Origin of the sequence: Arthrobacter sp. CAN_A214, from assembly GCF_015751955.1 — a bacterium.
Taxonomy (GTDB): domain Bacteria; phylum Actinomycetota; class Actinomycetes; order Actinomycetales; family Micrococcaceae; genus Arthrobacter_D.
The window spans coordinates 57,499-105,420 of the sequence record NZ_JADOUU010000012.1; the positions used below are offsets into that span (position 1 = coordinate 57,499).

The following is a 47,922-nucleotide window of genomic DNA, read 5'->3' on the forward strand; positions in this document are numbered from 1 at the left end:
ACCTCGAAGTCGCTCAGGGAGTAGAGGCCGGCGGTGACGATCATGACCACCACCAGGGCAGTCATCGCCGCTACCGACATCTTCCAGGTGCGGAAATAGATGGTCATCAGGACCGCGGCCAGCAGGATGAAGACCACGAGTCCGATCAGAGCCTGCCGGCTGACGTCCTCACCCCAGGTCGGACCGACGAAGCTGGAGGTGACCTGGTCCTCGCTGACCTCATAGGCGGAGATGAGGTTATCCCGCACGTCGAGCGTCTGGTCGTCGGTGAGCTGCTCCGTCTGGATGCGCATCGTTTCGGGAGCGATGTTCGTGACGCGCGGAACGGCATCGGGCACGACGTCGTTGACTGCCTGCTCGCCGGCGCCCACCTCCGTGTTCTGCGTGTCCGAAACCGTGAATTCGGAGCCGCCGCGGAAATCGATTCCGAGGTTGAACCCGCCCTTGACCACCGGAATGATGATCGACACCAGCACCGCGATGGCGGCTATCAGGAACCAAAGGTTCCGCTTGGCTACGAACGGGTAGGACCGCTTGCCCGAGTGGAGTTCATTGCCGAACCGGGAGAAACTGGTGACCCTCATGTGTTTTCCTCGTTCTCTGGGTTGCGGCCAAGACCTGCCATGGCTTTCTGCTGCTCCGCGATCCGGCGTTCGGCGATGGTCAATCGGCGTTCGGCTTCGCCTGCGGCTGCCTTGTTCCGTGTGCGTGCAGGAACCGGCGGGGTATCCGAGGGACGCCGGATCCGTCCCGCTCCCCGGTAGAGCGGGGTGACACCGAGGCGCTTGGGATCAAGGCCGGACCAGGCGTGGCCCTCCCCGAAGAACTTCGTCCTGGCCATCAGGCGGAGCACCGGGTGGGTGAACAGGAAGACCACGATGAGGTCGGCAATCGCCGTCAGACCCAGCGTGAACGCAAAGCCGCGCACGTTCCCGACTGCCACGAAGTACAGGACGAGTGCGGCGAGGAGGTTCACCGCTTTCGAGGCGAGCACGGTGCGCTTGGCTCGCCGCCAGCCGTTCTCCACGGCGGAGATCATTCCGCGGCCGTCCCGGAGCTCATCCCGAATCCGTTCGAAGTACACGATGAAGGAGTCGGCGGTCTGGCCGATCGCCACGATCAGGCCTGCAACGCCGGCGAGCGACAGCCGGTAGTTCTCCGTCCATCCGAGGATGCAGATTGCCAGATAGGTCAGCAGACCCGCCACGACGAGCGAAGCAATGGTGACGAGACCGAGCAGCCGGTACTGGAACAGGGAATACACCGCGACGAGAGCCAGACCGATCAGGCCGGCGATCAGGCCCAGCCGCAGCTGGTCGGCCCCGAGGGTCGCCGAAATCTGCTGCTCGCTCTGGATCTCGAAACTGATGGGAAGCGCGCCGTACTTCAGCTGCTCCGCGAGGGCGGCGGCCGATTCCTCGGTGAAGCTTCCGCTGATCGAGGGGTTGCCGTCGGGAATCACGGCGTTGGTGGTGGGAGCGGACACGATACGTCCGTCGAGCACGATCGCGAACTGGTTCCGGGGATCGCCCTGACCGATCGCGAACAGTCGTTCCGTCACTTCGCGGAACATCCTCGTGCCCTCGTCGTTGAAGTCGATGTTGACGGCCCAGGAGTTCAGGGACTGTCCCTGGCTGCCCGTCTGCAGGCCGTAGGACGCGGAATCGATGTCGGTTCCCGGAACCTCGACAGGCCCGAGGATGTACTTGCCCTGGGTGTCGGGCTCACACGCCACCATCGGCTGGTCCGCCGGAGCCGGTTCTTCGGGGGGCTCGAGGGCCGCAGGGTCAAGGCAGTTCGTCGCCTCGAATTCCTTGAAGATCTCCGGAGTGATCCAGTTGGGATCACTCGCGTCGGCCGGTTCCCCCGTGGGAGCCTGGAGCTGGTCCTCGGGTGTCGGCGTTTCAGCGGCTGGAGCCTGACCCGGACCGCCGAAGAGCACGGGACGGAACTCCATCTGCGCTGATGCCTGGATGAGGTCGCGAGTCTCGGCGTCGGGCGTGCCGGGAAGGGAAACGATCACGTTCTGGCCCGACTGCGTGCTGATTTCCGCCTCGGCAACGCCGCTGCCGTCGACGCGCTGGCGGATGATCTCCACCGCCTGATCCAGCTGTTCGGCGGTGATCTCAGCTCCGCCCTGAACCCGCGGCGCCAGGATCATCTGCGTGCCGCCCTCGAGGTCGAGAGCGAGGCGGGGGGACCAACTGGCGCTGCTCCAGTAGGATCCCGCTCCCAGCAGGGTCGCGAGGAGTGCAAGGAGTACGCCCAGCCAAACAAGGGTTCGTTTGGCTGCCGTGCCGGGGGCGGTGCGTGGCATGGTGGATCGTCTTTCTAGGAGTCGGCGGGGAATAAGCGCCGGACCGAACGGTGCGGACCCGGGCTAACGCCGAGAACCTGCAGCGATGCTATTTGTCTTTGTTCCAGTCGTTTTCACGGCGGATGCGGTCGGCAGCCTCTTCGGGAGTCTCGGTCGCCGCCGGGCCGTCGCGGTGCGACTCGACGCCGCGGTGTGTCTCGACGTCCCGTTGCGGCTCGACGTCGCGGTGGGGCTCCCCGACGAGGGAGGACGCATCGTCGGGAACCTGGGTGGACCCGGCGGCCGCGGCTTCCTCCTCCGTCACCGGCGCTTCCTGGGTGACGACCTTGCTGAGGGCCTGCGTGTGGACTGTCGCCGTGTTTCCGGGGGACAGCTCAAGGACGGCCTTGTTGTTCTCCTGGTCGATCGAGAGAATAGTCCCGTACAGGCCGAACTGCGTCATGACCTCGGTGCCCGGTTCCATCTGCGTCCGCATATCCTTCACCTGCTTCTGCGCCTTGCGCTGGCGGCGGAACATGGTGAAGATGAGGAAAGCCAAGGCGAGCGGAAGCAGCAGGCCGAAGACATCGAAGGGCTGTTCGGCGGCGGCATCGCCTGTTTGGGCTACTACATTTGCGAGCACGAAAAAGTTCCAATCCTGTTACCGGGGCAGCGCGTGCAGCGGTGCTGGGACCGTGCTTCACTGCGTTTCATCCCAGTGTAAAGGGAAAGGCTCCGGCTTCCCTGTCAGGACTCGGGCAGGGACCAATCATCCAGCGGCAAATCCTCCTGCTCAACCGAGAACAGGTCCTCCGGCATGGCGGCTGCGACGGTCGGCGGCATCACCCAGCCCAGGTGCTTCCACGCGGCCGCCGTCGCAATCCTGCCGCGGGGAGTTCGCCCGAGCATGCCCTCACGGACCAGGTAGGGCTCCGCAACGGTTTCCACGGTTTCCGGCTCTTCACCCACTGCGATGGCGAGCGTCGAAAGGCCCACCGGACCGCCCCCGAATTTCGTGATGAGCGCGGTGAGCACGGCCCGGTCGAGCCGGTCGAGGCCCTTCGCGTCCACCTCGTACATGTCGAGCGCCGACCCTGCACACCGCGCGTCGACCAGGTCCACACCGTGCACCAGCGCCCAGTCGCGGACGCGACGCAACAGTCGGTTGGCGATGCGGGGGGTGCCGCGTGACCGGCTCGCGATTTCGGCGAAGGCAGCGGAGTTGACCCTCATGTCCATGAGCATGGCTGAGCGCCTGAGAACCAGTTCGAGTTCGTCGGTCGAGTAGAACTCGAGGTGCCCGGTGAAGCCGAAACGGTCACGCAGCGGCCCGGGCAACAGCCCTGCCCGCGTGGTGGCTCCCACGAGCGTGAACGGCGGCAGGTCCAGGGGTATCGCCGTGGCTCCGGGCCCCTTGCCCACCACGATGTCCACACGGAAGTCCTCCATGGCCATGTACAGCATCTCTTCGGCCGGCCGGGACATGCGGTGGATCTCGTCGAGGAACAGCACCTCGCCCTCCGTGAGCGAGGAGAGAATCGCTGCGAGGTCGCCGGCATGCTGGATGGCGGGGCCTGAGCTGATGCGAAGCGGTGCATTCATTTCAGCCGCGATGATCAGTGCCAGAGTGGTCTTGCCGAGTCCCGGAGGACCCGAGAGCAGGACGTGGTCGGCGCTGCGCCCCCTCATGCGTGAGGCTTCGAGGACCAGGGACAGCTGCTTGCGCACACGCTGCTGTCCCACGAAGTCATCGAGGTTCTTCGGGCGGAGGGCGGCCTCAACAGCCCGGTCCTCCGGATCCGAGCCCGGCGAGACCAGTGGTGCCTCCTCCGGCTGCTGCGAGGCCATCAGCCCACCCTCGCACGGGTCGAACTGCGTCCGCCGTCCTGGCCGAGGCGGCGGAGGGTCAGCTTGAGTATCTGGCCGACGTCGCCCGTTGCGGCAATTTCCGGTGATTCCTTCGTGGCGGCGTCGATGGCCGCGCCGGCGTCCTTCTCCGACCAGCCGAGGCCCATCATCGCGGTGAGGACCTGGCCCTGCCAGGTCTGCTTCGGAGCTCCCGGGCCGTCAAGCGGCACGAGCTTGCCGGCGAGCTCCAGCACGATACGCCGAGCTCCTTTGGGCCCGATTCCCGGAACCCTGCTGAAAGCCTTGTCATCACCGGCCGTTGCGGCGATCCGCACTGCTTCAGGTGTATGGACGGCAAGGACGGCGAGGGCAAGCCGTGGGCCCACGCCACTGATGGCCAGCAGCGTCTCGAAGACCTCCCGCTGCTCGGCGCTCTCGAATCCGAACAGCGTCATGGAGTCCTCGCGCACGATCATGGCGGTGAAGACGTTGGCCTGCTCCCCCGTCCGGAGCGAGGCCAGTGTCTGCGGCGTGGCCTGGACCTGCATGCCGAACCCGTTCACGTCGAGAACTGCCGAGTGCAGGCCCACGGACGCGACGGTTCCGCGGAGGAAACTGATCATTCGAGAAGCTCCAAGACAGTGGTGGGTGGGCTTGTTCGAAGCAGAGTCCGAACATAGTTTCTATTATGCTACGGTATCGGCGGCTGAGACCCGCAGGGTACCGACACCCGCCCCAGCAACCGTGGCCGATTCACCTGCCGCGCCGTGCCTTCGCCTCAGCCTCGGCCCACAGCCGCTGCGCCGGCGTCGCGCTTCCCGCGCCCACCGCCGCGCCCGCTGCAGCCAGGCCTACTCCCCTGCGCCACGCATGGGTGATGGCGAGGGCGAGGGCGTCGGCTGCGTCCGCCGGCCGGGGCGGCGTGTCGAGGCGGAGGATCTTGGTGACCATCTTGGTCACTGCCACCTTGTCCGACTGCCCGTTTCCGGTCACCGCGGCCTTCACCTCGGTAGGGGTGTGCAGGGCGACGGGAATTCCGCGCCGTGCCGCAGCGACTATGACGACGCCGGAAGCCTGCGCAGTGCCCATCACCGTGCTCACGTTGAGTTGACTGAACACGCGCTCGACGGCGAGTACCTGCGGCTGGTGAAGATCGAGCCAGGCCTCCACGGCCTCCGAAATCACGAGGAGCCGCTGGTCAAGGCTGCGGCCGGCCTCGGTTCCCACCACCCCGACCGCGACGAGCGTCGAGTGCCGGTTGGGTTCGACGTCGACCACGGCCAGGCCGCAGCGGGTCAAACCCGGATCGACGCCCATGACCCGGAGGGTCACCGGCGTCCCACCGGGCAGCTGGAGGGTTCGCTAATCGTCGTTCTCCAGCTCGGCCAGGACCTGCTCAGGCAGATGCGCATTCGAGTACACGTTCTGGACATCGTCGAGCTCTTCGAGGGCATCGACGAGCTTGAGGAATTTCCGTGCGCCGTCGGCGTCGAGCTCAACCTGCATCGACGGAACGAACTCGGCTTCATCGGTTTCGTACTCGATGCCGTTCTCCTCCAGGGCGGCCACCACCGCCCGGAGGTCCTGCGGTTCGGAAACTATCTCAAAGCTCTCGCTGGACTCCTTGACCTCATCGGCCCCGGCATCGAGGACCGCCATCAGCACCTCGTCCTCGCTCAGTCCGTTCTTGGGGAGCGTCACCACGCCCTTGCGTGTGAAGAGGTAGGCCACTGAACCGGGATCGGCGACGCTGCCCCCGTTGCGGGTGATGCCGAGGCGCACCTCGGATGCTGCCCGGTTCTTGTTGTCCGTCAGGCACTCGATGAGCAGGGCCGATCCCTGGGGGCCGCGCGCCTCGTACATGATGGTCTGGTAGTCGACGGTCTCGCCGAGGAGGCCCGCACCGCGTTTGACGGCCCGGTTGATGTTGTCGATGGGCACCGAGGTCTTCTTGGCCTTCGACACCGCGAGTTCGAGCCCGGGGTTGCCGGCCAGATCGGCTCCGCCGGCCTTGGCCGCCACCTCGATGTTCTTGATCAGCTTCGCGAAGGACTTGGCGCGCTTGGCGTCGATTGCAGCCTTCTTGTGCTTGGTTGTTGCCCATTTAGAGTGGCCCGACATGCTTACGCTTCTCCTCTGATCATCCGAATAAACAGTTCGTGGACCCGCTGCTCTCCCGTGACTTCGGGATGGAAACTGGTGGCGAGCAGGTTTCCCGACCGCACTGCGACAATCCTAGCGACCGGCGGTGCCTCCGGCTCCGCAGCCTGGCCGCCCCCGGATCCGTCGTCGCGCCGTGTCCCGGGCGCATGGCGGCTCCCCGGCCCGGGCTGCGGCGTACGTGCCGCCGGCACCTCGGCCAGGACCCGGACCGATTCCCCCACGCTTTCCACCCACGGCGCACGGATGAAGGCGGCATGCACCGGGTCGTCCTGGGCTGCGCCTCCCGCAGCGGCGAGCCCCTCGAACCGCAACTCCGTCTCGAACGATTCCCGCTGCCGCCCGAAGGCGTTGCGGCGTACCACCATGTCGAGTCCTCCGAGCGTCTGCTGGGGATTGCCGTTCCGGTCCAGGGACGGATCGGCAATGCTGCCGGACAGCAGGATCATGCCGGCACAGGAACCGTATACAGGGAAGCCGTTGCCGATCAGGTCCCGAAGCGGCGACGCCAGCTGGAAGGTGCGCGTGAGCTTGTCGATGGTGGTCGATTCGCCGCCGGGAATGATCAGGCCGTCGATGCCGTCGAGTTCGCTTGCCCGGCGCACGGGACCCGCTTCGCCGCCCAACGCCTCGACAGTGCGGATGTGCTCACGCACATCGCCCTGCAGTGCGAGAACCCCAATCCGCACGCGCGGCCGGCCGGAAGCTGTAGAAGTCATCACGCAATTCTAGGTGCAGCACCGAATCCCGAACGATCCCGGGTCGGCACCGGGTGCCGCTCCAGCCGTTCCTGCACCTGAGCCGGCAGTGTCTGCGCTAGCGTTAATGGCATGAATCCCTTGAGCGTGCTGGTCGGAAAAGCGGTGCGCCGCGCCTCGAAGCTGCGGGGCGGCGGCTCGGCACTACCCGGCCTGGTCGTCGAGCGACTCGACCCCGGCTTCATGGGCCGGGCCCTGACCGGGTTGAAGCACGGCGTGGTGGTGGTCAGCGGAACCAACGGCAAAACGACGACGACGAAAATGGTGGTCGAGCTGCTCCAGGGACAGGGACTGAAGGTCTTCACCAACCGGACGGGCAGCAACTTCACGCGGGGAGTGGCCGCCGCCCTGCTCGGGGAGGTGGACTGGCGCGGCCGCCTCGACGCGGACATCGCCGTCCTCGAACTCGACGAGGCGCATGCCGTGCACTTCGTCCGGCTCGTTCCACCGCGCTATTCCCTGCTGCTCAACGTGCTGCGCGACCAGCTGGACCGTTTCGGCGAGATCGACGCCACCACCCGCCTCCTCGAAACCATCGCCCTGGCGACCACCGGGACGGTCGTCCTCAACCGCGAAGATCCGCGGGTGGCCGGTATCGCCGCCTCGGTCACCGTCGCGGACGTCGTGTATTTCGGTCTCGATGCCTCGCTCCGCAGCACCTTCCCGAACGACGACGAACTGCGGGGAGCAGCGGGCACCGCGCCGGCTTCAGCGCTGCCCGCCGACGTCGTGCTGGAGAAAGTGGACGGCAATTCCGCGGTCTTCCTCCTGAACGACGCCGCTCCTGAAATCTCAGCTGCCGGCTCCGTAGCCGGCGGGACGGTGCACGCCGACCTGCGATTGCGGGGGGTCTACAACATCTTCAACGCCGCTGCGGCACTCGCGACGGCCCGCGCCGTCCTCGGAGCAGCCGTGAAGCAGGACGCGCTCATCGCGTCCCTATCCGCGGTGGAGCCCGCGTTCGGCCGCGGCGAGAGCCTGGTCGTGGACGGTCAGGCCCTCGAGCTGGTTCTCGTGAAGAACCCCAGCGGGTTCCGGCTCGGGCTCAAATCGTTCGACCCGGCGGGGTGCGCCACGATGATCGCCATCAACGACAACTATGCCGACGGGCGGGACATGTCCTGGCTGTGGGACGTGGACTTCGACTCGCTGGGCCTCGACGGCGTGGAGGTCGTCAGCGGGGTGCGTGCGTATGACATGGCACTCCGGCTCAAGTACGACGACGTTCCGGTCCGCGCCGTCGAACCCGACCTCCCAGCCGCGCTGCGGGAGTTCATCTCGGGCAGCAAGGATTCGCCGAAGAGGATTTTCTGCACCTACACCGCTATGCTCGCCGTCCGGCGCGAGCTGTCCAAAATCACGAAGGTCGAGGTGGTTTCCTGATGCCGAACGGCACTGCGAACACCAAGGGCACCATCCGGGTCCTCCAGCTGTACCCACGGGAGATGAACATCTACGGCGACTGGGGCAACGTGCTGGTGCTCAAGCAGCGCCTCAGCTGGCACGGCTACACGCCCGAGATCCTCGAGCACAATGCAGGGGATCCGTTCCCCTCCGACGTCGACCTCATCATTGGCGGCGGCGGGCAGGACAGCGGGCAACTGGTCATCCAGGAGGACCTGCAGGCTCTTGCGCCGACCTTGAGGGGGCTTGCCGAGGAGAACCTGCCCATGCTGCTCATCTGCGGGCTGTACCAGCTGTTCGGGAACTTCTTCCGGACTCAGAACGGCAGCGTGATTCCCGGTATCGGGGTCCTGGACCTTGAAACCCACGGCGGTGAGAAGCGGCTGATCGGCAACGTCGTTGCCACCAGCCCGGAGTTCGGCGACATCCACGGCTACGAGAACCACAGCGGGCAGACCTTCCTCGGTCCTGAGCTCGCGCCGCTCGCCACGGTGACGAAGGGTGAGGGTAACAATGCCACCGACGAGCATGAGGGTGCCCGCTACCGGAACATCGTCGCGAGTTACCTTCATGGCTCCCTGCTGCCCAAAAATCCTGCGATCGCGGACTTCCTCATCCGCAAGGCGGTCGAGCGAAAATTCGGCTCCTTCGATCCTGGCGTGATCGACGATTCCCTCGCCGAAGCGGCACGCCGGCACGCCGCCACCCGCCCACGCTGACGCTGACGCAGCCACGCTCGGGCACGAGCCAGGAACTATTCGTGCTCGCTCCGGGGGCGATGCGCTTCGCTAGGGGGTGTTCAGCGCCGGGGGCGTGGTGGGCTGCTTCTGCCAGGGCCACCGCCCGGTGATCTCGAGTTCCAGGGAGAAGCTGAGGAACGTCCGGATCAGCACGATCAGCGCAAGTACGCCCACCGACTCGAACGTCGGTGTCACCGCGACCGTCCGGATGATGTCGGCAGCCACGAGCAACTCGAGGCCGAGGAGGATCGATCGCCCCAAGCGGCGGCGGTACTGCTCATAGACGTCGTTTCCCGCACCCCTCCGGAGCAGTGCCATCGCCGCAAGCAGCGTCGCCACCGCCGCGCCGATCACGATGGCCACCACCCCCGCCGCGTCGACGGCTTTGCCGAACCCCTCCATGACCTCTTGGAATTCCATTTCCGACTCTCCTTCGTTCCGACCCGACTCCGGCCATAGGACCTGCACCCGACCCTATGCCGGGCATCCCACTACCCCAACCGAGATACCAAGCACCGCACGCCTTCGCCCCCGGAAGCGCGGGAACGTGCAAAAGTTGGTTACTATGAGCAACCCTTTCTTCTCCCCGAGCACCCTCCCCTACCAACTGCCACCCTTCGAGGACATCCTCGATGAGCACTACCTTCCCGCATTCGAGGCAGGATTCGCAGCGCACCTCGAGGAAATCCGGGCAATTACAGCCAACCCGGACGCGGCAACCTTCGACAACACCGTGCTGGCATTCGAACGGGCCGGACAGGTACTCGACCGTGCTGCCGGCGCCTTCTACAATCGGTCCTCGGCACACTCGACTGCCTCGATCCAGGAACTCGAGACCGGGATCGCTCCACGCTACGCCGCCCACCAGGACAACATCTTCCTGAACCGGGAGCTCTTCCAGCGCCTCAGCGCGGTGTCCGTGGACGGGCTCGACGCCGAGTCCGAGCGCCTTGTCGAGGAGTACCGCCGGAGCTTCGTGCGCGCGGGCGCCATGCTCGACGACGCCGCCCAGACGCGGCTGCGCGAACTGAATACCGAACTGTCCGGGTTGAGCACCGACTATCAGCAGCGCCTGCTGAAGGACACCAACGCGTCAGCGCTCCTGCTCGACGCGGCCGAGGATCTGGATGGTCTCTCGGCGGATGACATCTCGTCCGCCGCGGGTGCCGCCGAAGCAGCGGGACACCCGGGTAAGTTCCTGTTGACGCTGATTCTCCCGACAGCGCAGCCTGCTCTCGAGAACCTGACGAACAGGGAGGTCCGGCGTCGGCTGCACGACGCATCCGTTCACCGCGGCTTCAAACCCGGAGACCTGAACACGCTGGAGCTTGCTGCGCGCATGGCGACCCTGCGCGCGGAGCGGGCGGCGCTGCTCGGTTTCGAGAACCATGCGGCTTCCGCGACCGACAACCAGACGGCGCCTTCTCTCGATGCAATTCTGGACCGGATGCGCGAGCTGGCCGTTCCGGCGCTGCGCAATGCGCGTGCTGAGGCGACCGAACTGGAGGCCGAAGCAGGTCATTCGATCGAGGCATGGGACTGGGACTTCTACTCGGCGAAGGTCCGTTCCCGGAAGTACGACGTGGACCTTGGGGGGCTGCGTCCCTACTTCGAGCTCGAGCGCGTGCTGCAGGACGGCATCTTCTATGCCGCGAACAAGCTGTACGGGCTGACGTTCACTGAACGCACGGATCTCATCGGCTACCACCCGGAAGTGCGCATCTGGGAAGTGTTCGAGGAAGACGGCCGCGGCCTCGGACTCTTCCTCGGCGACTATTACACGAGGGATACCAAGAACGGGGGCGCCTGGATGAACTCCTTCGTGGAGCAGTCCGCACTGAACGGCACCCGCGCCGTCGTGGTCAACAACCTGAACATTTCGAAGCCCGCTCCGGGTGAGCCGACCCTGTTGACCTTCGACCAGGTCACCACGGCCTTCCACGAATTCGGGCATGCCCTCCACGGCCTGTTTTCCGACGTCACGTACCCGACGTTCTCCGGCACGAGCGTTCCCCGGGACTTCGTGGAGTACCCATCGCAGGTCAACGAGATGTGGATCCTCTGGCCGGAGATCGTCGGGAACTACGCACGTCACCACCAGACCGGCGAACCGCTTCCGAGGGAGACGATCGACCGGATCGTTGCTGCCGGAACCTGGGGCGAAGGTTTCGAGACCACCGCGTACCTGGGTGCGACCCTGCTTGATCTTGCGTGGCATTCGATCCCGCCGGGTACGATCATTGAGGATCCGCTGGCCTTCGAGGAGCAGGCCCTCAAGAATGCCGGCCTCGACTATGCACCCATTCCCCCGCGCTACCGCACCGGATACTTCAAGCACATCTTCGCCGGCGGCTATGCGGCGTCGTACTACGCCTACATCTGGAGCGAGGTACTGGACGCCGACACCGTGGAGTGGTTCAAGTCCTCGGGGGGCCTGAGCAGGGAGAACGGCGAGCATTTTCGCCGCGAGCTCCTGTCACGGGGAAACAGTATCGATCCACTACAGGCGTTCCGGAACTTCCGTGGGCGCGACGCCGACATCGCGCCGTTGCTGAAGCGGCGCGGCCTAGCCTGAACCGGAGCCTCCCATGGTGACCATCGCCCAGTGCCAGCGCCTGCAGACCGCCTGGTTCGCGGCACTGGCGAACGCCACCGGGGGAAAGACCTTTTCGACGCACGGTAGTACCTGGGCCTGGCTTCCAGCGCGCCGCGAGCTGATGCTGATGTTTCCGGAGCGGATCTCGGCGGCCGGCGTGCGTCCCGCACTTGCCGAGGGGGCGCGTCTCGGTGCCGCCACGGTCGGCGTCTGGCTCAACGGATCCGTCGACAGCGCCGGCCTCGCGGGGCTGGGATTCGAACCGGGGTGGCAGCCGTGGTGGATGGCGGCGCCGGTCGCCGCTCCGGCGTCGTACGACGCCGGAGCGGCGCGTCTGACTACCGCGGTGGCAGAGTACCGGGGACCGCTCGCGCGGGAGCTGCGCGTGGTGAACGGGCAGCCGAGGCAGGCCTGGCACGCGGAGATCCGCACCAGCGAGGGGATCTCCGGCGCCGCCTATTCTTTCTACCCGTCCGGTATGCACGGGCTGGAAGGCCTGGGCGGCATTTTCAACATGGAAGTGCTTCCCGAATACCAGCGCCGGGGATTCGGCACCGCACTGCTCAGCCGGTCAGCGCGGGCCGCCGAAGAGGCAGGGGCCCGCCACCTTGCGCTCAACGCGACGCCGGAGGGCTTCGCGTTGTATTCGCAGCGCGGGTTCAGCCTGGTGGGGCGCGGAAGGACGCATTGGCTGACGCTCTAGCTGTGCCTCGTCGGCACATCGGCTGGCTGAGGAACGGTTGGTCGATGAACGGCGCAAACGACGGAAGCGCCGGTGGGAACCGGCGCTTCCGACGTTTGCAGAGACGTTTTGTGGCCCGCGAACCAGCTATTACCAGCCGCGCTCCGCCAGGCGGTGGGGCTGCGGGAGTTCATCGACGTTGATGCCCACCATCGCCTCGCCGAGGCCCCGCGAGACCTTGGCGATCATGTCGGGGTCATCGTGGAACGTGGTCGCCTGGACGATCGCGTTGGCCCGCTCGGCAGGGTTGCCGGACTTGAAGATACCGGAGCCCACGAACACGCCGTCAGCGCCGAGCTGCATCATCATGGCTGCGTCGGCAGGGGTGGCGATACCACCGGCGGTGAAGAGCACTACGGGCAGCTTGCCGGCCTTCGCCACTTCCTTGACCAGTTCGTATGGTGCCTGGAGCTCTTTCGCCGCGACGTAGAGCTCGTCGTCGGCCATGGAGGACAACCGGTTGATCTCCGAGCGGATCTTCCGCATGTGCATGGTGGCATTGGAAACGTCTCCCGTACCGGCCTCGCCCTTCGAGCGGATCATCGCGGCACCCTCGTTGAGGCGTCGGAGGGCTTCTCCGAGGTTGGTTGCGCCACAGACGAAGGGAACGGTGAATTTCCACTTGTCGATGTGGTTGGAGAAATCGGCGGGAGTAAGGACCTCGGATTCGTCGATGTAGTCCACACCGAGTGACTGCAGAACCTGCGCCTCGACGAAATGCCCGATACGGGCCTTGGCCATCACCGGAATGGAGACCGACGCGATAATGCTGTCGATCATGTCGGGATCGCTCATCCGCGAGACGCCGCCCTGCGCCCGGATGTCAGCGGGAACCCGCTCAAGCGCCATGACTGCCACTGCGCCGGCATCTTCGGCGATACGGGCCTGCTCCGCGGTGACGACGTCCATGATGACGCCGCCCTTCAGCATCTCTGCCATTCCGCGCTTGACCCGGTTACCGCCGGTCTGGACCGTGGCTGTCGAGTTCTCTTCAACGCTGGACACAACTTGCCCCTAAAAAGTAGATAAAGGATAACAATCCATGATACGCCCGGGGCACGTCGCGCTGAACCCCACCTTCGCGCCGGGCGGAACGCTCAGGCGCTGTTCGGCGCGAGCGCCTGCCGCCGTACGGTTGCCACCCGTTGGAAAACAGTCACGAGGCTTGCCAACGCCAGGAGGATGAGCACGGTCAGCAGGAACCCGACCGGCAGGCCGAGACCGGTGAGGCCGGTGGCAACAAGGACTGTGACAAGCCGCTCCGCGCGCTCGGCAATGCCGATGTCGGCCGTGAAACCCAATGACTCGGCCTTGGCGCGCGCATACGAGACGAGCATGCCGAGTACCAGGCACAGCAGGGCCGCGACGGCCACTGCCGTGGAATTTCCGCCGGTGAAGAACCAGAGGGCGACGCCGGCGAACACTGCGCCGTCGGCCACCCGGTCCAGCGTCGAATCGAGGAAGCTCCCCCATCGACCGCTCTTGCCCAGAATACGGGCCATGATGCCGTCCAGCAGGTCGGAGAAGACGAAGAGCGTGATGAAGAGGGTTCCCCAGAACAGCTCACCGAGCGGATAGAAGACCAGCGCACCGAGCGTGACACCGAGCGTCCCGGTGATCGTGACGGCGTCCGGGGAGACGCCCCATTTCAGCAGCAGCCTGGCCGGCGGGGTGAGTAGCGTCGTGAAGAACGTCCTGGCGTATTTGTTCAGCAACGTTCAGCCCGTTCCTTCGGCGGCACCCGGCAAGGCGCCGTTCGGGGCCGGGAAGTTCGGCCAGGCCGCCGCCAACTGGCTTCGCACCTCGCCCAGCGTCTGGGTGACGGCTTTGGTCTGGGCGATGATAGGAAGGAAGTTCCCGTCGCCTCCCCACCGCGGCACCACATGCTGGTGCAGGTGGGCCGCAATCCCGGCTCCTCCCGTGACACCCTGGTTCATGCCGAGATTGAACCCGGTGGCGCTCGAAACCTGCCGCAGCACCCGCATCGCGGTCTGGCTCAGGGCGGCGATTTCGGCTGTCTCGGCGACGTCGACGTCGGTGTAGTCAGGCACATGGCGGTAGGGGCAGATCAAGAGGTGGCCCGGGTTGTAGGGGTACAGGTTGAGCACCACATAGGCGTGGACGCCGCGGTGCACGATGAGGGAGTCCTCGTCGCTCCTGCCGGGCGCGAGGCAGAACGGACAGGTGGCCTCCGACTTGACCTGGTCCTGCCCGCGCTTGATATAGGCCATGCGGTGGGGCGTCCACAGCCGCTGGAACGCATCCGGCACGCCCGGGATCTCGAAGTCATCCGTGATGCTCCCGTCCTGCGGACCCCCATGCCCGACCATCAGATCGACGCGTCCCTCGTGCGCACAGCCTCCACGATGCGCCGGACCGCCTCGGCGACCGGCACCTGGTTGTCCTGCCTGCCGTCGCGAAAGCGGAAGGAGACGGCACCGGCGTCCTGGTCCTCGCCTCCGGCGATCAGGACGAAGGGCACTTTCTCCTTGCTCGCCGTCCGGATCTTCTTCGGGAAACGGTCCGAACCCGCATCCACCTGGGCGCGGATGCCCTCGGCCTTCAGCTGGTCGACGACGTCGAACAGGTAATCGTTGAACGCCTCGGCCACGGGAATGGCCAGCACCTGGACCGGCGCCAACCAGGCCGGGAATGCGCCTGCGTAGTGTTCGGTCAGTACGCCCATGAACCGCTCGATCGAACCGAAGAGAGCCCTGTGGATCATCACTGGACGCTGGCGCGTTCCGTCTGCCGCCTGGTACTCGAGCTCGAAGCGCTCCGGCAGGTTGAAGTCCAGCTGGATCGTGGACATCTGCCAGGTGCGCCCGATAGCGTCGCGCGCCTGCACGGAGATCTTCGGGCCGTAGAAGGCGGCGCCGCCCGGATCCGGCACGAGGTCCAGCCCGGAGGCCTCCGCCACTTCGGCGAGGGTACGGGTGGCCTCATCCCAGATCTCGTCCGACCCGACGGACTTCTCCTCGTTCTTCGTGGACAGTTCGAGGTAGAAGTCGTTGAGGCCGTAGTCCTTGAGCAACCCCAACACGAAATTCAGCGTTGCGGTGAGTTCGTCCTTCATCTGGTCGCGGGTGCAATAGATGTGGGCGTCGTCCTGCGTCATGCCGCGCACGCGCGTCAGGCCGTGCACCACCCCGGACTTCTCATACCGGTAGACCGAGCCGAATTCGAACAGGCGCAGCGGAAGCTCCCGGTAGGACCGCCCGCGTGACCGGAAGATGAGGTTGTGCATGGGGCAGTTCATGGGTTTCAGGTAGTAGTCCTGGCCGGGCTTGCGCACCGAACCGTCCTCGTTGAGTTCCTCGTCCACGTGCATGGCTGGGAACATACCGTCGCGGTACCAGTCGAGATGGCCCGACACCTCGTACAAATGTCCCTTGGTGATGTGCGGGGTGTAGACGAACTCGTACCCGGCGTCGGTATGGCGCTGGCGTGAATAATCCTCCATGGCCTTCCGGATCACCCCGCCCTTCGGGTGGAAGACGGGCAGGCCCGACCCGAGTTCGTCGGGAAACGAGAACAGGTCCAGTTCGGAGCCGAGCCGACGGTGGTCGCGCCGCTCGGCCTCGGCGATGCGCTCCTGGTAGGCCTTCAGTGCGTCCTTCGTGGGCCACGCGGTTCCGTAGATCCGCTGCAGCTGCTTGTTCTTCTCGCTCCCGCGCCAGTAGGCGGCGGCCGAACGGGTCAGTGCATAGGCGTTCGAGATCAGCTTCGTGTTAGGCAGGTGCGGCCCCCGGCAGAGGTCCTGCCAGATGACGTCGCCGGTCTTGCGATCGACGTTGTCGTAGATCGTCAGTTCTCCCGCCCCCACCTCGACCGATGCGTCGTCGTCGTCGCCCGCTGCGCCCTTCAGTCCGATCAGCTCAAGCTTGTACGGTTCGTTCGCCATGGCCTCGCGGGCCTCGTCCTCCGAGACTTCGCGCCGGACGAACAGCTGATTGGCGTTGACGATCTTCAGCATCATCTTTTCGAGCTGCTTCAGCTCATCGGGAGTGAAGGGTTCCTCGACGTCGAAATCGAAGTAGAAACCGTCGGTGATATAGGGACCGATTCCCAACTGGGCACCGGGCCGCAACTGCTGCACCGCCTGGGCCATGACATGCGCGGCGGAGTGGCGCAGCACCTCGAGGCCGGCCGGCGAATCGATGGACACGGCTTCGACCCTCGCGCCGTCGGTCAGCTCGCGGGCGAGGTCCCACAGGTCTCCATCGACGCGGGCGACGACGACGTCGCGACGTTCCCGGAACAGTTCCGCTCCCGTAATGCCCGGAGTCGCCTCAAGCTCTTCGCCATCGACGACGAGGGTAATAGGGGGCGCTGACACGATGGTCTCCTAGGGATGCTGGAACTGCAGGAACATACCGGATCCGCAGGTTACGGCCGGGGGCATACCCTCCAGATTCTCCGGCGGGCGGCTCCTGTCGATCGTATCGGTTGGCCAGTAGGCCCACCAACCAGCCACGGCGCGGGAACGGTTCGATCCATCTCGGCAACGCCCGGCGAGGTTCGGTGCCACGCCTTGAGCGACAGGGCGCCAGCTCGAGGCATCTCTGGCGGGGCCGACGCCGGGTGTGGAAGTATGCGGGCATGACACTCGACACCACGCCTTCCGCCGTGCAGCCCACGCCCCGCGATGACGACTTCCTGCGCGTGCCCTTCTGGATCGTCCTTGCCGGCGTAGGAGTTGGTGCTTTCTGGACGTTGGCCGGCGTGCTCATCGGTGCGAGGCTCGCCACCCGACGTTGATCCCTGGTCCTTTTCCTGCAGGAGGTCCTTTTCCTGCAGGTCTTGGGGTTGTCAGACCTCGCGGCGCACCTGGAGCTCCAGTTCGATGAATGCCGAAATCATGGCCCGGTAGGTTTCCTCGACGACGGTCGGGTCGACCCCCTGTTTCTCGGCATATCCGCGCACGTTGCTGATGACCTGCTCCACGCGGGCAGGTGCACGCACGGAGGCGTCGTCGTGCTTGAGCGCTCCTGCGCGTCGCACCAGGCGCTCACGGCGGGAGATCAGGGCGACCATCTGCTCGTCGACCTCGTTGATCGCCTCGCGCACGGCGTTGAGCTTTCCTGCGGTGTCTGTCGTGTCATCGGCCATGGAGTGAGACTATCGACATCGTCCAGGAATTGATTGCCCGTTCCCGTGGTTGACGCTTGTGCACGATTCAAGACGTGCACCTGAATCCAACCCAAGGAGCACCGTGGACTATACGCCCGACGCAGGAACCATCACCATGTTCTCGACCACGTGGTGCGGGTATTGCCGGCGACTCAAGTCGCAGCTGGACGCGCAGGGCATCGGCTACCGCGAAATCAACATCGAGGACGTCGAGGGAACGGCGGAGCTCGTCGAGTCGCTGAACGGTGGGAACCAGACGGTTCCGACGGTCCTCTTCCCTGATGGTTCAGCGGCCACGAACCCTTCCCTCAGCGAGGTCAAAGGCCGCCTGAGCGTATAGGGCTCCGCCCGAATATGCTGGAACAGGCCGATCATCGGCCAGCTCCCACCGAGAGGACGTCCCGTTATGGCCCATACAGTCCAGGCTGTTGTAGTTCGAGAGAAGAACGCCCCGGCAACCGTCGAAGCGATCCTCGTCCCCGACCCCGGCCCCGGCGAGGCGCTCGTGGACATTCTGACGTGCGGTGTCTGCCATACCGATCTCCACTATCAGCAGGGCGGCATCAGCGACGACTTTCCCTTCCTCCTGGGGCACGAGGCCACCGGCGTGGTCAGCGCGGTGGGCGACGACGTCACCTCGATCGCGCCCGGAGACCGCGTCATCCTCAACTGGCGCGCGGTGTGCGGTGAATGCCGCGCCTGTCGCCGTGGAGAGCCGCAGTACTGTTTCAACACGCACAATGCCACCCAGAAGATGACGCTCGAGGACGGCACTGAGCTGTCGCCCGCCCTCGGCATCGGTGCCTTCGCGGAGAAGACACTCGTCGCTGCGGGGCAGTGCACCAAGGTCGACCCCGACGCCGACGCCGCCGCCGTGGGCCTGCTGGGCTGCGGCATCATGGCGGGCATCGGCGCCTCGATCAACACCGGCAACGTGCAGCGTGGTGACTCGGTGGCCGTCATCGGATGCGGCGGTGTGGGCATCGCAGCGATCGCCGGAGCGAAACTCGCGGGAGCGACGACGATCATCGCCGTCGACATCGACTCGCGGAAGACCGGACTCGCGATGGGCCTCGGGGCCACGCACGCCATCAACTCCAAGGAGGAGGACCCCGTCGAGGCGATCCGGGCGCTGACCGGGGGCAACGGAGCCGACGTCGTCATCGACGCCGTCGGCCGCCCCGAAACCTACCGGCAGGCGTTCTACGCCCGCGACCTTGCGGGCACCGTGGTGCTGGTGGGCGTGCCCACCCCCGACATGACGATCGAACTGCCGCTCCTCGACGTGTTCGGCCGCGGCGGGTCACTGAAGTCGTCCTGGTACGGCGACTGCCTGCCGAGCCGGGATTTCCCGATGCTGGTCAGCCACTATCTGCAGGGCAACCTGGATCTGGATGCCTTCGTCACCGAGCGGATCCGACTCGACCAGGTGGAGGAAGCCTTCTCCAAGATGCATGACGGCACCGTGCTGCGCTCGGTGGTGGAGCTCTGATGGCGGCGCGGATCGAACACCTCGTGACATCGGGAACGTTCTCGCTCGACGGCGGCACCTGGGACGTCGACAACAACGTGTGGATCGTGGGAGACGACGTCGAATGCGTGGTGATCGACGCCCCCCATGACGCCGCCGCCATTGTCGACCAGATCAACGGGCGGGCCGTGAAGGCCATCCTGCTGACGCATGCGCACGATGACCACATCCGCGCGGTCGGCGAACTGTTCGACGCCGTCCACGCACCCATCTACCTCCACCCGGAGGACCGCGTGCTGTGGAACCAGGTGTTTCCCGGGCTGAGTCCCGACCAGGAGATTCTCGACGGCGATACCGTCGAGGTAGCCGGCGTCACGTTGCGGGCGCTGCACACCCCAGGGCACTCCCCCGGGTCGGTGTGCTACTTCCTCGAGGAAGCCGGCACGGTCTTCACCGGGGACACGCTGTTCCAGGGCGGACCCGGCGCCACCGGGCGTTCCTACAGCCACTTCCCCACCATCATCGAGTCGATACGGTCGAAATTGCTGACGCTTCCCGCGGACACCATCGCCCGGACGGGTCACGGCGACAGCACGACGATCGGTGCCGAGGCTCCGCAGCTCGAGGAGTGGATCGCCCGGGGACACTAGCGTGCGGTCCGGCAGCAGGGACCTGCCCGCTCATCCGGCGGGCAGGTCCTCGACTACCGCAGATCCACCGTCCGGGCGTAGGCTCTCAGCACTGCGGCTTCGACGTCGTCCACTGTGATGCCCGGCACGAGGTCTTCGGCGGCACCTGCGGTCCGGGGATCCCAGTCCAGTCCCAGTGCCGAGTAGGCGGAGGTCAGAGCGCGCCGGATCGGCGCCGAGTCCTCGACCACGATCACCGAAGAGAACAACCAGGCACCGGAGATGACCCGCTGCGCCGTGCCGACCAGTTTCACGCTGAGCGGTTCGGCCGGGGGCCGGTGGTCGCCGGTCCCGTGCACGCTGAACTCACCCGGACAGTACTCCCCGGGAATCTCGCCGACGGCGGCGTCGATCCCGAGGTCCTGCAGGGATTCGGCGAAAAGATCCCCGAAGGCCAGGAAGCGTGCCTTCGTCCGGGCGACTGCGTCGGCGTGCGGCTCCACATGGTCGACGACGAGGCAGCCCTGGTGATAGGCGGCCGCACGGCCGCCCGCCCGGCGGACCAGCGGCGCGAAGCCCTGGTCCAGGCAGGCAGCTGCAGCCGCAGGAAATCCCGGCAAGCGGGAATCCCGCTGCCCGAAGGCCACGGTAGGAGCGGGACGGTATAACCGCAGGGTTGCACCCGTGGTACCCGCCGCAACCTCGCGGAGCAGCCCGATCCCCGCGTCAAGGTCCTCGGCTGCTCCGGCTGATTCCCCTTGTCGCTGGACGGTGAGAGTGCCGGAGCCCGACCACGCGTTCGTCATGTGGCCGGGCTCCATTTCGTGCGTCACCTGCAACAGCTGGGATCTAGTCCCTCATTTATACCTTTTTCTTCGGCACCGCCGGCTGATCGGGAGCTCGAGCTAGCGGCCGGCGTCGATCTTCCTGCTCCGCTGCTCGATCCCAGGGGTGCCGTAGGGGTAGTCGCCGAAGGTGGGTGCGCTCACGGTGTCGAGCAGTTCCATCTCCTCGGAGGACAGCCGGAGCGAGGCTGCTCCCAGGTTGTCGGCGAGCTGTTCCTGCGTGCGGGCTCCCAGGATCACCGACGTGACTGCCGGCTTTGCAGCGACCCAGGCGAGCGCGACGCGGGACGGCGTCACCTTCCGCTGCGCGGCGAGGTCCACCACCGCGTCGACGATGCGCCAGGTGCGTTCTTCGGAGTTGCGCTTGTCCCAGGCCTCCATTCCCCTCGCCGGGTCCTCCCCCAGACGGGTCCTGCCGGTGGGCGAGGTGTCCCGCTTGTACTTCCCGGTCAGCCAGCCACCGCCCAGCGGCGACCAGGGCAGCAGGCCCATACCGGCGTCGAGCGCTGCCGGGACGATCTCCGCCTCGATCTCGCGCACCAGCAGGTTGTACTGGGGCTGAAGCGTGACCGGCAGGCTGAAGCCGCGCGACCGGGCCGTGAGGACCGCCTTGGTGAGCTGCCAGCCGGTGTAGTTGGAGAAGCCGTAATAGCTGATCTTGCCGCTCCGCACCGCTTCGTCGAGGAAGCCGAGTGTCTCTTCAAGGGGTGTCAGCGGGTCCCATGAGTGCACCTGGTAGAGGTCGATGTGGTCGACTCCCAGGCGGGTCAGCGACGCCTCGAGGGCGCGTCGCAGGTGGCGCCTGGAGAGCCCGAGGTCATTGACCCCCTCGCCCATCGGAAAGCGCCCTTTCGAGGCAAGAACCATGGCGTCCCGCTCGGTCGGGTTCTTCGCCAACCAGGATCCGATGATCGTTTCCGACGCACCGGCCGTGTAGACGTCGGCGGTGTCGATCAGGTTCCCGCCCGCGGCAGCGTAGTCGTCCAGGACGGCGTGGGACTCGGCTTCATCCGATTCGGCACCGAACGTCATGGTGCCGAGCGCGTAGGCGGACACGGCGGTTCCGCTGTTGCCCAGTTTCCGGTACTCCATCATTGATCTCCCTTGGTGTTCGTGGTGGTGATGCCTTTGGAAAGCGTAGTCGGGTCCGGGCGACGTCAGAGTTTGCGCAGGGTGAGGATCTGCTCGGAGCGGCCGAAGGGGCCGGCTGCGTCGTGCAGCACGGACGACGTCAGCCCCACCCCGTTGGTTCCGAAGGTGACGCGCGTATCGAGGCCCAGCCACTCGCCCGCCGGCATGCGATGGAAGTGCAGTTGCAGGTCGACGTTGGGGAACATCCAGCTACCTGGTCCTGGAGGCACCCTGGTGGCGATCCCGTTGGCGGCGTCGGCCATTCCGACGAGCCGCACCAGGTCCGGTGAGGAGGTGTCCTCGAGCATCGGGTACGGGGTTCGGAGCCACACCTGGCCACGGCCGGGCCGGTGGCCTTCCACCACCCGGAACTCCAGCGACTCGATGTATCCACCGGGCCACTGGGTCATTCCGTCGAACGGGCCCGCCTCTTCCGGGCCGGGCATGGGGGAATCCTCGACGGCGGCAACGACGGCGGTGTCCCCTGCTGCGAGGCGCCAGGCCCGTGCCTGGAGAATGGGCCTGCCCTCCACCGACATCTCGGCCTCGAGCAGCTCGATGGTGCGCCCCGGGCGGACGGTCCGGGTCGCGACGGCGAACTTGCCGGCGGGAATTATGCCGAGGATCTCGAAGCTGATGCGTGCCAGCTGCATCCCCGGGCGCGGTTCGTGGTCGAGGAGGCACTGGGTCAGCAGGCCGGAAATCGGGGCCATGTGCTGCTCCTCGGGGTTCCAGGCGCCCTGCGCGTGGATCGTTGATTCGAAGCGCCCGGGCGCCAGGGTGCGGTAATAGGAATCGGTCATGGGAGCAGTCCTTGGTGCGAAGCAGGAATAGAAGGGAATGTCGGGGGCGTTGTCGCCACCGATAGCCCTGTGCTCGGAACGAGTAGGTGTGGCGTACCCATTTTCTGATCCTCCCATGCTCTGAGAGACATTCCATGCCGCAAAGTCCACCTTCCCAACTCGCGGGCGCCAAACCAGCCGACATTCCCACTCCCGCCCTTTCGGCCCCGCTCGGCCGCCCGACCGGCGATGCGGACACCGAGGCACGCAACAAGCTCGTGATCACCCTGCTGCTGATTTCCGCCTTCGTGGTGATCCTCAACGAAACCATCATGGGCGTTGCAATTCCCCGCCTCGTATCGGACCTCGGAATCACCGTGGGCGCCGGCCAGTGGCTCAGCACCGCCTTCATGCTCACCATGGCCGTGGTCATCCCGGTGACCGGATTCCTCCTGCAGCGCTTCCATACCCGACCGGTCTTCCTGGCCGCAATGGCCCTCTTCAGCCTGGGTACCCTCGTGGCAGCCCTCGCGCCCGGCTTCGGGATCCTCATCGTTGGCCGCGTCATCCAGGCCAGCGGGACCGCCATCATGATGCCCCTCCTCATGACCACCGTCATGACCCTCGTACCGCCGGCGTCGCGCGGCAGGACCATGGGCAACATCTCGATTGTCATCTCGGTGGCCCCCGCCCTCGGCCCGACCATCTCGGGCGCCATCCTGAGCGTGCTCGACTGGCGCTGGATCTTCTGGCTCGTCCTGCCGATCTCCCTGGGAGCCCTCGCCATCGGCGCGGCGAAGATGCAGAACGTCACCACTCCGAAACGCTCGTCCATCGATGTTCTCTCGGTAGTCCTGTCGGCGCTCGCCTTCGGCGGCATCATCTTCGGCTTCAGCCAGCTCGGTGAGGCATCGGAGGGCAGCGCTCTGCCGCCCTGGGCGCCGCTCGCCGTCGGACTTGTCGCCCTGGCACTCTTCGTGATCCGGCAGATCGTGCTTTCACGCAGGGACAGCGCCCTGCTCGACCTGCGCGTGTTCACCTCGATGAATTTCACGGTGTCGATCATCGCCATCGCGGTGAGCATGATGGCATTGTTCGGGACCATCATCCTCCTGCCCATCTATGTGCAGAACGTTCTCGGGATGGACCCGCTGGCGTCCGGGCTGCTCCTGCTGCCGGGCGGCCTGGCCATGGGACTGCTGGGGCCCGTCGTCGGGCGTGTCTACGACCGTCACGGACCACGCATCCTCCTCGTTCCGGGCACGCTGCTGGTGAGCGCCGTGTTCTGGGCCCTGACGCGGGTGACCGAGTCGACGCCGGTCCACCTCGTGCTGATCGCCCACGTGGTGCTCAGCATCGGCCTGGCCCTGATCTTCACTCCCCTGCTGACCTCCGCGCTCGGGTCGGTCAAACCCGCACTGTATTCGCACGGAAGCGCTATCTTCGGCACCACGCAGCAGCTTGCGGGCGCCGCGGGAACGGCGCTGTTCATCTCGGTGATGACCCTCCAGTCCACGGCGCTCGCGTCCGACGGCGTCGCGCAGATCCCTGCCATGGCGGGCGGCATCCGCGCCGCCTTCCTGTACGGAGCGGTGATCTTCCTGGTGGCCGTCGTGGCATCGTTCTTCGTGCGGAAACCGGCATCTAATGACGCCCCGTCGCCCCTGCACTGACGCACTACCCGGAAAGCCCCGCCCGAACTGGAAGCAGTTCCGGGCGGGGCTTTTTGCCGGGCGGGTCAGGACATCGGTTGCCGCAGCTCGATGAAGCCGTCGCTCGTCACACGGGTCTCGAAGACGGGCTGCGGCACACTCGCCGGCCCGCGGTAATTCTTGCCGTCGTCGAGCCGGAACATGCTCTGGTGCCAGGGGCACACGATGCAGCCGTCCTTCACCGTCCCGTCCTCGAGGGGACCACCCAGATGGTTGCAGACGCTGTCCATGGCGGTGAGCTTCCCGTCGTTGCGCAGGAGCAGGATCGGCACACCGTTGACCTCGGTCGTATGGCGTCCGCCTTCGACGACGTCGGCGTCGCTCGCGACCCGGGTCCACTCCGTCGGTGCCTCGTGCCAGGCGGTGCGGTTGACATTCACGCCACTGCCGTAGGCCAGGTGGCCACCGAGGTAGGCGCTGAAGCCCATGGATCCGAGGCCGGCGAGGCCGAGGAGCTTCCCCAGCGCGTGGTGGTCCTTGACCCGCGCAATCGAGGACGCCCCGTAGAGCACCAACGCGACGCTGTTACCGACCGCGTGCACGAAACCGACCCGGCGCTCCTTCCCCTGGGTGTCCGACCAGTCGTGCAGTCCGGTGACGGCGGCGGGCACCGCGGAGGCGAGGCCGACGTTCACCAGGAGACCCGCCGCATGACGCGAATTCCTTCCCCCCGCGAAGTCGAGGAACGAAGCCATGAGCCAGGCCCCGGCGGGAACGACGATCAGCACCGGGTGGACGGAGTGCCCGATCGCGGCACCGCTCAGGGTGTTCCGGATGTGTCGCGGCTGGACGGCCTTGCTCACCGCTGCGGCAACCGGGTCCGCGACCTTGTCGAGCGGCTTGAAATGCTCGAGGCTGTCAATCAGTATGTGCAGAATATTCATCCGATGCTCCTCCGTGCCCGCGAATGGGCAGTCCGGCGCCGCTCCGTCCGGGCGGGCACTCGTCTGCGGTTCCCACAGTTCCAGCACCTTGGGATACTGGCAAGCGAACGGTCGGGGGAGGTTCTCCTTGGCGTGGTGGCCGCACGGTGCCAGAATGCTGTGCCGGCGGGTGTACGCACCGGTCTCATCGACTAGTGGTACTACTCGCCGTACGTGTCCAGCGGATACCCTAAGGGAGCTTATTGTTGATCCATGAGTTTCAACGACAACACCCGCCTCGACCCCTCTCGCGTCAGTGACCGGCGGGGCCGTGGACGGGGCGCGGCCGTAGGCGGAGGCGTGGGCGGCGGGCTCCTGCTGATCCTCTCGCTGATTTTCGGACCGGACGTCGTGAACCAGCTCGGTCTGCAGGACGGCACGACTTCCGGCCAGGAGCAGGGCAGCGAAACCGATGCGATCAACGCCTGCCAGACCGGAGCCGATGCCAACGAGCAGCTCGACTGCCGCATCCTGGGCACAGCCGAGAGCCTCGACAGCTTCTGGCTTCCGTACCTCGACCAGTTCGGTATTCAGTACGTCCAGCCCGGCGTTGTCCTCTTCACCGGCCAGACCAGCACGGGGTGCGGAAATGCCACGAGTGCCGTCGGGCCGTTCTACTGTCCCGCAGACCAGCAGACGTACTACGACACGGCCTTCTTCGATGACCTCGTCACGCGGTTCGGCGCCTCCAGCGGTCCCCTCGCCCAGGAATACGTGGTGGCGCATGAGTTCGGCCACCACATCCAGAATCTGATCGGCACCCTCGACGCCGCGCAGCGCGATCCGCAGGGCCCGGAATCCGGTGGGGTCCGGGTGGAACTGCAGGCCGACTGTTTCGCGGGCATGTGGGCGGCCCACGCCACAACGAGTCCCGATGCGGAGACCGGAGAGCCGTTCCTGCTGCCCTTTGCCGCGTCAGACCTTCAGGATGCCCTCTCGGCCGCCGCTTCCGTGGGCGATGACCGTATTCAGGTGGCCGCAACGGGGCAGGTCAGTCCCGAGGGCTGGACGCACGGGTCAAGTGCGCAGCGCCAGGCATGGTTCTCCCAGGGGTACGAAACGGGCGATCTCCAATCCTGTGACACCCTCTCCGCGCCGGACCTCGACCGTCCCTGAGCCGCCCGAAAGCATGATATCCATTCCCGCCCTGCTGCCATTTTCCAGGGAGATGCTCCGTGACTGATCGGTTCGCCGTCGTCGTTCCCCTCTTCAACGAACCCGACGTTGCGCGCACCCTCGAAGCTCTCCGCTCCCAGAAGGACGCCGGCGACTTCCGCATCTACATCGTGGACAACGGCTCCACCGACGATTCCGTCCACCGCGTCGAGCACTTCGCGCGGCTTCATCCGGAGGTTCGGATCGACGTCGTCGAGGAGCTGCAGAAAGGCACGGGGGCGGCCTGCGACACCGGGTTCCGCCGAGCCATGGCGGACGGCGCCACAGTGGTCGCCCGCACCGACAGCGACAGTGAACCGGCGGAGGACTGGCTTGACCGCATCCGCACCGCCTTCGAGAACGACCCGCGGGTGCAGCTTCTAGGAGGCACGAGCATTCCGCTTCGGGACCGATATTTTCGGCCCGGTGACGAATTGATCCTTCCCCTCGCGCTCGGGGCACTCCGGATCATCCTCGCGGTGTGCCATCTGGACGCGGGCTACCTCCGGTTCGTCGCCGGGCACAACATGGCGGTGCGGGCCTCGTCCTACGCGCACACCGGCGGCTTCGCGCGCACGTCCATCGATACGCGGGACGAGGACATCGACTTCTCGGTGCGGGTGGTCAGCCAACTGGGACTGTCCGCCGTGCGGATCGATTCCCGCCTCCGGGTTGCCACGTCCATGCGGCGCGTGCGGAAGTACGGCCTGGGCATGATGGGCCTGCACCACATGGTGCCGCAACTCCGCGGGAAGATCGGAAAAGTGATCGACGTGCGCTGAAACGCGCCCTGCGGATAGTGTGATCCGCCTGATGCTGTCCGGCTGTGACGGCGGCGAAAGTCAGTTGTCCTTGCCGACGTTCTGCATGCCGACCGGCTCGCCCCGCCCGGTGTTGGTCCTCCGGTTGATGAACCAGGTAATGACCCACAGCACGACGCCGATTGCCATCAGCCCTCCGGCGAGCTGGTACTGGATGACATCCCGGCCGACCCAGGGGCCGGCGAGGAAGGCACACAGGAGAGCCGCGATGATCGGCAGCGGCCCCGGCGAGGTGAAGAACACCTTGCGCTGAGGGTCCCTCTTGCCCCGCAGGACGACGCAGGCCACGTTCACCACGGTGAACACACACAGCAGCAGGAACGCCGTCGTGCCGGAGAGGTTCGCGACGATGTTGCTGTCCGGATCGCTGGTGACGTACCAGATCAGCCCCAGCGCGAGGATTGTCGAGAATGCGATACCGGCCCAGGGGGTGCGGCGTCCCGGGAGCACCTTGCCCAGTGCCCGCGGCAGGACATCCTGGCGGGCCATTCCATAGATCAGGCGGCTGGCCATCAGCATGTTGATCAGCGCCGTGTTCGCCACTGCGAAGACGGCAAGGAACGGGAAGATGTTCTCGATGGGGAAGTCCGGCGATCCCTTGGATACGACCTCGAGGAGCGCGGCGCCTTCGGCCTCCCGAATTCCCTCGAGCTCGGTGGGCGAGAGGACGGTGACCACGGAGACGGCCACCAGCATGTAGAAGATGACGGCGATCCCCAGGCCGGTGAGCATCGTCCGCGGGAAAATCCGCTCCGGGTTCTGGGTTTCCTCGACCATGTTCACCGAGTCCTCGAAACCGACCATCGCGAAGAAGGCGATGGACGTGGCGGCAGTGACTGCCAGGAAGAGGCCCTTGTCCTGGTAGTCGTTGAAGACGGTGATTTCGGAGAGATTTCCATTGCCCTGCACCATCACGTAGAAACCGACCCCGATCACGATGCAGAGTGCAACCACCTCCACCAGAGTGAGCACCACATTGAACTTCACGCTCTCCCCCACGCCGCGGAGGTTGATCACCGCCAGCAGCAGCATGAATCCCAGTGCAACCGCGGTGATCACGCCCTGCCCGGGCATGGCCATCCAGCCGTTGATCTCAAGGCCCCCGAAGAGGTTCTGGGCAAGGACGTTGGCTGATGTCGAGGCGCTGGTGATGCCTGAGCAGACGACGGCGAACGCGACCAGGAACGTGACGAAGTGGATTCCGAACGCTTTGTGCGTGTAGAGGGCTGCACCGGCCGCCTGGGGATACTGCGTCACCAACTCCAGATAGGAGAACGCGGTCATGGTTGCCACAACGAATGCGAGCAGGAACGGCAGCCAGACAATGCCGCCGACCGTACCGGCCATCGTTCCGGTAACGGCATAGACCCCGGCGCCGAGGATGTCACCGACGATGAACAGGAGCAGCAACTTGGGTCCGAGGACCCGTTTGAGTTCGGGTTCATTCCCTTCCGGAGTCGCGTCGGACACTTGGTCAGAAGTCGTGCTCATGGGTGGCCTCCACGCCGGGTACCGGCTCCGTCGGAAACTGCGGCCGGGCTCCCGGCCTGGACATTACGTACCTCACTTTGGCCCTGTCCGGTTGCCTTGGCAATGGCCAAAATGCAGACCTGCCTGCACCCTGCCCGCAGGAGCCTCGTACTCTTCTCCAAGACCGCCACCACCCGGTTGAGCCTGGTGTCTCCCGGTCGCCCGCCCACGATGCCACACTGAACCATGCGTGAGCTCGTCATCCTCGGCACTGCCTCCCAGGTCCCCACCCGAACGCGCAACTCCAACGGGTACTTCCTTCGATGGGAGCGCGAAGGGATCCTGTTCGATCCGGGCGAGGGCACACAGCGCCAGATGATTTCCGCCGGAGTTTCAGCGAGTCGCATCACGCGGATCTGCCTCACGCACGTGCACGGCGATCATTGCTTCGGACTGCCGGGGGTGCTTTCGCGGATGGTGCTCGACGGCGCCGCCCACGCGGTCCACTTGCACTACCCGGCGTCGGGTGAGCACGTGGTCCGGTCGCTGGTATCGCTCGCCACTCCGGGACTCGACCTCCGGCTCCATCCCCATGGCGGCGCCGGGCTGATCGCCCCGGGCCTTGAGGTGCGCCCCCTGCTCCACCGCATCGAGGCCTACGGCTACCGCCTGACGGAGCCGGACGGCCGGACCTTCCTGCCCGATCGGCTGTTGGCTGCCGGTATCTCGGGGCCCGACGTCGGACGCCTCCAACGCGAGGGAAGCATCGGCGGGGTTCACCTGAAGGATGTCAGCGTGCCGAGGCTCGGCCAACGGTTCGCCTTCGTGATGGATACGGCGTTGTGCGAGGGTGCGGAGGAGCTGGCGGAGGGTGCGGACCTGCTGGTGGCCGAGTCGACGTTCAGCGACGAGGATGCCGTGCTCGCGGATCAGTACCGGCACCTCACGGCGGGTCAGGCGGGCGCCCTCGGGGGCAATGGAGACGTGGGAACGCTGGTGCTGACCCACTTCTCCTCCAGGTACGACGACGTCGGGGTGCTGGCGGAGCAGGCCCGTGCCACGGCAGGCTCCGCAACGGTCATCGATGCCGCTGACCTCGATCGGATTCCTATTCCTCCACGCCGCGGCCCGTATCCTCGTTGAGCCGGTATACCCATCATGGTTTCCACCGTATCGCCCGGCAAGGTCACGAGGGAGGACGAGGCCTCGCCCAGACAACACCTCCCTCGGTGCCGGTTGCCTTCCGGAATGGCAGCCGAACAACCTGCCTATGGGCAGTGCGGGCGTACTGCCCTCGTCGTTCGACCACCAGGAGGCCCCCGCGCGTACATCCAGGAGACCAACTGCTGTGCGAAAGAGTGCTGTCCGCACTCAACCTCTGATCCGCTGAACGCGCAAATACTCCGAATACCCCCACGACGCCCCGGCGGAGTGCATCCTCCGCCCCCGCTGTCGACCCCCAGGGATGTGACGAAGCTGATATGAGGCCGACCCGCGGATCCTCTACCCTTGAACTTGGGCCGACAGCCTCCGGACGCTGGATAAGGGACGAGGAAAGGACTGAACGTGTTGGATGACTATCTGCAGCAGTGGACCGCTCTTCAGACCGTCCGCGCGTCGAACCTGCGCGTCGATGAGGTGTTTCTGGCGTACCTGAGTATCGGTGGTGCCACCGATGAGGTCGACGTCACCGGATACCTGACGGGCCTGGTCATGATCCCGGCCTCGGAGCGGGACCTGGTAGCGCAAGCGATCAACGAACTGCTGGACGTCACCGGATCGCTCGTCGACGGCGCCCACTACAGCACCGATGACATCACCGCCGGCTCGGGGTACAGCGAGTACCTCCGGACGTTGGTCCTCACCCCGGACGGGTATGCCTTCAATGTGCCACCCGTCGGCGATTCCAGCACCAGCAGCAGCACACCTCACGCTTCCCATGACGCTCTCCATAGGGCCCATGATGCCGGGGTGGGTACCGCTGCGGCTGACGACCTCGAGTTCCGGCGCTGCCATGCACTGTACGAGTCGGGGCTGATCGAGGCGGGATCGGAGCAAAGATTCGACAGGATCACCGCACAGGTCCGGGACCACTTCGGCGTCAGCTCCGCCTCGATCGCACTGATCACCGAGGACGCCCAGATCATCAAGTCCGTCATCGGCCCGATCGGTCAGGACCTACCGCGCGATCTTTCCCTGTGCTCGCGGACCATTGAGAAGGATCGGACCCTGGTGATCACTGATGCCGGCACCGACCCTGCTTACCGTGATCATCCCCTCGTCGCCGGCGGGCCGGAAGTCCGGTTCTATGCAGGCCATCCCGTGTCCACTGCAGGCGGGTGGCGGATCGGCACACTGTGCCTCATCGATGACCGGCCACGGGCATTCACCGAGGATGACGAACAGGATCTGAGGACCTTCGCAGCCCGCGTACAGGCTGAAATGTGGGTTTCTCCCCTTCACTGATGCTGCGCGGAAGCCTGCGAGCGTTCATGAGGGTATGGGTTCTCTGTCGTAAGCACATGAACGACGCCGCAGCGACCGTTCAACCAGAGAAATGAGTCTGCTGAGTTTCCTTCTGGCGCATTTCTGGTTAGTCTCAGGAGAGTACCAGGTCCAGAAAAAGGCCGTGGTTGCTGCCCAGCAGAGGAATGACCATGACCCAGCAGTTGCACTCCGAAACCGCCAGTTCGCCCGAGACCTTGGAAACGGCAACGCAGCCGGCCGCAGGATTCTCCGTAGAAGTCCCCCGTGATGCGCTTCAAGCCCGCTCCCTGGGAGGTCAGCGTGAGTCCGTCTGGCTGGAACGAGCACTGGCGATCGAGGACTTTTCCCAGGCCTCATTGAGAGAATTGCGGGTGCTGGCGAATCAGCTGTACCGGCTTATCGATGCGGACTTCCCACCTGCCGGGGCAATAGAATGCTATGAGGCCATCGCCGAGGAACTTGACCTGCGCTCCCGCCAGGCTACGAACCCTGAAACTGACGAACATGTGCAGGAGGTCTTTCGGGACAACCCGTTGTACTGCCGGTTCGAACTGTACGTTGACGGTACCCTCGCCGCGTACATGAAGTACACGATGCGCGGCGGGCAGATGAACCTCACCGACGGTGTCGAACAGCCCGGCTTCCGCGACAGGGGCGCCGATATGGTTTTGATGCGCCACGTCATGCTCAACACCCACAAGCGACGCCTGCGTGTTGTGCCTCAATGCCCCAGCGCCTTCGCTTTCCTTGCCGACAACCCCCAGTACCTCACCCTCGCACCTCACCTGAAGACCACCCAGCACTAACACCCCCAACGGTGCCGGTTGATAGGTTCGAAAGCCATCGCAGACGCCATGACGGACCGGGCCCTTGGCCAGGTGGGGCTGTGGGTCGGGAAGTTGAGCGAAGGTTGGGCCACAGCTGGCTACGGTGTTGCACCACAGGAACGGGGACGGCACGTCGCCGCAGATGCAGTGTCAGCACTCACCGAATTCGCTTGGGCGATTCCCGGTCTCCATAGGATCGAGTTACATGTCGAGCCGTGGAACACAGCGTCGGTTCGCGTTGCCGAACGCAGCGGGTAGAAACGTGAAGGCTTTCTGCGTAGCCATCAGTAAATCTCCGGGGAACGGGTAGACATGTTGCTCTATGCCGCTGTCCGAGAAGGATAGGGCAAACGGGACTCCCCTCACTTCCCACGTGCGATAGTTTGTCCAGAGACCTGTCAGCGAGTTTGCTGGAGTATGACGGTTGCGGCGCGTCCGCCAGGAAGCCCTGCCGTCCAGCACCCGATCTCACGACCGCGAACCAGTCACTCGCGGCCTACTAGTCGCCAGAGGAGAAACGCATGGCTGCCAGCCGCAATCCACTTGATGATCTACGCGAAACGCTCAGCCATCTCACCGAGCAGCTCAAACTGCCGGGGTCGGAACGGGTAGATGACCTGGTCGGTGATCTCTTCGGTGGGCGGCCAGGGCCGGCCCGGCCCCTCTCTGAGGTGCAGGCCGAGCTCGACGCCCTGGTAGGGCTGGAGACCGTCAAGGAACAGGTGCGGGCCCTTGTCGCGTTGCTTCAGGTCCAGGCCCGCCGCAAGGCGCACGGCCTGCCGGAAGTAGCTACATCGCAGCATCTGGTGTTCCTTGGAAACCCGGGCACGGGCAAGACCACCGTCGCGCGGCTCCTGGCCGAGATGTACCGGGCGGTCGGGCTGCTGCAGAAAGGTCATCTGGTCGAGGTAGACCGGTCGGGCCTGGTCGGGCAGTACGTCGGCGCGACCGCCATCAAGACGGACCGGGTAATTCGGCGGGCGTTGGACGGTGTCCTGTTCATCGACGAGGCTTACGCTCTGACCCCCGAGGACGGCCGGACCGACTTCGGTCCCGAGGCGATCGAGGTCCTGCTCAAGCGGATGGAGGATTACCGCCACCGCCTGGTGGTAATCGTGGCCGGATACCCTCAGCTGATGGAGTCATTCCTGCTCTCGAACCCCGGCCTACGCTCCCGGTTCGCGCGTGAAATCACTTTCCCCGACTACTCGGTCGACGCGCTTCAGACAATCTTCAACCGCATGCTGGGCCAGCACGAGTACCTACTGGAGCCGGGCGCGGACCAGATGCTGCGCCGCATCTTCTCAGGCCTTCACGCCGGCGAGGACTCCGGCAATGCGCGCTTCGCCCGCACGCTGTTCGAGCAGGCGCTCAACCGGCAGGCGCTGAGGCTGTCGCTCGACGAGGACCGGGACCTCGACGCGCTCGATCGGAACGCGGTGATGACGCTCACCACGGACGACATCATCGAGGCTGCTTCCGCCCTGGGAGAGGAACCGGCCGCGGAACCGGAACTAGAACCGGAACCGTCGCGATGGTGGCGCTGGCTGATGTAACTGTGCCCACCGCGTCGGCCAGTCCGTGCCGGGAGCGCAGGCCGGTGCGGATAATGGGGGTGGCACGCGTGAAGATGGTTCCCACCGGCGAGAATCCTGCAGTCGGGCCGATTCCTATCGAAAGGGACCTCCATGATGGGCGCCCACCATGCTGCCTGCGGCGCCGCCGCCTGGGTTGCAGCCACCACCCAGATCGAGGTACACACCGGGCGTTTCCTCCCGATGCTGCCGGACTCCGTCATCTTCGGTGTGGGGCTACTGGAGGTCAGCCCGGTCGGAGTCATCACCGGTGCGCTCGTGACGGCGGGGGCAGCTCTCCTGCCGGACGCCGATCACCACAATGCCACGATCGCCCACTCCCTGCCGCCGCTCTCCAACCTGCTATGTGCCGGCGTCGGGGCCATCTCCGGCGGGCACCGCCGCGGCACCCACTCGCTGCTCGGCGTCGCCGCATTCGTCGCCGTCGCCTTCGTGGCTGGGCTCTGGACGGTCGAGACCGCCGAGTTCGGTACCGTCTATCCTGGTGCAGGCATACTCACGGTGCTCCTCGCCTCCTTCGCGGCCAAGGCCCTGAAGATCATTCCGGACACCATGCGACGATCGCCGTGGGTGGTAGGGCTGACCGCCGGGGCCTTCGTCACGGCATTCGCGCCCGAGGAGCAGTTCTGGTTCCCGATGGCCATGGCTACCGGCGTGATCGTCCACATTGTTGGCGACATGCTCACCACAGGTGGCTGTAATCCGGTCTACCCCGTGCGGCTCCGCCGTCCACGGGGTCTGGGGCGGATTCCCGTGGTCGCGCAGGTATGGCGCCCCAACGGTAACATCGCAGTGCCGCTCCTCGGGAACGCCGGATCCCTGCGGGAGTGGTGCGTGCTGATACCCGTCTCGCTCTACGCCCTTGGTGGGGTGGGGTGGGCCATTACGAGGATCGACGACGGCCAGGCAGCGGCCCACCTCTCCGGGCTCGGCTGACGGCAGCACGGGAAACGCCGGAAACATCTTCGCGCAAGTGTCGGAGCAGACACCGGAGGCTGGAGGAGGTTCAATGCAGCCGGCTTCGCCAAACGAACCTCCGTAATGGCTCCACCGGCGACGCCCGGCTCGATCACCAGCGCAAGTTCGTAAGTCGGCTTTTCGGCGCTATTGAGGTAGCGACCAATGAACGCAGCCGTCCCGAAGGGTCCGTAGAACGCGTGATGCACTTCGGCGCGACCTCTGGTTGCGGCAGGTCCTTTGACTCCCCACGGGCGGCCGGAAGCGGCATGGGGATTCCCAGCTGCGATTCCTTTTGCTGGTCTTAGGCCCGCTAACTTCCGGATTGCCTCCCGGCGACGCTAGGGCGCCGGGAGGCGACGATGGCCAAGGCCTAGTTACAACTGAGTCGCGAGTACTTTGCTGGAAGTCATAGGAAGTGTGCAAAAGTCGCGGCTAGACGTTCACGTCACACTGGTCTAGAAGTCCCAGTCGTCATCCTCGGTGTTGACGGCCTTGCCAATCACGTACGAAGACCCTGACCCCGAGAAGAAGTCGTGGTTCTCGTCCGCATTGGGCGACAGCGCCGAGAGGATCGCCGGGTTCACATCGGTGACGGAAGCCGGGAACATGGCCTCGTAGCCGAGATTCATCAGCGCCTTATTGGCGTTGTAGTGCAGGAACTTCTTGACGTCCTCAGCAAGGCCTACGGAGTCGTAGAGGTCGTGCGTGTACTGGACCTCGTTCTCGTACAGCTCGAAGAGCAGCTCGAACGTGTAGTCCTTGATTTCCTGGCGCTTTTCAGGTGAAACGCGCTCCAGGCCCTTCTGGAATTTGTACCCGATGTAGTACCCGTGCACGGCCTCGTCGCGGATGATCAGGCGGACCAGGTCAGCCGTGTTCGTCAGCTTCGCCCGTGAGGACCAGTACATCGGCAGGTAGAAGCCGGAGTAGAAGAGGAAGCTCTCGAGCAGGGTCGAGGCGACCTTGCGCTTCAGGGGATCGTCGCCCTGGTAGTAGTCCATGACGATCTGCGCCTTCTTCTGAAGGTTCGCGTTCTCGGTAGACCAGCGGAACGCCTCGTCGATCTCCTTGGTGGAGGCCAACGTGGAGAAGATGGAGGAGTAGCTCTTGGCATGCACCGACTCCATGAAGGCGATGTTCGTGTAGACAGCTTCCTCGTGCGGGGTGAGCGCATCCGGAATTAGGCTGACGGCACCGACGGTTGCCTGCACGGTGTCGAGGAGGGTGAGTCCGGTGAAGACGCGCATGGTGAGCTGCTGCTCGTCCGGGGTGAGCGTGGCCCACGACTGGACGTCGTTGGACAGCGGCACCTTCTCGGGCAGCCAGAAGTTGTTGACCAGGCGGTTCCAGACGTCCACGTCCTTGTCATCCTGGATGCGGTTCCAATTGATTGCTTCGACATGTGTCAGAAGCTTGACCTTCTCGGTCATTTCTTCCCCTAAAAGTTGGGTTCTATCTAAGCTAAACGTACGACGGCGGGCGGTGACCCACCGTCATTATCAACCGATGACGGTTACAACATGCAGCTGACGCAGTTTTCTACTTCGGTCCCTTCCAGCGCGAGCTGGCGAAGACGGATGTAGTAAATGGTCTTGATGCCCTTGCGCCAGGCGTAGATCTGGGCCTTGTTGATGTCACGCGTGGTGGCGGTGTCCTTGAAGAACAGCGTCAGGGACAGGCCCTGGTCCACGTGCTGCGTGGCGGCGGCATACGTGTCGATGACCTTCTCGTAGCCGATTTCATACGCGTCCTGGTAGTACTCCAAGTTGTCGTTCGTCAGGTACGGAGCCGGGTAGTACACGCGGCCCAGCTTGCCCTCCTTGCGGATCTCGATCTTCGACGCCACCGGGTGGATCGACGAGGTCGAGTTGTTGATGTAGCTGATGGAACCGGTCGGCGGCACGGCCTGCAGGTTCTGGTTGTAGATACCGTGCTCCATGACGGAGGCCTTCAGTGCGAGCCAGTCCGCTTGCGTGGGGATGGTCACGTTCTCGAAAAGTTCGCGGACGCGCTCGGTGGCGGGCTCCCACACCTGGTCGGTGTACTTGGCGAAGAACTCACCGCTGGCGTACTTCGACTTCTCGAAGCCGGCGAACGTGCTGCTGGTCTCGATGGCCATCAGGTTGGACGCCCGGAGGCAGTGGTAGAGCACGGAGTAGAAGTAGATGTTGGTGAAGTCCAGGCCCTCTTCGGAGCCGTAGTGAACCCGCTCCCGGGCCAGGTAGCCGTGCAGGTTCATCTGGCCCAGACCGATGGCGTGCGACTGGTCGTTGCCCTTGGCGATCGAGGGTACCGAGGTGATGTTGCTCATGTCGGACACAGCCGACAGGGTGCGGATCGAGGTCTCGATGGTTCGGCCGAAATCGGGCGAATCCATGGTCTTCGCAATATTCAACGACCCGAGGTTGCAGGAGATGTCCTTTCCGGTCTCGGCGTAGGACAGGTCATCGTTGTACGTGGTGGGCTGCGAGACCTGAAGGATCTCCGAGCATAGGTTGGACATGATGATCTTGCCGTCGATCGGGTTGGCCCGGTTCACGGTGTCCTCGAACATGATGTACGGGTAGCCGGACTCGAACTGGATCTCCGCGAGGGTCTGGAAGAACTCGCGCGCCTTGATCTTCGTCTTCTTGATCCGGGAATCATCGACCATCTCGTAGTACTTCTCGGTGACCGAGATGTCGGAGAACGGCATGCCATACACCTTTTCGACGTCGAACGGCGAGAACAGGTACATGTCCTCGTCGCGCTTGGCGAGTTCGAAGGTGATGTCGGGGACGACGACGCCGAGGGACAGCGTCTTGATGCGGACCTTCTCATCGGCGTTCTCGCGCTTGGTGTCGAGGAACCGGTTGATGTCCGGGTGGTGCGCGTGGAGGTACACCGCGCCGGCGCCCTGGCGCGCACCGAGCTGATTGGCGTAGGAGAAGCTGTCCTCGAGGAGCTTCATCACGGGGATGACGCCCGAGGACTGGTTCTCGATCTGCTTGATCGGTGCGCCGACCTCGCGGATGTTCGTCAGGGCGAAGGCAACACCTCCGCCGCGCTTGGATAGCTGGAGCGCCGAGTTGATGGAGCGCCCGATGGATTCCATATTGTCTTCGATGCGCAGCAGGAAGCAGGAGACAAGTTCCCCGCGCTGGCGCTTGCCGGCGTTGAGGAAGGTGGGGGTGGCGGGCTGGAACCGGCCCTCGATGATCTCGTCGACGATCTGCGTGGCGAGCTGCTCGTCGCCGCGCGCCAGGTGCATGGCCACCATGCACACGCGATCCTCGTAGCGCTCGAGGTAGCGCTTCCCGTCGAACGTCTTCAGGGTGTACGAGGTGTAGAACTTGAAGGCGCCGAGGAAGGTCTCGAAGCGGAACTTCTTCGAGTAGGCACGCTTATAGAGGTCGCGGATGAAGTTCATTGTGTACTGGTGGAGGGTTTCCCGCTCGTAGTACTCGTTCTTCACGAGATAGTCGAGCTTCTCCTCGAGGTCGTGGAAGAACACGGTGTTGTTGTTGACGTGCTGCAGAAAATACTGGTGGGCAGCTTCCTTGTCGGCGCCGAACTGGATCTCTCCATTGGGGCCGTAGAGGTTGAGCATCGCGTTGAGCTCGTGGTACCCCATGTCCCGGTAGCGCTCGGCCGATGCCGCGGGAGCTCCCGCCGTTTCCGTCTCTGCAACACTCATGTCCAAAACTCTTCCAATCCTTGATTTACACGGTCGACGTCCTCGGACGTCCCCATGACTTCGAACCTGTAGAGAACAGGAACGTTGCACTTCGCGGCGACGATGTCCGCCGCCAGGCAGTAGGTTTCACCGAAATTCGTGTTGCCTGCACCGATCACCCCCCGAAGGAGCGACCGGTTTCCTGCATCGTTCAAAAACTTCACCACTTGCCGGGGTACTGCTCCCTTGCCGGTGATTCCGCCGTAGGTCGGAAGCACCAGCACATAGGGGCGAAGCGCCGTCAGCGTCGGGTCACTGGTTCGGAGTGGCAGCCGGGCCGTCGTCGTCGCGAGCTTCCGCACGAACCGGTGTGTGTTGTCCGAAACCGAGGAGAAGTAAATCAGCGGAGCGTCAGTGACGCCCCCCTGAGCGGCCGGCTCGCGGATTGCTGACTTACTGGTGGTGGTCATTCGAGGGGCGAGGTGCCCGGTGCCTGAACCGAATCAGGCGACCGAGCTGATGGCTGAAAGGGCCAGCTCGTTGATTTTGTCAGGCCGGAAACCGGACCAGTGATCCTTGTCCGTCACCACGACGGGCGCCTGCAGATAACCCATCGCGCGAACACGCTCCAGCGCGGCGGGATCCTGTGAAATATCGACGCTCTGATAGGTGATTCCCTTCCGATCCAGAGCCCGGTAGGTCGCGTTGCACTGTACGCATGCTGGCTTGGTGTAAACCGTGACGGTCATGTCCCTCTTCCCCTTCTCATCCTGCTGAAATGCTGTGTCTTGCGGGTGTATGTGAGGCTTTCCAGGAAAGGAGGAATTCCGAGGAATTTCCGGTCTTTCGGCCCTGCCCTGCCAGCGAGTTATTCGATATCTAGATACTACATCTAGTACGCCGTGCGGCTACAGACCCCTAGATGATGTATTACAAGTATGTCATTCCGGGGCTGAGCAGTCCACACGAAATCCACAGGCAGAGGGCCCGGAAAGCCCGGAAACCGGGCCTTTTCCGCGACGTGTCCACACCCTGTGCAGGACTTGCGCACAGGCCAAAAAAATTTGGGGATTGACATTTCTCGGCGTGTCGCAGTGCCGCGGAAACCCGGTGGACGCCCCCCGGCGTCGCCGAAGGTATGCTCGAAAAACCATGCCCGGCCCTCTGCCGGTCCAACGAACCAGGAAGGGAGCAGTCGTGGTCAACCCGGTCCATCTGCGAACCCTTCTGGAGGTCATCCGGCACGGTTCCTTCGCTGGAGCAGCCACCGGCCTCGGCTACACGGCCTCGGCAGTCTCCCAGCAGATGTCGGCACTGGAGAAGGACACCGGAACAACGCTCTTCGCCCGGAGCGCTCGGAGCGCCGTCCCGACCGAAGCCGCCGTCGTCATGTCACGGCACGCGGCAAAGGTACTCACCGACATCGACGCGCTGCTCGCGTCCTCGGCACGGGCCGACGGCGGGACCGCCGAGGAGCTCCGGCTGGGCATCTTCCCGAGCCTCGCGACCTTTGCGCTGCCCCGCCTGCTGGGCACCCAGCAATGGCGGAAGCTCGGCATTCGCCTGAAGGTTTACGTCGCGGAACCGGCACAGACCATTCAGGGGTTGCGGACAGGCGGTGAACTCGATCTGGCGCTCGTCTACCAGGTGGGCCAGGCCGGCCTCGCCTGGCCGTCCTCCGTCAGCCGGCAGTGGATCGGGGACGACAATTTCCGCGTGATCCTTCCGGCCTCGTGGGGCATCCGGCCCGGCTCGACGGTCAGCGCCGACCAACTCGCCGACATGCCATGGATCCTCCACCACCCCGGAACCGCCGACGCCACCGTGATCGAACGGCTCTTTGCCAGCTGTAACCTGCACCCCCGCGTCATCGCCTACTGCGATGACTTCAACGCCAGCCTCGAAATGACGGCGGCCGGCCTCGGCGCAGCGCTCGTCCCCGAACTCGCGATGCTGAACCGGCCCGATGGCGTCGTGGCCCTCGACGTTCCGGAGATCCGCCTCGCGCGGAGCATCTTCGCCCTGCAGACCGGGGACAGGCGCAACATCCGGGTGCGGCTCTTCATGGATCAGCTCGCGGAGATCCTCAAAGGGCAAAGGATCGTACCCAAGCACACAGCGTAGCTTTTTTCTCCCCGCAGTGAACAACGGATATCCGTTGAGCTTGCTTTTCCGCCTGGCTACCCTCGAAGCAGGCATGCCAGTCGTTGCATGCACTCCGTGGCACTGCCGAGACTCTACTGCAGAGGAGCAACCCATGCGCGCCAAGAATTCCGTCGTCGTCATCACCGGTTCAGCAAGCGGAATCGGGCGGGCGGCCGCACTGCACTTCGCCCGCAGGAAAGCCTGCCTTGTCCTCGTATCGCGGCGAGGGGATGCGCTCGAATCCCTGGTGGCCGACTGCACGGCGCTCGGCGCCCGAGCCATCGCGGTACCCACGGACGTAACCGACGCCGACGCCGTCCAGGCACTTGCCAGCCGCGCCGTCGAGCACTTCGGCCGGCTGGACGTCTGGGTCAACAACGCGGCGGTGTCCTACTTCTCACCCTTCCTGAAGGTTCCGCTCGACGACTTCCGCCGAGTTCTGGACGTCAACGTAATGGGCTACGTCCATGGCGCCCGTGCGGCTCTCGAACGGATGGAGCAGCAGGGTTCCGGCGTGCTCATCAATGTCGCCTCGATCGTCGGCGAGGTTCCACAGCCCTACACCACTGCCTATTCCATGTCGAAGGCAGCCGTCCGTGCCCTGGGCGTCAGCCTGCGCTCCGAGCTGCGCCTCGACAAGCGGAAAAAGAAGATCCACGTCTGCACCGTCCTTCCCGCCACGATTGACACCCCTTCTTCGACGACGCAGCCAACTACACCGGGCGGCGTGTCCTCGCCATGCCTCCGGTCTACAGCCCGGAGCGCGTCGCCAAGACTATCTGTGCCCTGATTGAGGAGCCACGCGGCGAGGTGGTCGTGGGGCGGATCGGGCGTTCGATGGTGCGCCAGCACCGGTTCATGCCCGGGCGGATCGAAACCATGATGGCAGTTCAGGTGGAGAAAACGCACCTCTCCAGGAAGGAAGCCGCCGTCGATTCGTCCGGAAACCTGTACGCGCCCTCCCCCGATCCGGACAACGCCACCGTCACCGGAGGCTGGAGCGGTAAGCGGCGCACCGCGCAGCGTGCCCTCGCCGGGGCCGTTCTCCTCGGCGCAGGCGGAGTGGCGCTGCTTCCAGGCGGGCGGAAAGCCATCAGCGACCTGTGGTGCAGCGCCCGGTCCTAGGCAACTGCGGCTGGAAAAGATCGGTGTGGCCGCCGCGGTCGACCACGTCGTGCAGATGCCCGCCAGCGGCCGAATCGCCGCCCAGGGGAATGATGAGCAGATGGTCACCACTGTGGTGGCGATATGAGGCCCGGCGAGAAGATCGGCTTCACCATATACCTGTGCCCCGTGCGGTCCCAGCCACCCGGGCGGGACCGCGCCACTGAAACCCACCCGGTGTGATTGGGCTGTCCGGCCCCCTCGCCACCAGCGGGCTAAAGCTGGCCCCGCGGCTGTGGATCACGTTCGATGATGCCCATTTCCTCCAGCTGTTCGGACATCCCTGCGCCGTCGGGCGCGTACACCCAGGGGATGCCGGGAGTGGTGTCCTTCGGCGCTTTCTTGGACCGGCCGCCGGCCAGGACCGCTTCACCTGCGGACAACTGGCGAATGGCGATTGCGCGAACGTTCTCGGGGTGGCGCTGGGCGAACTCGGCGTAGATCACTTCGTCATGCTGGCCGTCGTCGCCCACCAGGAGCCACTTCGTGTCCGGGAACTCACCCGCAAGCCGTTCCAGTGATGTGCGCTTGTGGTCCTGCCCGCTGCGGAACCACCGATCCCGCGTGGGACCCCAATCCGTGAGCAGTTTCGGGCCGGCCGGGTACAGGTTCCGTGAGAGAAAGCGCGTCAGGGTAGGAGCCACATTCCAGGCGCCGGTCGAGAGATAGAGCACGGGTGCTGAGGGAACGGTGCGGGTGATGCGCTCGTAGAGCACTGCCATGCCCGGCGTAGGGGTGCGGGCGTGCTCATCAAGCACGAACGTGTTCCATGCTGCAAGGAAAGGGCGGGGCAGTGCCGTGACCATGACGGTATCGTCGATGTCGGAGACGACGCCGAAAGGCGCATTCTCGTCAACGACACGCATCGGGGCGTCTGCCACCCGTGAATCGCCGGAGTGCAGGCGCACCGTGTGCCAGCCCGGTTCGAGGTCCACCTCGATCCGTGCATCGATGACCCCTCCCCGATCTGCTTTCACCTCGTGGGTCGAGCCGTTGACCTCCACCTGCACCACCGCGCCGCCCACGGCAGCGCTGGTGAAGTTGCGCCAGCCGCGCATGCCCTCCTTGAGCGGCTTCAGCGGACCGGCCGCGGGAACCGGTTCGCTGTCCCGGGGATCTGCAAGGACCACCCGGGCCAGGACCCGAAGCCAGCTCGTCGTACCATATCCGGTATAGGGAATGACCGTCTCGACATGTCCGCGCTTCAGTGCCAGCCGCGTCTGCAGGGACAACCACGCCTCGTCGATCCTCATGGCGAGGTGGGTGCGCTCCTTCACCTCGACGGGAGCAATATCGATTGCCTCCGCGTTACCCGGGATGTCCTGGGCTGGGCCCGATGTGTCAGAAGTGTTCGATGAGGAATTGCCCGAGGGCTGCTGATCAGGGGTCGAAGACATACCTTCAGTTTGCCATGGGAGTCCTCCTGGTTTCATTCGTTTCAGGAGAAGCGATGCGTTGCCGCAGGTAACAGGGTTGCAACAACTCGGAATCAAGCCGCAAAAGAGGGTTGCCCTATCAACGGGCGCCCTGCAACCCTTGATTATCTACAGGGGGAAACATGACGACACAGCATGGCAGCTACGTCCATAATTCACACTCCGACGGCGCACTCCAGCGCTGGGCTGACGTTTCGGGGAACGGAACCATCGCGCCGCAGGCGGGAAAAGACCTGGCCGCCGCTATCTCCTTCGGAAATGCCCAGGGAGCGCTCGAAGCGCTCGCCGATGAGGCAGCTTCCCTGAGCGACGACGACGTCAAAGCGCTGCACTACGCCAACGAGATGTGCGATCTCCGGATGTACGAGGCGTTAGTGACGCTCGACGACCACGGACCAATCCTCCCGGAAGATGTTCGGCAGGCGATATTGGCAATGGAACGGGACGGCTTTTGGGAAGGCCGTCCGCAATGGGTTCTCTAAGGTAACCAAACCTTCGTCCAAACGAGTCCGACTCGAGATCTGGAAGTCCCACGGATCCGTTGGGTCGGCTGGAGAATGGTCTCTGGGGCACGAACAATCTTCGGTGGGGGTAGAAGCATGCAGTGGTTAAGGAAGAACAAAACGTCAATTCCGGCATATGTGGCCCTTCTGGCCGTCGCGAGCTTCTGGGTTGCTGGAGGAGTCGGGGCCCTGGACGTCCTGGGGAACGCAAGCTCCCCGATGGCCATGCTCACGGGACTGTACCTGATGCTTGCCCTCGTGGCTGTTTCGATCATCATCACGGTTCTGGCCCTCACGGATCTGACCCGCAGGGCGTCCGACTCGAAACGTCGGCGCCGGATGATGCAATAAGGGGATAGCGGTCCCACGAGCTTCAGGACAGACCCGGAAGGCAGCAATCCTGCGGGTGGCTCCGCAACGAATGACCCATATCCACGCACGCTGGTGGAAGCCGCAGTTGCCGAACCGTTTCCTGGTTTCCGAGGAGCATCATGAAGACCGCAGTTCTTCCATCGCCTCGCATCTTCGACGTGGCGTGGACGCGCGAGCAGCTTATCGCCGTCGCGGAAGCCAACCGGGAGTCGCAGGCACATACTGCCTACCGTGGTGCGGCCCGGGCGATGGCCGGTTCGGGCCGGCACATCGACACGGTCCGCATCCGCGCACTGGTGACCGAGGTCATGGGCGGGATCGAGGGCACGTACTACATCTGCTCATCTCTGCAGTCCGCCCATCTGGCCATCAGCTTTCCCGACCGTTTCACGAAGCGGCAGATCGAGCTGTTGACACATCCCTTGGAGATTGCGCTACAGATCAGTGCGGAGCGTATCCCTGGAACGGCTGCCTGACTGGTTGCTTGACCGGCGACCGCTCGCGGCGAGTTAGCGACGTCAGCTTTGATCCGCAGCGAGGAATTCTGCGAAGGACAGTGGGCGCCTTCCCGTGATGGTTTCAATGTCACTGCTGACCACCGCCAGTTCATTGGCGGCGATTGCGGTGTAGGTGGAGACCCACGCCTCGACCTGCCAATCCGCCGCACCGAAACCTTTGCGCGACTCGTATGCTTCGGCAAGGGTCTCATTGAAAAAGGTGATACGAGTTCCGCGCGCCGCCGTGAGCGTTCGGGCGAGCTGGGTCAGGGTGAGCGCTTCCGGTCCGGTGAGGTCATAGGTCCTGTTCCGGTGGGCAACCGGATCCCTGAGCACGGTTACGGCAGTGCGGATGATGTCGGCGCGGCTGACGACGGCGACTCTGCCGTTTCCTGCCGGACCCCGAATGATTCCGTCCTTGCCGGCGAGCGCACTTATCAGGTCGCTGTACAGGCTGTCGCGCAGGAACGTGTAGCCGATTCCGGTGGCCCTGATGTATTCCTCGGTGGCCGAGTGGTCTCGCCAGCGTGAAGGTGGCATCCGGGGCTGCGCCAAGAAAGGACGTGTAGACGAGGTGTCGCACTCCTGCCTCTTCCGCGGCGTCGATGAAGGCGCGGTGCTGGCCGAGGCGGTCAACGTCCTCCGAGGCCGAGACCATGAACAACGTCTCAACCCCTTCCAGGGCTGCCCGCGAGGCAGCACGGTCGGAGTAGGAGGACCGAAAGACCATCGCCTCGTCAAGCTGCGGTGCTCTTGCTGGAGTGCGGACCAGGAGCCGCTGAGCTACACCGGCACCGGAGAGGAGGCGTGCTACGCCCCCGCCGACGGCGCCTGTGCCTCCGGTCACCGCGAGAGGGGGCAGGACACTCATCGGGGCGGCCGGAGGGCCGACTGAACGACAACAAGATTCTGTCCGTACTGCTCGTCCAGGGATTGCTGGATTGCTCCGTCATCGAATGGCACCGTGATGACGAGGAAGCCATCGGCTATCCAGGACTCGAGGAGGTCCGGCTCGCCCGAGGCGGAAAGCTCTGCCTGAATGGTGCCGAGCCGGTGTTCATCGCCGTCACCAATCTTTCCTTCGGCCAGCCGCGGGTCGACGTACGGCGTGGTGTCGTACAGCGAGAGTGGAACAGGGTCCTTCGTCCGCGTGAATTCCGAACCGTCCCAAGTTCCCTGCACTGCGTAGGCACCCCAAATGACCCCCGATGCGCTTTCGAACTGGTCCGCCGTCGACCAGTCCCAGCCCCGAAGAACCGGCCCCGTGCACTGCGGCGGATACGATTCTGCAACACTTCCCAGGCAGAACTGGGGCGGCTCATCGCCCTGCTGCAGCACCGTTCCCTGGCCCACGAGTTCACCACTTGCCGGTGTTTCGGGTGCTGCAGGCGTGTTGACGGAGCCACTCTTCGGAGGCGCGACATCGGCACAGCCAGCAAGGACGACCATTCCCACGGCGCTCGTCCCGACGACCGCACAGATGCGCAAGTTCATGGACATATTGTGGCGGGGATACCCGCTCTTCGGAAGCACCCGGTTCACCCTGGCTCAACGGTCGACGGCGTCAAGAATGGCAGCGCCGAGCTCGAGCGGCTTGGTGAACTGCGGCCAGTGCCCCGTTGGCAGGTCCATGTACTCGACGTCGTTGATCCGGGCGAGCTCAGCCACGAACGGATGGCCTGCCTCGATCCACTCGGTGAGCATGGCAGAGGGAAACTGGCACGCGATGATGGTGGCCGGGACGTCGTAGCGGCGCTCATCGGAAAGGTTCTGCCTGTCGGACGCGACACCCCGCGGCTGGGGGATGGCGCGTTTGCGGAACGCGGCTCGCAGCTCGTCGTTCAGGTCCACGAGGTCCGTCTGCTCAAAACTGTCCCATGGCGGCAGAGGCACGTCGTCGCCGTCGGTCGCCAATCCGTCATTGATGACGCCGTCCTCCCCCAGCGGCCCGCTGTCGACGTATACGGCTCGGGCCACGCGGTTCGGGCGGGCGTCCACGGCGCCGTGGATGATAGCGCCTCCCCCGGAGTGGCCCACGAGGACCACCGGAGTGTCGATGCTGTCGATCACGGCCACCACTGCGTCGATGTGGTCGTTCAGGCCGATGCCGGCACGCGGCGCGTTGATCGCCTCAAGCCCCGGCAGCGTGAGTGGAAGGACCCGGTGTCCTGCGGCCACGAGAGGTGGCGTGACCTTCTTCCATGACGATGCGTCCAACCAGAAGCCGGGAACCAGGATGATGTCCATCCCGGTAGATTACGCCCTCGGAATTGCCCATCGGGGAAATACGGGTCCCGAACCGAAATCCTGCCAGGCGTCGTCCTTGCTGCTGCCGCAGGCGGCACCTATACGGCGCGCCGGCGCAACAGCTGATCCAGGAACCGGCTATTCCCGCGAAGGGTGCGTCACTGCCAGTTCCCAAGGTAGGGGCGCACTCTCTCCTGTCGAAGAGGAATCTCCCGCAACGCGGAGCATCAATCCGCTGATTGCTCATCGTCGGGGGCTTTCGGACGCGAGTGGAGGAACCTGTTCATGAAGAATTCGAAGACGACCCACGCGATCAGCCGGCCCAACCCGGACAACACCTCAGTCATTGTCGCTCAATGTATTGCCTCCCTGCGTATTGCCTCCCTGCGGCACGGGCGAGAGATGCCCGTCGTTCGTCCGTGCCACTATGCCGGAGACACAGCGAAAGAGCCATGGTGTCGGCACTCGCTTTGGAGCACTCAGGTATCCGGACGAGTGGCAGGTGGTACCAGCGCCTAGCTACCTGCACTGGGAGGAAGGTCACAGGTAATCGGTACGCTGTTTTCGCTCGGCCCGCTGATCGAGCATGGGCATACGCGAGCGGCAGTCATGTCGGGAAAACAGGTGGGGAATGGCTGAGATACTGGGCAGCGATCCGTTGATGACGGTCGCGGAAGTTGCAGAGGCGATGCGCGTATCGAAGATGACGGTGTACCGATTGGTTCACGCTGGTGAAATGGGCTCGGTCCGCGTCGGGCGCTCCTACAGAATCCCCGAGTCCGCGCTCGAACGCTATATTGCCTCGACCAACCCTCAAGGGCTGCCAGCGGCACCTGGCGACAAGGATGCGGCGACCAACCCGAGCTGAAGGCCTTGCCACGACGCGCGCCGAAGGACACCGGGGGGTGATAGCAGCATCCCGCTTCGGACACCGTGGGTGGGCAGGGCCGGGCGATTCGTTACACACCCTGCACAGGAGGTGGGGGTGCGCCTGTGCGAATGGAGGGGCGCTCCGAGTTCACGCCACGACAGCAGATGCTCGACGATGGAAAACCTCTCCCCTGTCGTCACTGCATCGAGATGGTTCGGGCGGTGAAGGCATCCCCGAACCGAACCAAGGTGCCGGCTTCATCGCCGACCGGTGGCGGACAGCCCTATCGGGTGGCGTCCTCGCGGGTCCAGGCCTCAGCGTAGAAGCGGGGCGAAAGCGATTCCAGCAGCTCGGTATAAGCACTCGGCTCCATCGCCTGCGCTGAACTAGCAGGGACATTCGGGCCGAAGGCGGACACGCCCAGCCCGGCCTCATGATCCTTCAGCGTCAAACCGGCGGCCTCCAGGATCGTGGGGTACATGTTCAGCTGGTCCACTCCGGGTCGCAGCGTGCTGGTCTTGTCCTGGCCCGGAATCCAGATCCGATT

51 protein-coding genes and 2 pseudogenes (1 of these 53 only partly in view) are annotated in these 47,922 nt (G+C 64.9%); 24 read left to right on the top strand and 29 right to left on the bottom strand.

What is annotated here, in order from left to right:
* The 8 genes from secF to pdxT all read right to left on the bottom strand — a co-directional run.
* Positions 1–584: the 5' portion of a protein translocase subunit SecF gene (secF, locus tag IWX65_RS11445; protein ID WP_196882965.1), read on the bottom strand. The gene continues 475 nt to the left of window position 1, outside the view; the window shows 584 of its 1,059 coding nt (coding positions 1–584); its start codon is at positions 582–584; its stop codon lies beyond the left edge, outside the window.
* Positions 581–2,317 carry a protein translocase subunit SecD gene (secD, locus tag IWX65_RS11450; RefSeq protein WP_196882966.1) on the bottom strand — a complete coding sequence of 579 codons (1,737 nt, stop codon included), beginning with the start codon at positions 2,315–2,317 and terminating at the stop codon, positions 581–583. Before secD ends, secF begins: the two co-directional genes overlap by 4 nt.
* Before the next feature lie 88 nt (positions 2,318–2,405).
* Positions 2,406–2,939 (bottom strand): preprotein translocase subunit YajC, encoded by a 534-nt coding sequence (gene yajC, locus IWX65_RS11455; protein WP_334683820.1) that lies wholly within the window; start codon positions 2,937–2,939, stop codon positions 2,406–2,408.
* Between the two features lie 104 nt (positions 2,940–3,043).
* Positions 3,044–4,144: a Holliday junction branch migration DNA helicase RuvB gene (gene ruvB / locus IWX65_RS11460; RefSeq protein WP_196882968.1), complete on the bottom strand. Its 1,101-nt coding sequence runs from the start codon at positions 4,142–4,144 to the stop codon at positions 3,044–3,046.
* Entirely contained in the window at positions 4,144–4,767 is a 624-nt protein-coding gene (gene ruvA, locus IWX65_RS11465) for a Holliday junction branch migration protein RuvA (protein WP_196882970.1), read from the bottom strand. Before ruvA ends, ruvB begins: the two co-directional genes overlap by 1 nt.
* A gap of 130 nt (positions 4,768–4,897) precedes the next feature.
* The gene (gene ruvC, locus IWX65_RS11470) at positions 4,898–5,476 is read right to left on the bottom strand and encodes a crossover junction endodeoxyribonuclease RuvC (RefSeq protein WP_196822669.1); all 579 of its coding nucleotides are present in this window, start codon (positions 5,474–5,476) and stop codon (positions 4,898–4,900) included.
* A 30-nt stretch (positions 5,477–5,506) separates the two neighbouring features.
* On the bottom strand, positions 5,507–6,265 hold the full coding sequence (locus IWX65_RS11475) for a YebC/PmpR family DNA-binding transcriptional regulator (RefSeq protein ID WP_196822668.1): 759 nt from the start codon (positions 6,263–6,265) through the stop codon (positions 5,507–5,509).
* Positions 6,266–6,267: 2 nt separating this feature from the next.
* Positions 6,268–7,023 (bottom strand): pyridoxal 5'-phosphate synthase glutaminase subunit PdxT, encoded by a 756-nt coding sequence (pdxT, locus tag IWX65_RS11480; RefSeq protein ID WP_196882972.1) that lies wholly within the window; start codon positions 7,021–7,023, stop codon positions 6,268–6,270.
* A gap of 111 nt (positions 7,024–7,134) precedes the next feature.
* Between pdxT and IWX65_RS11485 the strand changes: the two genes are divergently transcribed.
* Together IWX65_RS11485 and IWX65_RS11490 are read left to right on the top strand one after the other, a co-directional pair.
* Positions 7,135–8,445 carry a MurT ligase domain-containing protein gene (locus tag IWX65_RS11485; protein ID WP_196882973.1) on the top strand — a complete coding sequence of 437 codons (1,311 nt, stop codon included), beginning with the start codon at positions 7,135–7,137 and terminating at the stop codon, positions 8,443–8,445.
* A complete protein-coding gene (locus IWX65_RS11490) occupies positions 8,445–9,185 on the top strand; it encodes a type 1 glutamine amidotransferase (RefSeq protein ID WP_196882974.1) in 741 nt (246 codons plus the stop codon). Before IWX65_RS11485 ends, IWX65_RS11490 begins: the two co-directional genes overlap by 1 nt.
* Before the next feature lie 69 nt (positions 9,186–9,254).
* Here the strand turns inward: IWX65_RS11490 and IWX65_RS11495 are convergent, their stop codons facing one another.
* Positions 9,255–9,626: a DUF1622 domain-containing protein gene (locus tag IWX65_RS11495; RefSeq protein ID WP_196882975.1), complete on the bottom strand. Its 372-nt coding sequence runs from the start codon at positions 9,624–9,626 to the stop codon at positions 9,255–9,257.
* Between the two features lie 145 nt (positions 9,627–9,771).
* Between IWX65_RS11495 and IWX65_RS11500 the strand changes: the two genes are divergently transcribed.
* Together IWX65_RS11500 and IWX65_RS11505 are read left to right on the top strand one after the other, a co-directional pair.
* Positions 9,772–11,781, top strand: coding sequence for a M3 family metallopeptidase (locus IWX65_RS11500; protein ID WP_196882976.1), 2,010 nt, complete (start codon positions 9,772–9,774; stop codon positions 11,779–11,781).
* A gap of 13 nt (positions 11,782–11,794) precedes the next feature.
* Positions 11,795–12,505 (top strand): GNAT family N-acetyltransferase, encoded by a 711-nt coding sequence (locus IWX65_RS11505; protein WP_196882977.1) that lies wholly within the window; start codon positions 11,795–11,797, stop codon positions 12,503–12,505.
* A gap of 129 nt (positions 12,506–12,634) precedes the next feature.
* Here the strand turns inward: IWX65_RS11505 and pdxS are convergent, their stop codons facing one another.
* The 4 genes from pdxS to thrS form a co-directional block, all read right to left on the bottom strand.
* Complete coding sequence (gene pdxS, locus IWX65_RS11510; RefSeq protein WP_196882978.1) at positions 12,635–13,549, bottom strand: pyridoxal 5'-phosphate synthase lyase subunit PdxS; 915 nt, start codon at positions 13,547–13,549, stop codon at positions 12,635–12,637.
* A gap of 92 nt (positions 13,550–13,641) precedes the next feature.
* Positions 13,642–14,259: a phosphatidylinositol phosphate synthase gene (pgsA, locus tag IWX65_RS11515; protein ID WP_196882980.1), complete on the bottom strand. Its 618-nt coding sequence runs from the start codon at positions 14,257–14,259 to the stop codon at positions 13,642–13,644.
* A gap of 3 nt (positions 14,260–14,262) precedes the next feature.
* Entirely contained in the window at positions 14,263–14,874 is a 612-nt protein-coding gene (locus IWX65_RS11520) for an HIT family protein (RefSeq protein WP_196882982.1), read from the bottom strand.
* Positions 14,874–16,883: a threonine--tRNA ligase gene (gene thrS, locus IWX65_RS11525; protein WP_196882983.1), complete on the bottom strand. Its 2,010-nt coding sequence runs from the start codon at positions 16,881–16,883 to the stop codon at positions 14,874–14,876. The genes IWX65_RS11520 and thrS overlap by 1 nt, the downstream gene beginning before the upstream one ends.
* A gap of 263 nt (positions 16,884–17,146) precedes the next feature.
* On the opposite strand from thrS, the gene IWX65_RS11530 reads away from it, so the two are divergent.
* Positions 17,147–17,305 carry a hypothetical protein gene (locus IWX65_RS11530; protein WP_196882984.1) on the top strand — a complete coding sequence of 53 codons (159 nt, stop codon included), beginning with the start codon at positions 17,147–17,149 and terminating at the stop codon, positions 17,303–17,305.
* 51 nt (positions 17,306–17,356) lie between these two features.
* Here IWX65_RS11530 and IWX65_RS11535 read toward each other — a convergent pair whose 3' ends face one another.
* A complete protein-coding gene (locus tag IWX65_RS11535; RefSeq protein WP_196882985.1) occupies positions 17,357–17,656 on the bottom strand; it encodes a chorismate mutase in 300 nt (99 codons plus the stop codon).
* A 103-nt stretch (positions 17,657–17,759) separates the two neighbouring features.
* Here IWX65_RS11535 and IWX65_RS11540 point away from each other — a divergent pair, with 103 nt between their 5' ends.
* From IWX65_RS11540 to IWX65_RS11550, 3 genes are all read left to right on the top strand, one after another.
* Positions 17,760–18,017, top strand: a complete 258-nt coding sequence (locus tag IWX65_RS11540) for a mycoredoxin (RefSeq protein ID WP_334683821.1) — start codon at positions 17,760–17,762, stop codon at positions 18,015–18,017.
* A gap of 66 nt (positions 18,018–18,083) precedes the next feature.
* Complete coding sequence (locus IWX65_RS11545; protein WP_196882986.1) at positions 18,084–19,169, top strand: S-(hydroxymethyl)mycothiol dehydrogenase; 1,086 nt, start codon at positions 18,084–18,086, stop codon at positions 19,167–19,169.
* Complete coding sequence (locus IWX65_RS11550) at positions 19,169–19,798, top strand: MBL fold metallo-hydrolase (protein ID WP_196882987.1); 630 nt, start codon at positions 19,169–19,171, stop codon at positions 19,796–19,798. Before IWX65_RS11545 ends, IWX65_RS11550 begins: the two co-directional genes overlap by 1 nt.
* 53 nt (positions 19,799–19,851) lie before the next feature.
* Here IWX65_RS11550 and IWX65_RS11555 read toward each other — a convergent pair whose 3' ends face one another.
* The 3 genes from IWX65_RS11555 to IWX65_RS11565 form a co-directional block, all read right to left on the bottom strand.
* Positions 19,852–20,583, bottom strand: a complete 732-nt coding sequence (locus IWX65_RS11555) for a lipoate--protein ligase family protein (RefSeq protein WP_196883037.1) — start codon at positions 20,581–20,583, stop codon at positions 19,852–19,854.
* A gap of 99 nt (positions 20,584–20,682) precedes the next feature.
* Complete coding sequence (locus IWX65_RS11560) at positions 20,683–21,714, bottom strand: aldo/keto reductase (protein WP_196883038.1); 1,032 nt, start codon at positions 21,712–21,714, stop codon at positions 20,683–20,685.
* A gap of 65 nt (positions 21,715–21,779) precedes the next feature.
* Positions 21,780–22,556, bottom strand: a complete 777-nt coding sequence (locus IWX65_RS11565; RefSeq protein WP_196882988.1) for a thioesterase family protein — start codon at positions 22,554–22,556, stop codon at positions 21,780–21,782.
* Positions 22,557–22,690: 134 nt separating this feature from the next.
* Here IWX65_RS11565 and IWX65_RS11570 point away from each other — a divergent pair, with 134 nt between their 5' ends.
* Positions 22,691–24,208: a DHA2 family efflux MFS transporter permease subunit gene (locus tag IWX65_RS11570; RefSeq protein ID WP_196882989.1), complete on the top strand. Its 1,518-nt coding sequence runs from the start codon at positions 22,691–22,693 to the stop codon at positions 24,206–24,208.
* A 65-nt stretch (positions 24,209–24,273) separates the two neighbouring features.
* On the opposite strand, the gene IWX65_RS11575 is transcribed toward IWX65_RS11570, so the two are convergent.
* Positions 24,274–25,131: a Rieske 2Fe-2S domain-containing protein gene (locus IWX65_RS11575; RefSeq protein WP_196882990.1), complete on the bottom strand. Its 858-nt coding sequence runs from the start codon at positions 25,129–25,131 to the stop codon at positions 24,274–24,276.
* 252 nt (positions 25,132–25,383) lie between these two features.
* On the opposite strand from IWX65_RS11575, the gene ypfJ reads away from it, so the two are divergent.
* On the top strand, positions 25,384–26,286 hold the full coding sequence (gene ypfJ, locus IWX65_RS11580) for a KPN_02809 family neutral zinc metallopeptidase (protein WP_196882992.1): 903 nt from the start codon (positions 25,384–25,386) through the stop codon (positions 26,284–26,286).
* 59 nt (positions 26,287–26,345) lie between these two features.
* Positions 26,346–27,107: a glycosyltransferase gene (locus IWX65_RS11585; protein WP_196882994.1), complete on the top strand. Its 762-nt coding sequence runs from the start codon at positions 26,346–26,348 to the stop codon at positions 27,105–27,107.
* A gap of 60 nt (positions 27,108–27,167) precedes the next feature.
* Here the strand turns inward: IWX65_RS11585 and IWX65_RS11590 are convergent, their stop codons facing one another.
* Positions 27,168–28,637, bottom strand: coding sequence for an APC family permease (locus IWX65_RS11590; RefSeq protein WP_196882996.1), 1,470 nt, complete (start codon positions 28,635–28,637; stop codon positions 27,168–27,170).
* Positions 28,638–28,862: 225 nt separating this feature from the next.
* Between IWX65_RS11590 and IWX65_RS11595 the strand changes: the two genes are divergently transcribed.
* The 6 genes from IWX65_RS11595 (at position 28,863) to IWX65_RS11620 (ending at position 34,461) form a co-directional block, all read left to right on the top strand.
* On the top strand, positions 28,863–29,759 hold the full coding sequence (locus tag IWX65_RS11595; RefSeq protein ID WP_196882998.1) for a ribonuclease Z: 897 nt from the start codon (positions 28,863–28,865) through the stop codon (positions 29,757–29,759).
* Between the two features lie 423 nt (positions 29,760–30,182).
* On the top strand, positions 30,183–31,082 hold the full coding sequence (locus IWX65_RS11600) for a GAF domain-containing protein (RefSeq protein WP_196883000.1): 900 nt from the start codon (positions 30,183–30,185) through the stop codon (positions 31,080–31,082).
* Between the two features lie 191 nt (positions 31,083–31,273).
* Positions 31,274–31,909: a GNAT family N-acetyltransferase gene (locus IWX65_RS11605; protein WP_196883002.1), complete on the top strand. Its 636-nt coding sequence runs from the start codon at positions 31,274–31,276 to the stop codon at positions 31,907–31,909.
* A gap of 18 nt (positions 31,910–31,927) precedes the next feature.
* On the top strand, positions 31,928–32,188 hold the full coding sequence (locus IWX65_RS11610) for a GNAT family N-acetyltransferase (protein WP_334683822.1): 261 nt from the start codon (positions 31,928–31,930) through the stop codon (positions 32,186–32,188).
* Between the two features lie 263 nt (positions 32,189–32,451).
* On the top strand, positions 32,452–33,486 hold the full coding sequence (locus IWX65_RS11615; protein WP_196883004.1) for an AAA family ATPase: 1,035 nt from the start codon (positions 32,452–32,454) through the stop codon (positions 33,484–33,486).
* A 132-nt stretch (positions 33,487–33,618) separates the two neighbouring features.
* Complete coding sequence (locus IWX65_RS11620; RefSeq protein WP_196883006.1) at positions 33,619–34,461, top strand: metal-dependent hydrolase; 843 nt, start codon at positions 33,619–33,621, stop codon at positions 34,459–34,461.
* 479 nt (positions 34,462–34,940) lie between these two features.
* Here IWX65_RS11620 and nrdF read toward each other — a convergent pair whose 3' ends face one another.
* The 4 genes from nrdF to nrdH form a co-directional block, all read right to left on the bottom strand.
* Complete coding sequence (nrdF, locus tag IWX65_RS11625) at positions 34,941–35,915, bottom strand: class 1b ribonucleoside-diphosphate reductase subunit beta (RefSeq protein WP_196822638.1); 975 nt, start codon at positions 35,913–35,915, stop codon at positions 34,941–34,943.
* 83 nt (positions 35,916–35,998) lie between these two features.
* Positions 35,999–38,161 (bottom strand): class 1b ribonucleoside-diphosphate reductase subunit alpha, encoded by a 2,163-nt coding sequence (gene nrdE / locus IWX65_RS11630; protein WP_196883008.1) that lies wholly within the window; start codon positions 38,159–38,161, stop codon positions 35,999–36,001.
* The gene (gene nrdI, locus IWX65_RS11635; protein WP_196883010.1) at positions 38,158–38,610 is read right to left on the bottom strand and encodes a class Ib ribonucleoside-diphosphate reductase assembly flavoprotein NrdI; all 453 of its coding nucleotides are present in this window, start codon (positions 38,608–38,610) and stop codon (positions 38,158–38,160) included. Before nrdI ends, nrdE begins: the two co-directional genes overlap by 4 nt.
* A 33-nt stretch (positions 38,611–38,643) precedes the next feature.
* Positions 38,644–38,889 carry a glutaredoxin-like protein NrdH gene (gene nrdH, locus IWX65_RS11640; protein WP_196883012.1) on the bottom strand — a complete coding sequence of 82 codons (246 nt, stop codon included), beginning with the start codon at positions 38,887–38,889 and terminating at the stop codon, positions 38,644–38,646.
* 448 nt (positions 38,890–39,337) lie between these two features.
* On the opposite strand from nrdH, the gene IWX65_RS11645 reads away from it, so the two are divergent.
* The 3 genes from IWX65_RS11645 (at position 39,338) to IWX65_RS17810 (ending at position 41,410) form a co-directional block, all read left to right on the top strand.
* Positions 39,338–40,264, top strand: a complete 927-nt coding sequence (locus IWX65_RS11645; RefSeq protein WP_196883014.1) for a LysR family transcriptional regulator — start codon at positions 39,338–39,340, stop codon at positions 40,262–40,264.
* Positions 40,265–40,397: 133 nt separating this feature from the next.
* A complete protein-coding gene (locus IWX65_RS11650) occupies positions 40,398–41,075 on the top strand; it encodes an SDR family NAD(P)-dependent oxidoreductase (RefSeq protein ID WP_334683823.1) in 678 nt (225 codons plus the stop codon).
* Positions 41,076–41,164: 89 nt separating this feature from the next.
* The gene (locus tag IWX65_RS17810) at positions 41,165–41,410 is read left to right on the top strand and encodes a hypothetical protein (protein ID WP_334683824.1); all 246 of its coding nucleotides are present in this window, start codon (positions 41,165–41,167) and stop codon (positions 41,408–41,410) included.
* Between the two features lie 254 nt (positions 41,411–41,664).
* Here IWX65_RS17810 and IWX65_RS11655 read toward each other — a convergent pair whose 3' ends face one another.
* Positions 41,665–42,702: an App1 family protein gene (locus IWX65_RS11655; RefSeq protein ID WP_334683825.1), complete on the bottom strand. Its 1,038-nt coding sequence runs from the start codon at positions 42,700–42,702 to the stop codon at positions 41,665–41,667.
* A gap of 305 nt (positions 42,703–43,007) precedes the next feature.
* On the opposite strand from IWX65_RS11655, the gene IWX65_RS11660 reads away from it, so the two are divergent.
* The 3 genes from IWX65_RS11660 (at position 43,008) to IWX65_RS11670 (ending at position 44,236) form a co-directional block, all read left to right on the top strand.
* On the top strand, positions 43,008–43,367 hold the full coding sequence (locus tag IWX65_RS11660; RefSeq protein ID WP_196883019.1) for a hypothetical protein: 360 nt from the start codon (positions 43,008–43,010) through the stop codon (positions 43,365–43,367).
* A gap of 117 nt (positions 43,368–43,484) precedes the next feature.
* A complete protein-coding gene (locus tag IWX65_RS11665) occupies positions 43,485–43,739 on the top strand; it encodes a hypothetical protein (RefSeq protein ID WP_196883020.1) in 255 nt (84 codons plus the stop codon).
* Positions 43,740–43,879: 140 nt separating this feature from the next.
* Positions 43,880–44,236 (top strand): hypothetical protein, encoded by a 357-nt coding sequence (locus IWX65_RS11670; RefSeq protein ID WP_196883022.1) that lies wholly within the window; start codon positions 43,880–43,882, stop codon positions 44,234–44,236.
* 42 nt (positions 44,237–44,278) lie between these two features.
* On the opposite strand, the gene IWX65_RS17815 is transcribed toward IWX65_RS11670, so the two are convergent.
* From IWX65_RS17815 to IWX65_RS11685, 4 genes and pseudogenes are all read right to left on the bottom strand, one after another.
* Positions 44,279–44,797 carry a hypothetical protein gene (locus IWX65_RS17815; RefSeq protein ID WP_334683826.1) on the bottom strand — a complete coding sequence of 173 codons (519 nt, stop codon included), beginning with the start codon at positions 44,795–44,797 and terminating at the stop codon, positions 44,279–44,281.
* A 58-nt stretch (positions 44,798–44,855) separates the two neighbouring features.
* Positions 44,856–45,128: pseudogene (locus IWX65_RS17820) on the bottom strand (NAD(P)H-binding protein); the annotation flags it as partial.
* Positions 45,125–45,751 (bottom strand): hypothetical protein, encoded by a 627-nt coding sequence (locus IWX65_RS11680; protein ID WP_196883025.1) that lies wholly within the window; start codon positions 45,749–45,751, stop codon positions 45,125–45,127. The gene IWX65_RS11680 and the pseudogene IWX65_RS17820, both read right to left, overlap by 4 nt.
* A 54-nt stretch (positions 45,752–45,805) precedes the next feature.
* The gene (locus IWX65_RS11685; RefSeq protein WP_196883027.1) at positions 45,806–46,504 is read right to left on the bottom strand and encodes an alpha/beta fold hydrolase; all 699 of its coding nucleotides are present in this window, start codon (positions 46,502–46,504) and stop codon (positions 45,806–45,808) included.
* Between the two features lie 631 nt (positions 46,505–47,135).
* Here IWX65_RS11685 and IWX65_RS11690 point away from each other — a divergent pair.
* Positions 47,136–47,372, top strand: a complete 237-nt coding sequence (locus IWX65_RS11690; RefSeq protein WP_196883029.1) for a helix-turn-helix domain-containing protein — start codon at positions 47,136–47,138, stop codon at positions 47,370–47,372.
* A 286-nt stretch (positions 47,373–47,658) separates the two neighbouring features.
* On the opposite strand, the pseudogene IWX65_RS11695 reads toward IWX65_RS11690, so the two are convergent.
* Positions 47,659–47,922 (bottom strand): annotated as a pseudogene (locus IWX65_RS11695) (LTA synthase family protein); the annotation flags it as partial.

Coding starts and splice junctions, on each gene's coding strand:
- secD (WP_196882966.1), bottom strand. CDS start 2,317: ATGCCACGCACCGCCCCCGGCACGGCAGCCAAACGAACCCTTGTTTGG.
- ruvB (WP_196882968.1), bottom strand. CDS start 4,144: ATGGCCTCGCAGCAGCCGGAGGAGGCACCACTGGTCTCGCCGGGCTCG.
- ruvA (WP_196882970.1), bottom strand. CDS start 4,767: ATGATCAGTTTCCTCCGCGGAACCGTCGCGTCCGTGGGCCTGCACTCG.
- IWX65_RS11475 (WP_196822668.1), bottom strand. CDS start 6,265: ATGTCGGGCCACTCTAAATGGGCAACAACCAAGCACAAGAAGGCTGCA.
- pdxT (WP_196882972.1), bottom strand. CDS start 7,023: ATGACTTCTACAGCTTCCGGCCGGCCGCGCGTGCGGATTGGGGTTCTC.
- IWX65_RS11485 (WP_196882973.1), top strand. CDS start 7,135: ATGAATCCCTTGAGCGTGCTGGTCGGAAAAGCGGTGCGCCGCGCCTCG.
- IWX65_RS11490 (WP_196882974.1), top strand. CDS start 8,445: ATGCCGAACGGCACTGCGAACACCAAGGGCACCATCCGGGTCCTCCAG.
- IWX65_RS11495 (WP_196882975.1), bottom strand. CDS start 9,626: ATGGAATTCCAAGAGGTCATGGAGGGGTTCGGCAAAGCCGTCGACGCG.
- IWX65_RS11500 (WP_196882976.1), top strand. CDS start 9,772: ATGAGCAACCCTTTCTTCTCCCCGAGCACCCTCCCCTACCAACTGCCA.
- IWX65_RS11505 (WP_196882977.1), top strand. CDS start 11,795: ATGGTGACCATCGCCCAGTGCCAGCGCCTGCAGACCGCCTGGTTCGCG.
- IWX65_RS11520 (WP_196882982.1), bottom strand. CDS start 14,874: ATGGTCGGGCATGGGGGTCCGCAGGACGGGAGCATCACGGATGACTTC.
- IWX65_RS11530 (WP_196882984.1), top strand. CDS start 17,147: ATGACACTCGACACCACGCCTTCCGCCGTGCAGCCCACGCCCCGCGAT.
- IWX65_RS11535 (WP_196882985.1), bottom strand. CDS start 17,656: ATGGCCGATGACACGACAGACACCGCAGGAAAGCTCAACGCCGTGCGC.
- IWX65_RS11545 (WP_196882986.1), top strand. CDS start 18,084: ATGGCCCATACAGTCCAGGCTGTTGTAGTTCGAGAGAAGAACGCCCCG.
- IWX65_RS11550 (WP_196882987.1), top strand. CDS start 19,169: ATGGCGGCGCGGATCGAACACCTCGTGACATCGGGAACGTTCTCGCTC.
- IWX65_RS11555 (WP_196883037.1), bottom strand. CDS start 20,583: ATGACGAACGCGTGGTCGGGCTCCGGCACTCTCACCGTCCAGCGACAA.
- IWX65_RS11560 (WP_196883038.1), bottom strand. CDS start 21,714: ATGGAGTACCGGAAACTGGGCAACAGCGGAACCGCCGTGTCCGCCTAC.
- IWX65_RS11565 (WP_196882988.1), bottom strand. CDS start 22,556: ATGACCGATTCCTATTACCGCACCCTGGCGCCCGGGCGCTTCGAATCA.
- IWX65_RS11570 (WP_196882989.1), top strand. CDS start 22,691: ATGCCGCAAAGTCCACCTTCCCAACTCGCGGGCGCCAAACCAGCCGAC.
- IWX65_RS11575 (WP_196882990.1), bottom strand. CDS start 25,131: ATGAATATTCTGCACATACTGATTGACAGCCTCGAGCATTTCAAGCCG.
- ypfJ (WP_196882992.1), top strand. CDS start 25,384: ATGAGTTTCAACGACAACACCCGCCTCGACCCCTCTCGCGTCAGTGAC.
- IWX65_RS11590 (WP_196882996.1), bottom strand. CDS start 28,637: ATGAGCACGACTTCTGACCAAGTGTCCGACGCGACTCCGGAAGGGAAT.
- IWX65_RS11595 (WP_196882998.1), top strand. CDS start 28,863: ATGCGTGAGCTCGTCATCCTCGGCACTGCCTCCCAGGTCCCCACCCGA.
- IWX65_RS11605 (WP_196883002.1), top strand. CDS start 31,274: ATGACCCAGCAGTTGCACTCCGAAACCGCCAGTTCGCCCGAGACCTTG.
- IWX65_RS11615 (WP_196883004.1), top strand. CDS start 32,452: ATGGCTGCCAGCCGCAATCCACTTGATGATCTACGCGAAACGCTCAGC.
- IWX65_RS11620 (WP_196883006.1), top strand. CDS start 33,619: ATGATGGGCGCCCACCATGCTGCCTGCGGCGCCGCCGCCTGGGTTGCA.
- nrdF (WP_196822638.1), bottom strand. CDS start 35,915: ATGACCGAGAAGGTCAAGCTTCTGACACATGTCGAAGCAATCAATTGG.
- nrdE (WP_196883008.1), bottom strand. CDS start 38,161: ATGAGTGTTGCAGAGACGGAAACGGCGGGAGCTCCCGCGGCATCGGCC.
- nrdI (WP_196883010.1), bottom strand. CDS start 38,610: ATGACCACCACCAGTAAGTCAGCAATCCGCGAGCCGGCCGCTCAGGGG.
- nrdH (WP_196883012.1), bottom strand. CDS start 38,889: ATGACCGTCACGGTTTACACCAAGCCAGCATGCGTACAGTGCAACGCG.
- IWX65_RS11650 (WP_334683823.1), top strand. CDS start 40,398: ATGCGCGCCAAGAATTCCGTCGTCGTCATCACCGGTTCAGCAAGCGGA.
- IWX65_RS17810 (WP_334683824.1), top strand. CDS start 41,165: ATGATGGCAGTTCAGGTGGAGAAAACGCACCTCTCCAGGAAGGAAGCC.
- IWX65_RS11655 (WP_334683825.1), bottom strand. CDS start 42,702: ATGAGGATCGACGAGGCGTGGTTGTCCCTGCAGACGCGGCTGGCACTG.
- IWX65_RS11660 (WP_196883019.1), top strand. CDS start 43,008: ATGACGACACAGCATGGCAGCTACGTCCATAATTCACACTCCGACGGC.
- IWX65_RS11665 (WP_196883020.1), top strand. CDS start 43,485: ATGCAGTGGTTAAGGAAGAACAAAACGTCAATTCCGGCATATGTGGCC.
- IWX65_RS11670 (WP_196883022.1), top strand. CDS start 43,880: ATGAAGACCGCAGTTCTTCCATCGCCTCGCATCTTCGACGTGGCGTGG.
- IWX65_RS17815 (WP_334683826.1), bottom strand. CDS start 44,797: ATGCCACCTTCACGCTGGCGAGACCACTCGGCCACCGAGGAATACATC.
- IWX65_RS11680 (WP_196883025.1), bottom strand. CDS start 45,751: ATGAACTTGCGCATCTGTGCGGTCGTCGGGACGAGCGCCGTGGGAATG.
- IWX65_RS11685 (WP_196883027.1), bottom strand. CDS start 46,504: ATGGACATCATCCTGGTTCCCGGCTTCTGGTTGGACGCATCGTCATGG.
- IWX65_RS11690 (WP_196883029.1), top strand. CDS start 47,136: ATGGCTGAGATACTGGGCAGCGATCCGTTGATGACGGTCGCGGAAGTT.